The sequence below is a fragment of the Providencia sp. PROV004 genome, assembly GCF_011045615.1.
GTDB lineage: Bacteria > Pseudomonadota > Gammaproteobacteria > Enterobacterales > Enterobacteriaceae > Providencia > Providencia rettgeri.
In genome coordinates, this window is sequence record NZ_CP042859.1 from 4,431,895 (window position 1) to 4,489,565 (window position 57,671).

General features: G+C 40.8%; 47 protein-coding genes (2 of these 47 only partly in view). 28 read left to right on the plus strand and 19 right to left on the minus strand.

The window, feature by feature from the left end; translation table 11 throughout:
* On the minus strand, positions 1-230 hold the 5' end (the start) of the coding sequence (gene oxyR, locus FVA69_RS20575; protein WP_004907100.1) for a DNA-binding transcriptional regulator OxyR. 676 nt of this gene lie to the left of the window's left edge; 230 of the gene's 906 nt are visible here — the first part of the coding sequence; its start codon is at positions 228-230; its stop codon lies off the left edge, out of view.
* A 987-nt stretch (positions 231-1,217) separates the two neighbouring features.
* On the opposite strand from oxyR, the gene FVA69_RS20580 reads away from it, so the two are divergent.
* Positions 1,218-1,568: a hypothetical protein gene (locus FVA69_RS20580; RefSeq protein ID WP_004907098.1), complete on the plus strand. Its 351-nt coding sequence runs from the start codon at positions 1,218-1,220 to the stop codon at positions 1,566-1,568.
* Between the two features lie 63 nt (positions 1,569-1,631).
* Here FVA69_RS20580 and argH read toward each other — a convergent pair whose 3' ends face one another.
* The 4 genes from argH to argC all read right to left on the minus strand — a co-directional run bounded on the left by argH (position 1,632) and on the right by argC (position 6,147).
* Positions 1,632-3,008, minus strand: a complete 1,377-nt coding sequence (gene argH / locus FVA69_RS20585; protein WP_004907096.1) for an argininosuccinate lyase — start codon at positions 3,006-3,008, stop codon at positions 1,632-1,634.
* Positions 3,009-3,086: 78 nt separating this feature from the next.
* Entirely contained in the window at positions 3,087-4,307 is a 1,221-nt protein-coding gene (locus FVA69_RS20590) for an argininosuccinate synthase (RefSeq protein ID WP_004907093.1), read from the minus strand.
* Between the two features lie 44 nt (positions 4,308-4,351).
* A complete protein-coding gene (gene argB, locus FVA69_RS20595) occupies positions 4,352-5,128 on the minus strand; it encodes an acetylglutamate kinase (RefSeq protein WP_164529263.1) in 777 nt (258 codons plus the stop codon).
* Between the two features lie 14 nt (positions 5,129-5,142).
* Positions 5,143-6,147: an N-acetyl-gamma-glutamyl-phosphate reductase gene (gene argC / locus FVA69_RS20600; protein ID WP_004907086.1), complete on the minus strand. Its 1,005-nt coding sequence runs from the start codon at positions 6,145-6,147 to the stop codon at positions 5,143-5,145.
* A 102-nt stretch (positions 6,148-6,249) separates the two neighbouring features.
* Between argC and argE the strand changes: the two genes are divergently transcribed.
* From argE to gadC, 5 genes are all read left to right on the plus strand, one after another.
* Positions 6,250-7,404, plus strand: coding sequence for an acetylornithine deacetylase (argE, locus tag FVA69_RS20605; RefSeq protein ID WP_164529264.1), 1,155 nt, complete (start codon positions 6,250-6,252; stop codon positions 7,402-7,404).
* Positions 7,405-7,631: 227 nt separating this feature from the next.
* Positions 7,632-8,516 (plus strand): methylenetetrahydrofolate reductase, encoded by an 885-nt coding sequence (metF, locus tag FVA69_RS20610; RefSeq protein WP_164529265.1) that lies wholly within the window; start codon positions 7,632-7,634, stop codon positions 8,514-8,516.
* Positions 8,517-8,634: 118 nt separating this feature from the next.
* Positions 8,635-10,047, plus strand: coding sequence for a hypothetical protein (locus tag FVA69_RS20615; protein ID WP_117163004.1), 1,413 nt, complete (start codon positions 8,635-8,637; stop codon positions 10,045-10,047).
* 851 nt (positions 10,048-10,898) lie between these two features.
* The gene (locus FVA69_RS20620; protein ID WP_004907076.1) at positions 10,899-12,299 is read left to right on the plus strand and encodes a glutamate decarboxylase; all 1,401 of its coding nucleotides are present in this window, start codon (positions 10,899-10,901) and stop codon (positions 12,297-12,299) included.
* A 112-nt stretch (positions 12,300-12,411) separates the two neighbouring features.
* Positions 12,412-13,962 carry a glutamate:gamma-aminobutyrate antiporter gene (gene gadC / locus FVA69_RS20625; RefSeq protein WP_004907073.1) on the plus strand — a complete coding sequence of 517 codons (1,551 nt, stop codon included), beginning with the start codon at positions 12,412-12,414 and terminating at the stop codon, positions 13,960-13,962.
* A gap of 72 nt (positions 13,963-14,034) precedes the next feature.
* Here the strand turns inward: gadC and ppc are convergent, their stop codons facing one another.
* The 3 genes from ppc to metB all read right to left on the minus strand — a co-directional run bounded on the left by ppc (position 14,035) and on the right by metB (position 20,691).
* Positions 14,035-16,674 carry a phosphoenolpyruvate carboxylase gene (gene ppc, locus FVA69_RS20630; RefSeq protein ID WP_109912971.1) on the minus strand — a complete coding sequence of 880 codons (2,640 nt, stop codon included), beginning with the start codon at positions 16,672-16,674 and terminating at the stop codon, positions 14,035-14,037.
* Between the two features lie 403 nt (positions 16,675-17,077).
* Positions 17,078-19,519, minus strand: coding sequence for a bifunctional aspartate kinase/homoserine dehydrogenase II (locus FVA69_RS20640; RefSeq protein WP_164529266.1), 2,442 nt, complete (start codon positions 19,517-19,519; stop codon positions 17,078-17,080).
* An 11-nt stretch (positions 19,520-19,530) separates the two neighbouring features.
* Positions 19,531-20,691, minus strand: coding sequence for a cystathionine gamma-synthase (metB, locus tag FVA69_RS20645; protein WP_109912969.1), 1,161 nt, complete (start codon positions 20,689-20,691; stop codon positions 19,531-19,533).
* A gap of 315 nt (positions 20,692-21,006) precedes the next feature.
* Between metB and metJ the strand changes: the two genes are divergently transcribed.
* Positions 21,007-21,324: a met regulon transcriptional regulator MetJ gene (gene metJ, locus FVA69_RS20650; protein ID WP_004265315.1), complete on the plus strand. Its 318-nt coding sequence runs from the start codon at positions 21,007-21,009 to the stop codon at positions 21,322-21,324.
* 263 nt (positions 21,325-21,587) lie between these two features.
* On the opposite strand, the gene rpmE is transcribed toward metJ, so the two are convergent.
* Positions 21,588-21,803, minus strand: coding sequence for a 50S ribosomal protein L31 (rpmE, locus tag FVA69_RS20655; RefSeq protein ID WP_004265313.1), 216 nt, complete (start codon positions 21,801-21,803; stop codon positions 21,588-21,590).
* Positions 21,804-22,021: 218 nt separating this feature from the next.
* Here rpmE and priA point away from each other — a divergent pair, with 218 nt between their 5' ends.
* The 7 genes from priA (at position 22,022) to rraA (ending at position 30,269) form a co-directional block, all read left to right on the plus strand.
* Positions 22,022-24,220: a primosomal protein N' gene (gene priA / locus FVA69_RS20660; RefSeq protein WP_164529267.1), complete on the plus strand. Its 2,199-nt coding sequence runs from the start codon at positions 22,022-22,024 to the stop codon at positions 24,218-24,220.
* 342 nt (positions 24,221-24,562) lie between these two features.
* Positions 24,563-25,591: a DNA-binding transcriptional regulator CytR gene (cytR, locus tag FVA69_RS20665; protein WP_004907050.1), complete on the plus strand. Its 1,029-nt coding sequence runs from the start codon at positions 24,563-24,565 to the stop codon at positions 25,589-25,591.
* Between the two features lie 73 nt (positions 25,592-25,664).
* Positions 25,665-26,471, plus strand: coding sequence for a cell division protein FtsN (gene ftsN, locus FVA69_RS20670; RefSeq protein WP_004907048.1), 807 nt, complete (start codon positions 25,665-25,667; stop codon positions 26,469-26,471).
* Between the two features lie 166 nt (positions 26,472-26,637).
* Positions 26,638-27,168, plus strand: a complete 531-nt coding sequence (hslV, locus tag FVA69_RS20675) for an ATP-dependent protease subunit HslV (RefSeq protein ID WP_004265304.1) — start codon at positions 26,638-26,640, stop codon at positions 27,166-27,168.
* An 11-nt stretch (positions 27,169-27,179) separates the two neighbouring features.
* Positions 27,180-28,514 (plus strand): HslU--HslV peptidase ATPase subunit, encoded by a 1,335-nt coding sequence (hslU, locus tag FVA69_RS20680; protein WP_004265302.1) that lies wholly within the window; start codon positions 27,180-27,182, stop codon positions 28,512-28,514.
* A gap of 187 nt (positions 28,515-28,701) precedes the next feature.
* Positions 28,702-29,625: a 1,4-dihydroxy-2-naphthoate polyprenyltransferase gene (locus FVA69_RS20685; protein ID WP_004907041.1), complete on the plus strand. Its 924-nt coding sequence runs from the start codon at positions 28,702-28,704 to the stop codon at positions 29,623-29,625.
* Positions 29,626-29,744: 119 nt separating this feature from the next.
* A complete protein-coding gene (gene rraA / locus FVA69_RS20690) occupies positions 29,745-30,269 on the plus strand; it encodes a ribonuclease E activity regulator RraA (RefSeq protein WP_109912966.1) in 525 nt (174 codons plus the stop codon).
* Between the two features lie 334 nt (positions 30,270-30,603).
* Here the strand turns inward: rraA and zapB are convergent, their stop codons facing one another.
* Positions 30,604-30,843, minus strand: a complete 240-nt coding sequence (zapB, locus tag FVA69_RS20695; RefSeq protein WP_004265299.1) for a cell division protein ZapB — start codon at positions 30,841-30,843, stop codon at positions 30,604-30,606.
* 305 nt (positions 30,844-31,148) lie between these two features.
* On the opposite strand from zapB, the gene FVA69_RS20700 reads away from it, so the two are divergent.
* From FVA69_RS20700 to FVA69_RS20710, 3 genes are all read left to right on the plus strand, one after another.
* Positions 31,149-32,009, plus strand: a complete 861-nt coding sequence (locus FVA69_RS20700; protein WP_004265297.1) for an MIP/aquaporin family protein — start codon at positions 31,149-31,151, stop codon at positions 32,007-32,009.
* Positions 32,010-32,012: 3 nt separating this feature from the next.
* Complete coding sequence (gene glpK, locus FVA69_RS20705; RefSeq protein ID WP_164529268.1) at positions 32,013-33,539, plus strand: glycerol kinase GlpK; 1,527 nt, start codon at positions 32,013-32,015, stop codon at positions 33,537-33,539.
* 198 nt (positions 33,540-33,737) lie between these two features.
* Complete coding sequence (locus FVA69_RS20710; RefSeq protein WP_164529269.1) at positions 33,738-37,556, plus strand: hypothetical protein; 3,819 nt, start codon at positions 33,738-33,740, stop codon at positions 37,554-37,556.
* Between the two features lie 42 nt (positions 37,557-37,598).
* Here FVA69_RS20710 and emrD read toward each other — a convergent pair whose 3' ends face one another.
* The gene (emrD, locus tag FVA69_RS20715; protein ID WP_004907030.1) at positions 37,599-38,783 is read right to left on the minus strand and encodes a multidrug efflux MFS transporter EmrD; all 1,185 of its coding nucleotides are present in this window, start codon (positions 38,781-38,783) and stop codon (positions 37,599-37,601) included.
* 478 nt (positions 38,784-39,261) lie between these two features.
* Here emrD and fpr point away from each other — a divergent pair, with 478 nt between their 5' ends.
* Entirely contained in the window at positions 39,262-40,008 is a 747-nt protein-coding gene (gene fpr, locus FVA69_RS20720; RefSeq protein ID WP_164529270.1) for a ferredoxin--NADP(+) reductase, read from the plus strand.
* 73 nt (positions 40,009-40,081) lie between these two features.
* Here the strand turns inward: fpr and FVA69_RS20725 are convergent, their stop codons facing one another.
* Positions 40,082-40,501: a DUF805 domain-containing protein gene (locus FVA69_RS20725; protein ID WP_004907027.1), complete on the minus strand. Its 420-nt coding sequence runs from the start codon at positions 40,499-40,501 to the stop codon at positions 40,082-40,084.
* Between the two features lie 35 nt (positions 40,502-40,536).
* Between FVA69_RS20725 and FVA69_RS20730 the strand changes: the two genes are divergently transcribed.
* From FVA69_RS20730 to FVA69_RS20750, 5 genes are all read left to right on the plus strand, one after another.
* Positions 40,537-41,166 carry a DUF1454 family protein gene (locus FVA69_RS20730; protein WP_181937089.1) on the plus strand — a complete coding sequence of 210 codons (630 nt, stop codon included), beginning with the start codon at positions 40,537-40,539 and terminating at the stop codon, positions 41,164-41,166.
* Between the two features lie 178 nt (positions 41,167-41,344).
* The gene (gene tpiA, locus FVA69_RS20735) at positions 41,345-42,115 is read left to right on the plus strand and encodes a triose-phosphate isomerase (protein WP_004907024.1); all 771 of its coding nucleotides are present in this window, start codon (positions 41,345-41,347) and stop codon (positions 42,113-42,115) included.
* Between the two features lie 433 nt (positions 42,116-42,548).
* The gene (locus FVA69_RS20740; protein ID WP_164529271.1) at positions 42,549-43,493 is read left to right on the plus strand and encodes an OmpG family monomeric porin; all 945 of its coding nucleotides are present in this window, start codon (positions 42,549-42,551) and stop codon (positions 43,491-43,493) included.
* 424 nt (positions 43,494-43,917) lie between these two features.
* Positions 43,918-45,798, plus strand: coding sequence for a glycoside hydrolase family 3 protein (locus FVA69_RS20745; protein WP_110731556.1), 1,881 nt, complete (start codon positions 43,918-43,920; stop codon positions 45,796-45,798).
* Positions 45,799-45,923: 125 nt separating this feature from the next.
* Complete coding sequence (locus FVA69_RS20750; RefSeq protein WP_004907017.1) at positions 45,924-46,880, plus strand: OmpG family monomeric porin; 957 nt, start codon at positions 45,924-45,926, stop codon at positions 46,878-46,880.
* 242 nt (positions 46,881-47,122) lie between these two features.
* Here FVA69_RS20750 and FVA69_RS20755 read toward each other — a convergent pair whose 3' ends face one another.
* From FVA69_RS20755 to FVA69_RS20780, 6 genes are all read right to left on the minus strand, one after another.
* Positions 47,123-48,133, minus strand: coding sequence for a sulfate ABC transporter substrate-binding protein (locus tag FVA69_RS20755; RefSeq protein WP_375372761.1), 1,011 nt, complete (start codon positions 48,131-48,133; stop codon positions 47,123-47,125).
* Positions 48,134-48,319: 186 nt separating this feature from the next.
* The gene (gene pfkA / locus FVA69_RS20760; protein ID WP_004265237.1) at positions 48,320-49,297 is read right to left on the minus strand and encodes a 6-phosphofructokinase; all 978 of its coding nucleotides are present in this window, start codon (positions 49,295-49,297) and stop codon (positions 48,320-48,322) included.
* A gap of 405 nt (positions 49,298-49,702) precedes the next feature.
* A complete protein-coding gene (locus FVA69_RS20765; protein ID WP_109912960.1) occupies positions 49,703-50,647 on the minus strand; it encodes a phosphatidate cytidylyltransferase in 945 nt (314 codons plus the stop codon).
* The gene (locus tag FVA69_RS20770; RefSeq protein WP_110731554.1) at positions 50,644-51,285 is read right to left on the minus strand and encodes a lysophospholipid acyltransferase family protein; all 642 of its coding nucleotides are present in this window, start codon (positions 51,283-51,285) and stop codon (positions 50,644-50,646) included. Before FVA69_RS20770 ends, FVA69_RS20765 begins: the two co-directional genes overlap by 4 nt.
* A 237-nt stretch (positions 51,286-51,522) precedes the next feature.
* Entirely contained in the window at positions 51,523-52,275 is a 753-nt protein-coding gene (locus FVA69_RS20775) for a M48 family metallopeptidase (protein ID WP_164529272.1), read from the minus strand.
* A gap of 226 nt (positions 52,276-52,501) precedes the next feature.
* Positions 52,502-53,083, minus strand: coding sequence for a HutD/Ves family protein (locus tag FVA69_RS20780; RefSeq protein WP_117162998.1), 582 nt, complete (start codon positions 53,081-53,083; stop codon positions 52,502-52,504).
* A 161-nt stretch (positions 53,084-53,244) separates the two neighbouring features.
* Between FVA69_RS20780 and FVA69_RS20785 the strand changes: the two genes are divergently transcribed.
* Both FVA69_RS20785 and FVA69_RS20790 read left to right on the plus strand, forming a co-directional pair.
* On the plus strand, positions 53,245-53,529 hold the full coding sequence (locus tag FVA69_RS20785; protein ID WP_102140619.1) for a type II toxin-antitoxin system RelB/DinJ family antitoxin: 285 nt from the start codon (positions 53,245-53,247) through the stop codon (positions 53,527-53,529).
* Positions 53,510-53,791 carry a type II toxin-antitoxin system YafQ family toxin gene (locus tag FVA69_RS20790; protein ID WP_109912959.1) on the plus strand — a complete coding sequence of 94 codons (282 nt, stop codon included), beginning with the start codon at positions 53,510-53,512 and terminating at the stop codon, positions 53,789-53,791. The genes FVA69_RS20785 and FVA69_RS20790 overlap by 20 nt, the downstream gene beginning before the upstream one ends.
* Before the next feature lie 294 nt (positions 53,792-54,085).
* On the opposite strand, the gene FVA69_RS20795 is transcribed toward FVA69_RS20790, so the two are convergent.
* The gene (locus tag FVA69_RS20795; protein ID WP_164529273.1) at positions 54,086-54,673 is read right to left on the minus strand and encodes a Spy/CpxP family protein refolding chaperone; all 588 of its coding nucleotides are present in this window, start codon (positions 54,671-54,673) and stop codon (positions 54,086-54,088) included.
* A gap of 150 nt (positions 54,674-54,823) precedes the next feature.
* On the opposite strand from FVA69_RS20795, the gene cpxR reads away from it, so the two are divergent.
* The 3 genes from cpxR to FVA69_RS20810 all read left to right on the plus strand — a co-directional run.
* On the plus strand, positions 54,824-55,522 hold the full coding sequence (gene cpxR, locus FVA69_RS20800) for an envelope stress response regulator transcription factor CpxR (RefSeq protein WP_004907000.1): 699 nt from the start codon (positions 54,824-54,826) through the stop codon (positions 55,520-55,522).
* The gene (cpxA, locus tag FVA69_RS20805) at positions 55,519-56,889 is read left to right on the plus strand and encodes an envelope stress sensor histidine kinase CpxA (RefSeq protein WP_004906999.1); all 1,371 of its coding nucleotides are present in this window, start codon (positions 55,519-55,521) and stop codon (positions 56,887-56,889) included. The genes cpxR and cpxA overlap by 4 nt, the downstream gene beginning before the upstream one ends.
* A 476-nt stretch (positions 56,890-57,365) precedes the next feature.
* Positions 57,366-57,671 carry the beginning of a capsule assembly Wzi family protein gene (locus tag FVA69_RS20810; protein WP_164529274.1) on the plus strand. The gene runs 1,134 nt beyond the window's last position, so 306 of the gene's 1,440 nt are visible here — the first part of the coding sequence; the start codon lies at positions 57,366-57,368; its stop codon lies off the right edge, out of view.

Here is a 57,671-nt window from a genome sequence, read left to right on the forward strand (position 1 = left end):
ACTTTAATTTCACGCAAAATAGTACGGGCTTGCTCAACCAATAACAAACCTTGTTGAGTAAAAAGAACTTTACGGCTAGTTCTTTCTAGCAACATCACGCCAAGTTCTTCTTCTAATTTACGAATTTGGCCACTAAGAGTAGGTTGGCTAACATGACAAGAATCCGCGGCACGTCTAAAGTGTTTATGTTCGGCGAGTGCGACGAGGTACTCTAAATCTCGAATATTCATATTTCTTTTCCTTTCGTGAATTCTCTGTCAAACCAAAGATAGATAATACCAATCACTATATCGATATTGTTTTGTTTTATCTATTGATAAATTGAAAAATAGGGGGAAAACCTCATTTTTTGAAGGATACACGCAATATAATGAAACAAAGTGTAATATTTAGAAATAAAATGTATCTCATTCCTGACTCTTCAACAGAGAGAATAGTTAATTAATGATTAAATTCATTTACCATTAGCATTTCAATATAACATTCCTAATAAAAGCATTAACCGTGTTTTTTTAGAATAAAATTTCAATAAATTACATCCTAACGTTGCCAAGTAAAATCCCAACATTCTCCTCAAAAAATATAGACTATTTGTGTCATTAATTCACATAATAGATAAAATCAACTTTATTTTAACATTTAGTGAATATCACTAAAATAACTAAATTATTAGAATTTAATATGTATTTAGTCACACTTCATCAGTTTTGAATTAATTAAAACATACAAATATTTATTATATTCATCTCAAACAAAAGAAACATTTTGTTATCTTTCCTTTCACTCTCTATTAAAGTTTGTAAGTTTTTATATAAAAGTAAATGTAAATTGCAGCCTAATTTTGTTAAATTTTATTTTAATCACTATTACAGATTGATAACAACAGAAAATCACTAGAGAATCCAACTATAAAAAACTAACAGAAAACACAAATAATAAAACAAAACACTGCAAATTTCTTAATGCACAGTCTTATTAACCACCAAAATACAAATGGATAACTTTAAATTACAATGAGAGTAATTTTGTTTTCTTTATATTTTTAAACATTTCCTTTTTTAATTTTACACCTAAATAGTGTTTTTAAATTTATAATTCCCACATCAAAAACACCAAGGAATATCAGTTCATTATTATTATTCTTATTTAATCGCACACAAATCTAATTTAAACATACAGCAAGTTGATTAATCAAAAATCAATGACGGGATACTATTATGAAAAATTTATTAACAAAAACTCAAAAATTTGGCCTTCGTTCACTCTGTGTATTGTTACTCGCTACAACCGCATCTATTCATGCTTATGCAAGTAATGACCAACAAAATGGGGTTATTCATTTCTCTGGGGCAGTCGTATTTCCGTCTTGCTTTAATGAAGTGACCGACAATCATGTCACACTGAATTGCTTAAATAACCAATCTGATATGGTTGCCAGCAAAATAAACTTGAATGATGTTGCAAATACTCAAGGTTGGAAGGTAATCAATGAAGGTAGAGGAGAGTATTCATATAACTGGGTGAATGAAGAAAAACAACTCGGAATGCTAACCATTAAATATATTTAAAAACAAACGCGTTATGGGAATCGGGGTAGTCATACTACCCCCCATTTTTTCTTCTACAACTAATCACAGTTCTAATCGTTTTTTTGCTTCCACAATAGCACTTGCCACTTGCTTCTGAGATACCCCACCTTTTGCTAACCGCTTATCTAAACAAGATTGTAGCGATAAAATTTCATAGACATCCAACTGAATAGTGTCACTGAATTTTTGCAAATCACTGAGAGCCATTTCTTCTAAAGCTTTACCTTGCCCAATTGCTGCAACAACCGCTTCACCCACGATATGATGCGCTTCGCGGAATGGAACACCTTTAGCAACGAGGTAATCAGCAAGCTCAGTTGCATTGGCATAACCTTGCTTCGCCGCATCTTCACAACGACTACGGCGAATTTGAATACCATCAAGCACCAACGCAGCCATATGCATGCAATCTAACCAAGTATCTAATGCGTCGAATAACCCTTCTTTGTCTTCTTGCATATCTTTGTTATACGCAAGAGGCAATCCTTTAAGGGTCATCATCATACCTGTTAGCGCCCCTTGGACACGCCCACATTTTCCGCGGATTAATTCCAATGCATCTGGGTTTTTCTTTTGTGGCATTAATGATGAACCTGATGTCACTTTGTCTGATAACTCGACAAAACCAGCTTCACCACTATTAAAGAAAATTAAATCTTCAGCAAAGCGGGATAAATGAACCATACCAATACTTGCGTTGGATAATAGTTCAAGCACGTGGTCTCTATCTGAAACGGTATCCAAGCTATTACGCGTTGCCGAAGCAAAACCTAACCATGATGCCAACTGCTCACGGTCGATATCATAAGCCGTGCCTGCTAATGCCCCGCATCCTAATGGGCTGACATCTAAGCGTTTTAGTGTATCTTTTAAACGGCTTTCATCACGAGCTAACATTTCACTGTAAGCTAAGCACCAATGTGCAAAAGTGACAGGCTGGGCACGTTGTAAATGCGTATAACCTGGCATCACGGCATCTTGATTATTTTCCGCAGTCAGCACCAATGCTTTTTGTAGCTCTGTTACCGCTTCAAGTAGCAATGCAACTTGGTCTTTACACCACAGTTTTAAATCTGTTGCGACTTGGTCGTTACGGCTACGGCCTGTATGCAATTTTTTACCTAAATCACCGACTTTATCAATCAGTTGACCCTCAACCCAGCTATGAATATCTTCTGCGTCACTTTGCAGGATAATTTCAGGGTTATCTTGTACTTCTTTAAGTAAGGCATTTAGTGCTTGTTCTAAAGTTTGTTGTTCGCTATCAGACAATACACCAACTGTTACCAGTGATTTTGACCATGCGACTGAGCCGATAATATCTTGTTGCGCCAAGCGATAATCGAAACGCAGTGAATCATTAAACTGTTTAAACCGTTGATCTGCTTGCTGACTAAAACGTCCACCCCAAAGTGCCATAACTAATCCCTACCTGATTGATAAAATAAGTTTTTAACCCCGACAGCGGTCTTGGCTGCCGGGGGACTACTATTTGATTTATTTCGCTTTGTTTTGTTCTTTCAGCGCACGGATACGTGAAGATAGCGAGTAAAGACGAATAAACCCACCTGCATGACTGTGGTCATAAACTTCATCTTCACCGAATGTGGCAAACTCTTCTGAATACAAGCTCTTATCTGCTTTTTTCTGAATCGCAGTCACTTGCCCTTTATATAATTTCAGAACAACTTCACCTGTCACATCTTGTGCTAATGACTCCGCAGCAGCTTGTAATGAATGACGTAATGGTGCAAACCAGCGCCCGTCATAAACCACATATGACATTTCTAAACCGAGTTGCTCACGCCATTTGTAGCTGTCACGGTCAAGAACCAGTTGTTCAATACCACGTAGAGCAGCCATCATAATGGTGCCTCCCGGGGTTTCATAACAACCACGAGATTTCATACCGACTAAACGGTTTTCAACGATGTCGATACGACCCACTCCGTGTTTTGCACCTAAAGTATTTAATGTTTCTAAACAACCAAGTGGGGACAATGCTTGCCCATTCACCGAAACGACTTCGCCATGTTTAACACCAACGGTAACCAGTTCAGCTTCATCAGGTGCATCTTGCGGGTCGACAGTCCATACCCAACAATCTTGGTTTGCCGCATTCCATGTGCTTTCTAATACGCCACCTTCAGTAGAAATGTGCCATGCGTTTTCATCACGACTATAGATTTTTTCTAAGCTGGCTGTTGTTGGAATATTACGTTCTTTCAGGTAATCGAGCAGTGCTTCACGGGAACGTAAGTCCCACTCACGCCATGGTGCAACGACTTGTAACTGTGGTGCTAATGCCGTATAGGTGCTTTCGAAACGCACTTGGTCATTACCTTTACCTGTTGCGCCATGGGCAACAGCATCTGCCCCTACTTTTAAGGCAATTTCGACTTGCGCTTTAGCTATAATTGGGCGAGCCATTGACGTACCTAATAAATAGCTACCTTCATATAATGCACCTGTTTTTAATACAGGGTAAATATACTCTTTGATGAACTCTTCGCGTAAATCCACTACGTAGCATTCAGATGCACCTGATTGCAGGGCTTTTTTCTCAACGCCCACTAAATCTTCACGGTCTTGCCCCACATCCGCAACGAAGGCCACGACTTCGCAATCATCATAGTTTTCTTTTAGCCATGGAATAATTGCTGATGTATCCAGACCACCTGAATATGCTAATACAATCTTTTTAATGCCCTTTTTCATAACATACCTATCCGCTCAATTAATATTGTTATTCCATGGCTCATTTATGATGCCAAGATCCGTGTTCCGATTGCTGTTCCATTAAACAGTTCGGGAAGTTGTTCTGCATGACGCCAGCTTGCGATATCCACAGAACGTTGCAAGGCTGCCGCAGCGTCTAATGCTGCATTGACCTTCACAATCATTCCGTCAGTAATAATTCCCTGTTCAATTAACTTTTGCGCTTTTTGCGTCGTCATTTCATCAATTTTTTGGCCTTTACCATCCAAAATACCGCTCACATCGGACAATAAGACCAGATCTGCGTTTAATGCTTGGGCGATAGCGGTTGCGGCTTGGTCCGCATTCACGTTCATCAACTCACCTTTTGGTGTGATACCAATAGAGCTGATAATGGGTAAATAACCCGCCCCCAACAATAATTTCAATAATTTTACATCACCAGGTTTAGCATTACCGACATGGCCTAATTCTTCGTTTAGTTGCGTCACCGTGGCACTTTGGCCATCACCGAGAGAAAGACCTACTGCCGAAAGTTGATACTTCGTTGCCCATGCCAATAATGTTTTATTCGCAGTGCCTGCTAATGCCCCCGTAATAATATCGATTTGGTCTGCTGGCGTGACTCGCAACCCTTGCTTTTTAACCACGGGTAATTGCAGTTTTTGCATCAATTCATCAACTAAACAACCACCACCATGCACAATCACCAATTCGCGTTGATGAGCTTGCCGATAGGTTTGGATAGCTGTAAATAATTTTTCAAGCGCTTCGATGCTATCAAGTAACACTCCGCCCAATTTAATCACTAAGGGTTGCATGGGGTTAATCCTTCTTAAAGTAAAGACTGAGTTTCAGCAAAACCAAAACGAATATTCATGCACTGAACGGCTTGTGCTGCTGCACCTTTAAGTAGGTTATCTTCTGTACCCACTAAAATCAGGTGTTCACCTTTCAATACATAGCCAATATCACAAAACGGCGTACCGACTACCGATTTCAATGCAGGAACACCTTTTTCATATAACCGCACTAATGGTTTATTTTGATAGGCATCTTTAAACGTTTGTGTGATTTTTTCTGCCGTCACACCCGTTTTTACTTTGCAAGTAATCGTTGCCAGAATGCCTCGAGAGAAATTACCCAAATGCGGTGTAAAAATAACCTCTCTCCCTAAATGAGTCGCGATTTCTGGCTGGTGACGATGCGTAAAGAGGCCATAAGGTTGCAAACTCACCTCACAAAAGCTGTTGGTCATTGAGGCTTTACGGCCTGCACCGGAAACACCGCTAGTGGCATTAATGACTGGCCACATAGCTTCATCCAGTAAATCTGCTTCAATCAATGGCTTAAGTGCTAATTGGGAAACCGTTGGGTAACACCCTGGTACTGCAATCAATTGTGCTTGATGAATTTTATCAGCCTGCCATTCTGCTAAACCGTAAACTGCTTGCATTAGCCATTCAGTATTTGTATGTTCAAAGCCATAGTATTGCGTATAAAACGCAGGATCTTGAACACGATAAGCACCGGATAAGTCGAACACTACGCAGCCCGCTTCAAGAAACTGAGGTGCAATGTCATGGCTCACTTCATGTGCCGTGGCAAGGAAAACAACATCAATACCTTTCGCTGCTTCCGCGACATCGGTTAATGGCAGAACGGGAAGGTCGATGATGCCTTTATACTGAGGGTGTAAATCAGAAAAACGTTTATTTGCATCCGCACTTTGCTTCGATACCATCAATCCTTGAAGATTAACTTCCGGATGGCGTTGCAAATAAGCGGCTAATTCTGCTCCAGTATAGCCACTGGCCCCGATAATGAGTGTGTTCAACATATGCTTTCTACCTTGTACTCATGACCCAAACAGTTTAATGTGTATTTTTATTCAAATAAAGTGCATGAATATTGATACTATTATGGATAAAGGCTGTCAACAGTGAATATTAAATTACCTGCATTTATTGAGATTTATCGTCAATTAATTGCCATTCCGTCGATTAGTGCGACTGATTCTCATTTGGATCAGAGCAATAAAGCTCTGGTGGAACTTCTCGGTGGATGGCTGGAGACGTTAGGTTTTTCGGTCAACATTCAACCTGTACCGGAAACGCGTGATAAATATAATTTGCTTGCATCCATTGGCGAAGGAAATGGTGGGTTGATGCTATGCGGTCATACCGATACCGTGCCCTTTGATGATGGGCGTTGGAGCAAAAACCCATTCGAACTAACTGAACATAATGGCAAACTCTACGGGCTTGGTACCGCTGATATGAAAGGCTTCTTTGCTTTTATTATTGATGCGTTACGCGATATGGATTTAAAGCAACTCAAACGCCCACTGCATATATTAGCCACAGCAGATGAAGAAACATCGATGGCTGGTGCGCGTTATTTTGCAGCCAGTACAACATTAAGACCAGATTTTGCAATTATTGGCGAGCCAACATCGTTACAACCGATTCGCGCGCACAAAGGGCATTTATCAAATGCTATCCGCATTACTGGGCAATCGGGGCACTCTAGTGACCCAGAACGTGGCGTCAATGCAATTGAATTGATGCATGAGTCTATTTCCCACCTAATGGACTTACGAAATACGTTAAAAGAACGATTTAACAACCCTGCATTTGTCATTCCCTACCCGACGATGAACTTTGGTCATATTCATGGTGGTGACGCAGCCAACCGAATTTGTGGTTGTTGTGAATTACATATGGATATTCGTCCGCTACCTGGGTTAACTTTGCAAGATTTAGATGAACTACTTAATGAAGCTCTTGAGCCGGTTAGTGCCCGTTGGCCAGGTCGCTTGACGGTTGAATCCATGCATCCGCCGATCCCTGGCTATGAATGCCCAACGGACCACAAAATGGTCGCAGTGATTGAGCAATTGTTAGGGCAAAAAGCAGATACCGTGAATTACTGTACTGAAGCACCGTTTATCCAAGAGCTCTGCCCAACGTTGGTTCTTGGCCCTGGTTCTATTGAACAAGCACATCAACCTGATGAGTTTATTGATATGCGCTTTATTGAGCCTACTCGCCAATTAATTAGCCAAATGATTGAGCACTTCTGTTTCACTGAGTAAATCTGACTAGTCATAGATTCAAGCGCGACACTGAAAAGAGTCGCGTTTTTTTATCATGAATTATTTTCCTGTTGCCTTTGAAAAAACCTCAGCGTCATAATTTAATTTAAGTATTGACTATTGATACCGATCTGGTAATTTCTTTTAGACGTCTAAACGTATAGACGCACAAATGGATATAATAACGTACAAAAAATAGTTGTCTGCAAATTGCGAGGTTACGGGGTATGAGCTTTTTTCACGCAAATCAGCGCGAAGCGCTAAATCAAAATTTAGCTGAGTTAGATGGCCAAATTAATGTTTCATTTGAATTTTTCCCACCTCGCAGTGAAGAGATGGAGCAGACACTATGGAAATCTATTGATAGGCTCAAAAACCTGAAACCTCAATTTGTCTCCGTGACTTATGGTGCGAATTCCGGTGAACGTGATAGAACGCACAGCATCATCAAAGATATTAAAGATAAAACCGGTTTAATTGCCGCCCCTCACCTAACTTGTATTGATGCAAGCCCTGATGAACTGAAAGCCATTGCTCGTGACTATTGGAATAATGGTATTCGTCATATTGTTGCTCTGCGTGGTGATTTACCTGACAACAGCCGTAAACCAGATATGTATGCCGTTGATTTGGTTGAGTTGCTAAAAGGTGAGGCGGATTTTGATATTTCTGTCGCTGCCTACCCTGAAGTCCACCCAGAAGCCAAAAGTGCTCAAGCCGATTTAATTAGTTTAAAAAAGAAAATTGATGCGGGTGCTAACCGTGCAATTACTCAATTTTTCTTTGATGTTGAAAGCTATTTACGTTTTCGTGACCGCTGTGTCGCAACTGGCATTGATGTGGAAATTGTACCGGGGATCTTACCGGTCTCTAACTTTCGCCAACTTGAGCGCTTTGCTAAACTGACTAACGTACGCATTCCTGCGTGGATGAGCAAAATGTATGAAGGATTAGACGATGACCCAGAAAGCCGTAATCTTGTCGGTGCATCCATTGCCATGGACATGGTTAAAATTCTTAGCCGTGAAGGCGTAAAAGATTTCCACTTTTACACATTGAACCGTTCTGAGCTCACCTATGCTATCTGCCATACTTTAGGCGTTAGGCCTTAGCCCCTCAATGTCGTGATATATTTTTAAAAGTACATCACGACATTGCTTTATGAAAGTTTCCTAATTCCACTTAGTTAAACTCATTGAAACCGAAAAATTCCAACAATGAGTATTAAATATGAAAGTTGAGTCCAATATCTCTTCGGTGAATACTTCACCATCCACCTCGATTAAAACAGCCGCATTCCCTACTGGATCATTTGAACAACGGGATGTCGTGATTATTAATCCCTATATGAATGGAGGTGGGGATAAAGCACTGGGTAATAAAGTCGCAAACATTGCATTAAATGATGGCTGCAGAGTATCCATAATTTCAATGAATGCTGACGATATTGCAAAAATGGACTGTCGTAATTTGTCGTTAAATGACCCCACTTTTAATTCAATTGACCAATTGAGAAATCCATTACTTATTATTACTCCAATTAGCACACTGGAATCTCAACAAATTGAGTTTTGCATCACGCGGCTATGTCAATATCTTGATTTTAACAAACAAAAAGTAATGATCCTTGATGAAATGGATGTCCTTCCTCAAGACAGTAAACTACGAGAATGTATAAAGCACCTATATCATAATGGGTTTAAAAATATCCACGCTTATAACTTAGGGTTAAATAATGGGATAGGTTATTTAGCAACAGAACAGAAACAGATAGATAATATTAAACACCGTTTCAGATATGAGTTATCCAACTTAATGGATAGTTATAATTTATCGTTAGCAAAAGATACCCACCACTATTTAGCCTATCTCAGTGCTGAACCTGTGTACCGGCAAGCCAAGCTCCCCATGCACAGTGCACAATTGTTCATAACTAATAAACTTATAGAGACACAGCATGATAATAAAGATACAAATTTTATTATTGTGATACGCCAGCTAGCCAATTGCTATCGTGATAATTTCAATATAGAAGAATTTGTTAGGCATACAAAACACTACTTTGACGGTAAAGAAACTGTTTCCTCAGCCATACAAGAAATACTGACAAAAAAAGAAGCAGGGAAATTTGGTTCGCCAATGTTATTTTCAAAAGCACAATTATATCTTGCAGATACAGAACAAGGGAAATTAGAAAAACTTTTTGAGCTTAAAGGTACTGGAAACCGACAAATTAATATTGTTGTAACTGAATCCCTCCCCAAAAATATTTTTGAGGATTTCATGTGCTTGGCTGATTCCGGCATGATGAGCGGTGATCAGTCACTTAGTGAGTATTTATCCTTAAAAAACGCCGTGCCTTACTACGACATGCAACCATGGAAAGAGGGAGTTGCTGATGGCTTAATCAAGTATGCAGAACAACATGGAACCAAAGATACTATGGTTTCTAAAATCAGTGGTTACAAACTTAATGGCGGCACTAGGGCTTTCTATTTAAATGCAACCCAGTATATTCCACCGACTCCAGAACAATTAGCTCAAGAAGAGGCAACTAATAAGAAAATTGCTAGCTTAAAAGCCAATGGTAAAATTCGTGAGTTCATCACGCCAAAAAAAGAATGGAAAAGATGGGATCAGTAGAAAGCAAGTCACTAATCGAGCAGAAGGCGGGATCACTCCGCCATCCTTTCACACCAATGTATGTACGGCTCCGTATATGGCGGTTCCTATCTATATTGAAATAAATCCAATACATGAATCTGTTTCGTTCATTGTGCCTACAAGCCGCTCAGAAAGCATATGTGATTTGTCGCTCGTGATATGCTATTGGTTAGCTAGCACTACTTTAGTTAGCTTAAAAATAAAGATCATCAATTATCCGGAACTGGCTATTTATATTTATTGTTTACAAAAGAGCTTCTATTTTTTACAAAAATACATTGACGTGATATCGAAACTGATTAGTTTTCCGACCCACATATCCATAATAAAACCAGTGTTATTATCTTCTATATTCAAGTTTATCTTACCGCAATAAATATATTTAACGGTTAATGGTATAAATTAATTTTTAATATAATGAAAATTATAGCTTAAATATTAACCACAAAATTTAACATTACTGAAATATTAAATCCCCACAAATAATCATGTATTTCTCCTACAATTATCGCCCCATGCAAAATCAAATAAAAATAGCTAAAAAGCTAAATTCATAGAAATAAAAACCATAAAAATGTAATAATTCAGTTAAATTATGCAGTTTTTAGTATCATCTTATAAACACAAATCACCCTTTGATAAAATTATCTATCAAAAAAACAATCGCAAACCATCATTCACTCCACTATTACTTTCTAATTATGACATTTTTCATTAAATTATCTTTTTTATTTGAATGCTTTTGAATTTTTCAAAAGTCAGCGTATATTTAATATTGAGCTCAAAATTAATACTATTTAATTACCACATGGTTATTGAGGAATTAAGAAATGAGTAATAATGCATTAAATTCAAAACACAATGGAATGGATGATGTCTACGCATCATTAGAATTATCCAAATCATTACCAAAAACCAAATTTCCATTGAAAGAACAAGCACCACGTAATGTATTTAGTGCAGTACGCGATGAATTAATGTTAGATGGGAATTCACGCCAAAACTTAGCGACATTCTGCCAGACATGGGTAGATGATGAAATTCGTGATTTGATGGATTTGTCTATCGACAAAAACATGATAGACAAAGATGAATATCCACAAACGGCGGAAATTGAAAACCGCTGTGTACATATGTTAGCAGATTTATGGAATTCACCAGATGCAGAAAATACCCTTGGTTGTTCAACCATCGGGTCCTCAGAAGCTGCAATGCTTGGTGGGCTCGCGTTAAAATGGCAATGGCGCAAAAAACAAGCCGCTAAAGGGAAACCGACTGATAAACCCAACTTAATTTGTGGCCCAGTTCAAATCTGTTGGCACAAATTTGCCCGTTATTTCGATGTTGAACTCAGAGAGATTCCACTTGAAGGCGACCGCCTTATCATGACACCGGAAGAGGTGCTCAAACGCGTCGATGAAAATACCATTGGTGTGGTCCCAACGCTTGGGGTGACATTTACCTGCCAATATGAGCCCGTCAAAGCCGTACATGATGCGCTCGATAAACTGCAAAAAGAGACTGGATTGGATATCCCTATCCATGTGGATGGTGCGAGTGGCGGGTTCTTAGCCCCATTCTGTGCGCCAGACTTAGAATGGGATTTCCGCTTACCACGCGTAAAATCCATTAATGCATCCGGCCATAAATTTGGTTTAGCCCCATTAGGCGCTGGCTGGGTAATTTGGCGTGAAGCCAAAGATCTCCCAGAAGAATTGATTTTTAATGTGAATTATTTAGGTGGCAACATGCCAACATTCGCACTCAATTTCTCTCGTCCTGGTGGCCAAATCATTGCTCAATATTATAATTTCTTGAGACTAGGTCGCGAAGGCTATGCAAAAATCCACAACGCTTGCTACGCAACCGCACAATATCTCAGCCGTGAAATTGAAAAATTAGGGCCATTTGAAATGATTTTTGATGGTGATAGCCAAACTGGTATCCCGGCATTAGCCTGGAAACTAAAAGAAGGCACAACCACCAGCAAATATTCCCTCTATGACATCGCAGACAAACTGCGTAGTCGCGGCTGGCAAGTTCCCGCCTATTCCATGCCAGCAAACCGTGAAGACCTTGTTATTCAACGTATTCTAGTACGTCATGGTGTTAGTTTAGATTTAGCGGCATTACTGATTGATGACTTCAAACGTACTTTAGAATATTTCGATAAGCACCCCGTCAATCAACCGCTAACGGAAGAAGAAGGCGGCGGCTTTAATCATAGTTAATTCTTTTATTCATGATTGTGTTGTTAACGAGCCAAAGAGCTTTAGGTTCTTTGGCTCCTACTGAGATCCGCCCAGCAAAGGCTGATTGTTTATCGATTTGAGGAGAACTCGTATGGCAACAACGACAGCTCCAGCCGCAAAACAGCTCACATTACTCGGCTTTTTTGCCATTACCGCATCGATGGTGATGGCCGTTTATGAATATCCAACATTTGCGACATCTGGCTTTAGCCTCGTATTTTTCCTGCTATTGGGAGGATTATTGTGGTTTATTCCTGTCGCCTTGTGTGCCGCAGAAATGGCAACCGTGGAAGGTTGGGAGGAAGGTGGTGTATTTGCATGGGTTTCTAACACATTAGGCGAACGCTGGGGATTTGCCGCCATTTCATTTGGTTATTTACAAATAGCAATTGGCTTTATTCCTATGCTGTATTTCGTCTTAGGGGCACTGTCTTATATTTTAAATTGGCCAGAACTTAATACAGACCCAATCACTAAAACGATAGGGGCGCTTGTTATTCTCTGGGTATTGGCTTTCACTCAATTTGGTGGAACCAAATACACGGCAACCATTGCAAAAATCGGTTTCTTCGCAGGTATTTTGCTCCCAGCTCTAATTTTAGTCTTTTTAGCGATCAGCTATTTAGTTAGCGGCTCACCATTAGCAATTGAAATTAGTACTGAAACTTTTATTCCTGATTTCACCAAAATTGGCACACTAGTGGTATTTGTTGCCTTTATTTTGAGTTATATGGGTGTTGAGGCATCCGCAACCCACGTCAATGAGATGAAAAACCCCGGCCGAGATTACCCCGCAGCGATGTTTTTACTGATGATAGCGGCAATTTGTTTAAGCTCAATTGGTGGGTTATCGGTGGCAGCTGTGATCCCAAACAGTGAAATTAATTTATCTGCTGGCGTAGTACAGACATTCAATGTGCTTGTCACACACTTTAATTCCTCCCTTGAATGGGCCGTAAGAATTATTGCTGCATTATTATTACTTGGTGTGCTGGCTGAGATTGCTTCTTGGATTGTGGGGCCATCCCGCGGTATGTATGTCGCGGCACAGAAAGGCATTCTGCCGCAAAGCTTTGCCAAGGTGAATAAAAATGGCGTGCCGGTAACACTGGTGATTTCTCAATTACTGATCACAACAGTGGCAATTATTGTCCTCACCAATACTGGGGGCGGTGGCAATATGTCATTCCTTATTGCGCTCGCCTTAACCGTAGTTATCTATTTATGTAGCTATTTCATGCTATTTCTCGGTTACATGCATTTAGTGTGCAAGCAACCAGAGAAAAAACGTGCATTTAATATTCCCGGAGGAAAAGGCGTTAAAGTTCTCGTCGCATTAGTTGGCTTCATTATTTCTATCTTAGCCTTTATTGTTTCATTCTTCCCACCGAGCTCTTTACCTGAGGGGGCGAGTGATAATACCTATGTGACATTACTTACGGTTAGCTTTGTGATTATTTTCTTACTTCCCTTTGTGATTTATGCTTTCCATAACAAACAAGGTAAAAAAACGAATGTCGCGATGGTGCATATCAAAACGCACAATGCGCCAGCTAACCATTTCTTTATTCACCCTCGAGCTCGCTCTACATATCACTTGATTCATCATGATAAACCAGATGATGGCTCATCCAATTCGTAATACCCTGTAAAAATAATGAGGGCTACCATTTGGTAGCCCTCATATTATTCAAGTATTTTAAAAATCAACAAACTAACCCGTATTACGCATACCTGCAGCAACCCCTGCAATCGTTACCATCAAGGCTTGCTCGACACGTGGGTCTGGGTGCTCTTGTTGGCGAGAACGATGTAAAAGCTCTGCTTGTAAGACGTTTAATGGGTCGGTATAGACATTACGTAACGCGATAGATTCTGCTATCCAAGGTAAATCCGCCATTAGCGCTTCGTCTTTCGAAACCGCCAATACGCTTTTAATATCCTCAGACAACTGGTCACGTAGTTTTTGCCCTAATGGCCATAAGCGCTCTTCCACTAAGCGGTGGTCATAATATTCTGCCAGCCATAAGTCTGCTTTTGCATAAACCATTTCTAACATCGCAATACGTGTATTAAAGAATGGCCACTGCTGCCACATTTCATCAAGAACAGCTTGTTTGCCTTCTTTCTCAATGACATGTTTCAGTGCTGCACCAGCGCCTAGCCATGCGGGAAGCATTAAACGGTTCTGCGTCCATGCAAAGATCCATGGAATAGCACGCAACGTTTCCACGCCACCCGTTGGTCTACGTTTTGCAGGACGTGACCCAAGCGGTAATTTACCTAACTCTAGTTCAGGCGTCGCAGCGCGGAAATAAGGGACAAAATCCGGTTGTTCACGCACATAATCACGGTACATCGCGCAAGACACATCAGATAGTGAATCCATCACGGACTTCCACTCATCTTTTGGCTCTGGTGGTGGTAAAAGATTCGCTTCTAATATTGCACTCGCGTATAAGGCAAGGCTGCTAATCGTGACTTGTGGCAAGCCGAATTTAAAACGGATCATTTCGCCTTGTTCTGTTACCCGCAGCCCACCTTTTAAACTACCTGGTGGTTGAGAAAGTAATGCTGAATGTGCAGGTGCACCGCCGCGGCCAATTGTACCGCCACGCCCATGGAATAATGTCAGTGTGACACCTTCTTTCTCACACAACTTAATGAGTGCATCTTGTGCACGATATTGCGCCCATGACGCCGCCATTACCCCTGCATCTTTAGCCGAATCGGAGTAACCAATCATCACCATTTGGCGGTCATCAATAAGGTCGCGATACCACTCAATGCTTAAAAGCTTGGTCATCACGCTTTCAGCGTTGTTTAAATCTTCCAGTGTTTCAAATAGTGGCGCTACTGGCAAACGGACTGATGCTCCATTCTCTTTCAGCAACAATTTTACCGCCAACACGTCTGACGGAACTTTCGCCATTGAAATAACATAAGCTGCGATAGAATCATTTTTGGCTTTCGCAATCACACGGCAAGTTTCAAATACTTCCTGTGTTTCTGCGCTCGGTTGCCAGTCTTGAGGGATCAATGGGCGTAACGATTGTAGCTCTGCCAGCAAGAATTGTTGTTTTTCCTCTTCTGACCACTGTGAGTAATCACCCAACCCTAAATACTGAGTTAGCTCTGCAATGGCTTCGGTGTGACGAGTGCTTTCTTGGCGGACATCAATACGTACCAGTTGCAAACCAAAGCTACGAATACGGCGCAGAGTATCCAACAACTGACCATTCGCAATGATTTTCATATTGCAGGCAATTAATGATTGATAACATGCATATAACGGGTCCCATAACTGGGCGTTGTCTACCAATAAGTCTGCTGGTGGTAAAACTTGCTCGCCTTTAACACGGCGCTCTAAATACTCTAATGTCGAGAATAATTGACTACGTAAATTTTTCGCAATTTGGCGATAAGGCTCATCAACGTCATCTCCCCCTGCTAGCGCACGCAGCTCTGGGGTTGCTTCTGTCATTGAAAGCTCTGAAACCAACACTTGAATATCTTTGAGGAATAAGTCCGCCGCTTTCCAGCGGCTCAGTAATAGCACCTGACGAGTCACATCCGCAGTCACGTTCGGGTTGCCATCACGGTCGCCTCCCATCCATGAGGTAAAGCGGATTGGATTCGCTTCAACGGGTAATACCGCGCCGATTGAATCTTCCAACTGTTCATTAAATTCACGTAAGAAAGCGGGCACCCCTTCCCACAATGAATTTTCAACAACGGCAAATCCCCATTTCGCTTCATCAATGGGCGTTGGGCGAATTTTACGAATTTCATCGGTATGCCATGATTGCGCCACTAATTGGCGTAAGCGGCGCATGATATTATTACGTTCATAATCTGCAATATCATCATGGTCGAGTTGTGATAAGCAGTTGTTTACCTCAACCAGTTTATGGATCAACGTACGGCGGGCAATTTCCGTTGGGTGAGCCGTTAAAACTAGCTCAATTGAAAGCTGTTCAACCGCTTTTTGAATATCGCCATCCGTGAAGTTTTTGCCTTTTAATCGGCTAAACAGATTTTTCAATGCCACTGGATTACTTGCCGCTTCACCGTGAGGCGAAATGCTGTGATATTGCTCAGCAACGTTTGTCAGGTTTAAGAATTGGTTAAATGCCCTTGCAACGGGTAGCAATTCATCATTAGAAAGATTTTGTAATGTCATCAGCAGTTTTTGGCGCTGAACTTCATTACCTGCACGGGAAGATTTGGAAAGCTTACGAATGGACTCAACTTTGTCGAGTATGTCCTCACCTAAGGCTTCCTTGATGGTATCGCCGAGTAGCTTACCCAGCATACTGACATTACTGCGCATTGCGGAATATTGCTGATTCATGAGACTCCTGACCTTGTGCTTCTGGCAGAATGCATTCCCGCACGGTTCACGGTTAACAGACTGCACCCAGTTTCCTGTAACAAAATTTCAGTCGGCTGCGTTAGAGTTGTCGTTTTGTGATGCAGGCCGCTAAATTTACCCTTCAGTGTATATTCATATCAGAAAAAAATGACTTTGGGGGATTTTTCTGAAATTTAATTACAGCCTTATTTTTATTAATTTTTCTTATTTAAGTATTGTTTCAGCGCAATATATCGTCGATTCAGCACTTTTAAGACATGAATAATGTTTAAGAATTAAATCATCAGAATAAAAAACAGAAAATGAAGGGGTAAATTAAAAGTATTCATAATGCATCGGTGCCCTCAATACCACCAAGAACACCAATACACCTGAAAAATGATTATAAAAGTTGAGAGAGCCGGTTGAGATCCGACTGAATAGCGCCAGCGGTCACATCGCGCCCGGCTCCTGGCCCACGGATCACCAATGGGTTGTCTCGATACCAACGGCTCTCGATAGCAAACACATTGTCACCCGGTAATAATGAGGCCAGCGGATGTTCCGGTTTCACGGCTTCCACACCGACTTTCGCTTTGCCTTTTACTGCATCAAACCGTGCCACATAGCGTAGCACTAACTCTAGTTCTTGCGCCGCTTCTAAACGTTGCTGCATCTGCTCATTAATAATGGCGCTATTTTCAAAGAACTCATCGAGTGAACCCGTCTGAGCCTGTTTCGGTACTAAAGATTCCACTCTCACATCATCGGGTTCGATGTCATAACCTGCTTCACGGGCTAAAATAATTAATTTTCGCATGACATCTTGCCCTGATAAATCAATGCGTGGATCTGGTTCAGTTAACCCTTGCTGCCAAGCTTGCTCTACTAGCTCGCTAAATGGGATAGAACCGTCAAACTGTAAAAATAGCCATGATAGCGTTCCAGAAAAAATACCACTGATAGCCAGGATCGAATCACCACTTTCTTTTAAGTCCCGTACCGTATAGTTAATCGGTAACCCTGCACCTACTGTTGCGTTGTATAGCCAGTGACGACCTGTTTTCGAAAACGCATCGCGTATTTGACGATATTGTGCCGTTTGCGCTGCCCCTGCAATTTTATTTGCACTGATCACATGAAAACCATAACTCGCAAAATCCACATAGTTATCTGCCAGTGTCTCACTTGCGGTGACATCTAATACCACTAAATCATCATAAGGATGGGAACGCATCCATAAAAATAGGCTATCGTCCTCATGCTCTACAGCTTCGTCATCAAAGAAAGCCAGCGCACGGCTGGGGTCAATCCCTTGGTAATTCAGCAAACTACGGCGGCTGTCTACTACACCTGCTAAGACAAAATCAAAGTCGCTACGTGCCGAAATCTTGTATTGCTCCGCAGCAAAAAGTTCTAACCAACGCGCGCCAATATTCCCTTTACCAAATAACACTAAACCAATGCGTTTTTCTGCACGGAATAAGCTCTGGTGCATCCCTTGAATTAAGTGCTCTGTTTGGTTAGAACGCAAAACAGCGACTAAGCTGATGGCATCCTCTGAATGCCAAATAAATTCAACAGGCTGCCCTTTTAATTCCTCATAAAAACGGTGGCTATGTAATGGCTTTTTACACACACCAGCACCGACTAGCGCAACCAAAGAAAAACCTTCACGTAATGATAATGACCCCGGCAACCCGGCTTCTTCAAGGGTATTTAAGGCACTTTCGACAATTTCAGAGGTATAACATAATTGCAGCAAAGAGCGGTCATGATGAATACCACGCGCCAAAGGACGCAATTGAGCACGCTTAAGTAATAAATCCACATCTTTGCAGATTTGTTTAAAATCACGGCCAGCAGCGATGCGCAATTCAATTAAGCACACATCATCATGGCTAGTCACGATTTTTGCCCCTGCTCCTGACGCAAGTACCCGTTCAATTTTTGTTGAACCCTGCTCCGGTTGATAGCTACACCTTAATTGCAAATCAATATTGCTCACGGAAACGGGTTGTAAAGTGCGTGTATGTAAAACAGGAGCCGCTAAGCGCGCCAATTCACTGGCTTCATCTAGGCGCAATAAGGGCAATAAACAGGCATCTTTCACTTTACGAGGGTCAGCGCTATATACTCCAGCGACATCACTCCAAATCGTTACTTTTCCCACATCTGCCAGTGCACCGACTTGTGTTGCGGAATAGTCACTCCCATTACGCCCAAGCAGTACCGTCTCACCTTGCTGATTACGCGAAATAAAACCTGTCACGACAATACGTCGGTTCGGTAACTGAGTTAACTGTTGTTGCAATAAATAACGCGATTGTGTTTCATCGACCTGCGGTTGTGCCGCACGCTCAGCGCGTAAAAATAAACGCGCATCTAACCAAGCACTCGTCATGCCGGCCTGTGCAAGCACCTCAGCCATAAGGCGCGCAGACCAAATTTCACCGTGCCCTACCACTTCTGCATAAGTCGCATCATTAGTCGGTTTATCCAACAACGCACTTAAACGCTCTAAATCGTGAATAAATAATTGGCTTAATTCTACGGCTTTTTGTTCCGGTAAAAGAGATTCAATTAAATCAAGTTGATAGCGGCGTAACGACTGTTGAGCTTGATGAGCCGAAATACGATCACTTTGGCTTAATTTTAACCAATTGATCAACTGATTAGTTGTACTACCCGCGGCAGAAACCACCATTAAATCACCAGGTTGACTATAGTTCGCCATAATTGCTGCAACGCGTTGATAGCACTTCGCATCGGCTAAACTACTGCCCCCAAACTTATGTAACTGACGGTGACAAGGAGCCACCTCAACCGCTGTTAGTACACTCATCAAAAACTCCGCTAACGTTGTCCCGCAACCTGAAATGCGTGATCTAAGTCTGTGATTAAATCCTGAGGATCTTCAATCCCCACTGAAATTCTTAGCAAGCTATCTGTAATCCCCGCTTGCGCACGAGCTTCTGCTGACATACCTGCATGCGTCATTGTCGCAGTATGGGAAATCAATGTTTCCACCCCACCCAATGACTCCGCCAATGTAAACAGGCTAAGTGAGCGAAGAAAATGGCGAAGTTGTGACTCATCACCTGCAAATTCAAAACTCAACATGGCGCCAAAACCTTTTTGTTGTTTCAGCGCTATTTCGTGCCCAGGATGATCTTCCAATGCAGGATAATACAATTTTTTCACTAAAGGCTGCGATTTAAGATATTTTACGATCTCTTGTGCGTTTTGCTGTTGCTGTAACACACGAGGGGATAGAGTTCGGATGCCTCTTAATAATAAGTAGCTATCAAAAGCGCCCCCAGTGACACCAATATTATTCGCCCACCACGCTAATTCTATTGCCCATTTTTCCTCTTTGGCAATCACTACACCAGCCACAATATCTGAATGACCATTAAGGTATTTTGTACATGAATGCACAACAAAGTCAGCCCCTAATGACAGTGGTTGCTGGAGGATAGGGCTTAAAAATGTATTGTCGACAACCACTAACGCGCCAACATCATGCGCTAATTGCGCAATATGCTGTATATCAAAAATTCTTAATAATGGGTTACTGGGTGTTTCAATTAAGACTAATTTAGGTTTTTTAGCGAGCGCAGCTCGTAATGCAGATTCATCACTTTGATCGACAAATTGCACTTGGTAAGCCCCACGCTGACTTTGGCTATTAAATAACCGATAACTTCCACCATAACAATCATGAGGTGCAACTAATAGATCACCGGGCTGTAAAAAAACAGTACAGAGTAAATGAAGCGCTGACATCCCACTGTTGGTCATTACTGCGCCGCTCCCCCCCTCAAGCTGTGCCAATGTTTTTTGCACAATATCGCGACCTGGATTTCCACGGCGTGAGTAGTCATGTGCGCGAGGCTCATTAAAATCAGTGAAGTTATAGGTGCTAGACAAATAAATGGGAGGCACAACACAACCAAATTGTTGGTCATCATTTAATCCATTATGAATTGCGATGGTTGACGGCTTGTAAGTCATAAACGCTTCTCCTGAACAGTGATAGGCCAAATCATACCCATCGGATGTTTAGACGTCAACATATCTAGACGTCTAAACCTCTTTACGTTTATATCAAGTAATGGAATAATCAGCCTTAATAATTATGTGTAAATTGATAGTCAATCGCATAAGTGGATTTAACTTGTTAATTTTAAACATTATTTTGTATTAAAATAAGTGAATCCTCATCGAACATATATGCAGATATTCTCGATTTAGAGCTTAGAATAAGTTCCTATTAAAAAGAATATGTATATTATTTTTAATTATTACTGAAAATATCCAAGGTAACCCATGGCTGAATGGAATGGTGAGTATGTCAGTCCGTATGCTGAACATGGCAAAAAGAGTGAGCAAGTAAAGAAAATTACAGTATCTATTCCTTTGAAGGTACTAAAAATTTTAACTGATGAGCGTACTCGCCGTCAGATCAACAACTTACGTCATGCCACTAACAGTGAATTACTGTGTGAAGCATTTTTGCATGCATTCACAGGCCAACCACTGCCAAATGATGAAGACTTGCGTAAAGAACGTAATGACGAGATCCCTGAAGCTGCAAAAGAAATCATGCGCGAATTAGGTATCGACCCTGAAACGTGGGAATATTAATCCTAATTAGTCGCCATTACGTGCCTCAAAGTTTTAACTACGTCGCAAACCTTGCGACGTAGTGCCTTTCCTTATGTTTTATTCAAGATAGCTATAACTATAATGGCGATACGCTCAAGTCTAAAGTCAAAGTACGCAGTAATGACATCATGCTCGGTGTCGTTTATCACTTCTAATTTCTTCATTTAGACATAAAAACGCTTATTTTGGGCATTAAAAAAGGGAAACTCAGTTTCCCTTTTTTTCGCATTTCACAAGTTCGATTATTTTTTAGAACCTGGGATGCTGAAACGTTGGTTGAAGCGATCAACACGACCACCAGTCGCAACATCACGCTGTTTACCAGTATAGAACGGGTGGCAGTTACCACAAACGTCCAGGTTCAGCGAGTGACCAGCAGTTGAATTAATTTTCATTACATTACCGCAAGAACAAGTTGCAGTAACTTCTTCGTATTTAGGGTGAATACCTTTTTTCATGGGAGAACCTCTATTAAGGCCGTGTCGCCATTCCAGCCCTAACGCCGGACACCACACGTCGTGTTGATTGAATTTAATATATTGGTAAAAATAAATACCAAAGGCGGCGGATCATACAGAAATTCTGTTTATCACGCAATGAAAACTGAGTAAATTTTGTGGTACTCTAGTCAACAATCGCTCGCATTATCGCATAAAAAATAGACGGAAACCCAGATATGATCGTCGTTCAGGTGGCTTTACCTGTCCCATTAAACCGCACATTTGATTATCGCCTTCCTGACAACATGCCACTGCCAGTGATTGGCAGCCGTGTTATGGTGCCGTTTGGCAAGCGTCAAGCCTTAGGTATTGTGGTAAAACACAGCGATAAAAGCGAGTTTGCTGAAGATAAATTAAAAGCTATCGAACTGGTTCTCGACCATCAAACGCTCTTCCCTGATGATATTTGGCAACTATTATTGTGGTCTTCCCAATACTATCACTACCCAATTGGCGAAGTACTATTCCACGCATTACCCACTCTATTGCGCCAAGGTAAACCTGCAGAATTTACCCCTATTTGGCAATGGCAAGTGACAGATGAAGGCTTAGCCGTTGACCTTAATGAGCTAAAACGCTCCCCAAAACAACAGCAGGCCCTCGCACTTTTACGTCGTAGACCCGTTTATCGCCATCAAGTGAATGAGCTTGAAATCAGTGAAAGTGCTCTACAAGCACTGAAAAAGAAAGCTTATATTGAGTTACATCCCGTTCAACCGACGAGCGAAAAATGGCAACCAAACTTTACAGTTTGCGGTGAACGGTTGCGGCTTAATAGTGAGCAAGCCACCGCTGTCGGTGCTATACGCGCTGAAGATAACCAATTTTCGCCATGGCTGCTCGCAGGGATAACGGGGTCCGGTAAAACAGAAGTGTATCTGAGCGTATTGGAAAATGTTCTTGCTCAAGGTAAACAAGCTTTAGTTTTGGTGCCTGAAATTGGCTTGACCCCACAAACTATCAGCCGCTTTCGTGAGCGCTTCAATGCGCCTGTTGATGTTTTACACTCAGGGCTGAACGATAGCGAACGTTTAGCAGTTTGGCTACGCACCAAGCAAGGTCAAAATGCCATTATTATTGGTACACGTTCGGCACTGTTCACGCCTTTCGCCCACCTTGGCATTATTATTATTGATGAAGAGCATGACAGCTCATACAAACAACAGGATGGTTGGCGTTATCATGCACGTGATTTAGCCGTTTTTCGCGCTAAAAAGAACAATATTCCTATTGTGATGGGCACTGCGACGCCATCGTTAGAAACCTTACTAAATGTACAGCAACATAAATATCGGCAATTAAATCTCACTATTCGTGCCGGTAATGCACGCCCTGCGGCTCAACATCTTATTGACTTAAAAGGCCAGCCACTAAAATTTGGCCTTTCTCACTTATTAATTCAACATATTAAAGAACACCTTGCACAAAATAATCAGGTGATTTTATTTTTAAATCGCCGTGGTTATTCCCCAGCATTAATTTGCCATGAATGCGGATGGATTGCTGAGTGCCAGCGCTGTGACCACTATTACACCTTGCATCAAAATTTCCATCAATTACGCTGCCACCATTGTGACAGCCAGCGCCCAGTTCCTCATCAATGCCCACAATGTGGTTCAACGCATTTAGTGCCTGTTGGAATGGGAACTGAGCAACTTGAGGAAGGTATTTGTGAACTGTTCCCTGACACTCCCGTTACGCGTATTGACCGTGATACCACGAGCCGTAAAGGCGAACTGGAACAACATTTAAATCAAGTACATGAAGGAGGAGCTCGCATTCTTATTGGCACACAGATGTTAGCCAAGGGCCACCATTTCCCTGATGTCACCTTAGTCGCCTTATTAGATGTTGACGGAGCTTTGTTCTCGAGTGATTTTCGTGCAGCCGAACGGTTTGCTCAATTATACGTACAAGTTTCTGGCCGAGCAGGGCGAGCCGGTAAACAAGGTGAAGTGTTCTTACAGACCCACCATCCCGAACACCCACTGTTGCTCACACTGCTTGAAGAGGGTTACAACGCATTTACCCAAGAAGCGATGGAAGAGCGCCGAATCGCCATGCTACCGCCTTACACCAACCATATACTGATCCGCTCAGAAGATCACAATAACCAAGATTCGCGTCAATTTCTGCAAAATGTGCGGCAATATATAACTCAACACCCACAAAGTGATGCAAAAATGTGGATTTTAGGCCCCTCGCCGTCGATTCAAGCTAAACGTGGCGGCCGATTCCGCTGGCAATTGCTATTGCAACACCCTTCGCGACTTTATTTACAACAGTTTATGGCGAAACTGTTACCAGAAATTCTTCAACACCCAGAAAGTCGCAAAGTAAAATGGAATATTGATGTGGACCCAACTGATTGTTAACCCATGAACAATGTTAAAGGATTCATTTTATCTAGCCATTTAACTTTATAGGCTATAACCAATATTGTCTTTGCAGCATATTGATAACTTTGAATTATTTACCCTATAATGCTAAACAACTAAATTGAGCGCTTTTTACACACATTGAGTTTCATTTATCTTTTTACCCTTAGAATTATTTTCAAAATTTGCGAAGCAGCTCTAAAAAATGACGCAAGTCACACTTTTTATGCAAACTAGGTAACAGATATTATTGAGAAACCAATTAGAATAGCTACTAATAATGACGTACTTGCGCCATTCAAAAAAAGCAAACGATTAAATCAATCTAAGGAAGGCGTTGTGGAAAGTAAAAAACACAATAACACGGCAACGATGAAAGATGTTGCTAGTGCCGCGGGCGTTTCGACAGCGACGGTGTCAAGAACACTCATGAACCCGGAAAAAGTTTCTTTGCAAACACGCCAAAAAGTGGAACAAGCGGTGATGGATGTTGGTTATTATCCTCATAACCTTGCTAGAAGCTATAAGCGCAATGAATCAAAAACTATTCTTGTGCTTGTTCCCAATATCCGCGATCCGTTCTTTAGTGATGTCGTCTGCGGGATTGAAGAAATCGCTGCTCAAGAAGGCTATTTTGTTTTGATTGGAGACTGTAAACACCAAGAAAAACAAGAAAATGCTTTTATTAATCTCATTATTACTAAACAAATTGATGGTATGGTTTTACTGGGTTCCAATATTCCGTTCGATATCTCAACGGAAGAGCAGAAAAACCTTCCTCCGATAGTGATGGCAAATGAATTTGCGCCTGAGCTAAAACTGCCTACTGTGCATATCGATAACCTCACGGCTGCATTTAATGCGACACATTACCTGCAAAAACAAGGCCATAAACTGATTGCTTGTATTGCAGGCCCTGATCATATGCCTTTAAGTCAATACCGTTTAGAAGGTTATAAAAAAGCCATGTTGCGCACAGGCGAAAAATTGCGTGAAAATTATATTATTCGTGGCGATTTTACCCATGAAGGTGGCGCTGAAGCCGTGAAAACATTAATGTCACTTCCCGAACCACCTACTGCTATCTTTTGTCACAGTGATATCATGGCGATTGGTGCGATGTGGCAAGCGAAAAAAATGGGCTTGAAGCTCCCTGATGACCTTTCTTTTGTTGGTTTCGATAACTTAGAGCAATCAAAATACACCTTGCCAGCCCTAACAACTATTAATCAACCTCGTGCTGAAATTGGTCATCATGCGATGCAATTACTGCTTGAGCAAATCCATGGACACAATGTAAACCCGGGTTCACGTCTCCTAGATTCTGATTTAATCATCAGAGAGAGCACAAAAGCGCCTAAAAGCTAGTCAAAGTTGCTCGGGTTAAGTAACATGTTAAACCAAATGATGACGAACAATTGATAACTAGTGAATTAATAGCGTGGCACAAAAAGATTATGTAGCTCGGGGGCGCTCATCCGCCCGTAAAAAAAGCAAAGGTAAATCAAAGAAAGCACAAGGACTACCAATGACAACATTGGTTGTTGCTGTGGCAATTGTCGTGCTATTTGTTGGCGGCCTGTTTTATATCACTCAAAATAAAAAGGACACACCGCCCCCCCAAGTTGTCACACCAACAACACCGGGAAGTACGCTTCCACCAAAGCCTGAAGAACGTTGGCGCTATATTAAAGAGCTCGAACGTCGTGGTGTGGATATGCCAAATATTCAACAACCGAGTACTGGCAATAATATTGTGCGCCCATCAGATTTAACACCTGAACAGCGCCAGCTATTAGAACAAATTGATTCTGACAGACGCCAGCCTGTCACTAACTTGCAAGAAATCCCTGCAAACGGTAAACCAGTACCGCGCTCCCAAGTGCTCATCAATGAGCCAGCTCAACCTATCGAGCCAGTACAACGTAAACCGGTGGTCAATATCCCTCCAAAACTTGAGGCTCAACCAACCGCGCCCGCAGCTCAGCCACAAACGGCACCAAGCACTAAACCGACAAACAGCTTGCAAAATATGGTTGTTCAATGTGGTTCATTCCGTACAGCAGAACAAGCCGAGTCTGTGCAAGCTACTTTGGCATTCTCAGGTATTGAAAGCCGTGTAAGCGCAGGTGGAGGTTGGCACCGTATCGTTTTAGGGCCTTATTCCAAGTCCACTGCCGAAAAAATGCGTGACCGAGCAGCAGGTGCAGGTGTTTCCGGTTGTATTCTTCGTGCTTCTGGGGGTTGAAAAATTCCTCCTTCCCCCCCATGTACTGTTTTAATGTACTCATGAGCGGTACTTTGTGGCTTCAACCTAGTTCAAGTGATAGTTAATTAGACAACTATCACTTGAATTTATTCTTTTGAAAATCACATACAACCGCATTTTTTTGTAATAAACCAGGGGCTAACTCATGACAACAATCGTAAGTGTTCGCCGTAATGGCCAGGTCGTAATTGGTGGTGATGGACAGGCGACGATGGGTAATACCGTCATGAAAGGCAATGTCCGCAAAGTTCGCCGTTTATACAACGACAAAGTCATTGCCGGATTTGCCGGTGGCACCGCAGACGCATTCACATTATTTGAACTGTTTGAGCGCAAACTCGAACTTCATCAAGGCCATTTAACGAAAGCGGCCGTTGAACTTGCTAAAGATTGGCGCACTGACCGCATGCTTCGCAAGTTAGAAGCCTTGTTAGCTGTTGCCGATGAACACACTTCACTGATCATTACGGGTAATGGTGATGTGGTTCAACCGGAAAATGACTTAATTGCTATTGGCTCCGGTGGCCCATATGCGCAATCAGCCGCACGTGCTTTGTTAGAAAATACAGACTTAAGCGCCAAAGAGATCGCTGAAAAAGCACTCGCTATTGCAGGTGATATCTGTATTTACACCAACCATAATGTCAACTTTGAAGAAATTTCTTCAAAATCATAAGGATTGCTAGTATGTCCGAAATGACTCCACGCGAAATTGTCAGCGAACTCGACAATCATATTATTGGCCAGAATAAAGCCAAACGTTCTGTTGCGATTGCTCTGCGTAACCGCTGGCGCCGTATGCAGTTAAATGAAGTGTTACGTCACGAAGTCACCCCAAAAAATATTTTGATGATTGGGCCAACAGGGGTGGGTAAAACTGAAATTGCTCGCCGCCTTGCGAAATTAGCCAATGCGCCATTTATTAAAGTCGAAGCGACTAAATTTACTGAAGTCGGCTATGTCGGTAAAGAAGTTGACTCGATTATTCGCGATTTAACTGACTCCGCCGTTAAAATGGTGCGTTTACAGTCTATTGAAAAGAATCGCTATCGTGCCGAAGAAATGGCTGAAGAGCGTATTTTGGACGTTCTTATTCCACCAGCAAAAAATAACTGGGGGCAGTCTGAACCAACGGATGAGCATTCCCCTGCTCGCCAAGCATTCCGTAAAAAATTACGTGAAGGCCAATTAGACGATAAAGAAATTGAAATTGAAGTCGCTGCATCCCCTATGGGTGTTGAAATTATGGCGCCTCCTGGCATGGAAGAGATGACGAACCAGTTACAATCCATGTTCCAAAACTTAGCAGGCCAAAAGCAGAAGCCACGTAAGATGAAAATCAAAGAGGCATTCAAACTGCTAGTTGAAGAAGAAGCGGCTAAATTAGTCAACCCTGAAGAGCTAAAAGAACAAGCGATTGAAGCAGTTGAACAAAATGGTATTGTCTTCATCGATGAGTTCGACAAAATTTGTAAACGTGGTGGCCAAAGCTCGGGGCCAGATGTCTCTCGAGAAGGGGTTCAACGCGATTTACTGCCATTAATCGAAGGCTGCACCATTTCGACTAAGCACGGCATGGTCAAAACTGACCACATTCTGTTTATCGCTTCAGGTGCGTTCCAAGTTTCGAGCCCATCAGACTTGATCCCTGAACTCCAAGGTCGCTTGCCAATTCGTGTTGAATTACAAGCGCTGACAACTGAAGATTTTGTGCGTATTTTGACGGAACCAAATGCCTCATTAACTGAACAGTATAAAGCGCTGATGGCAACAGAAGGCGTGAATATTGAATTCACGACTGACGGTATTCGTAAAATTGCGGAGTCCGCATGGCAAGTCAATGAGTCAACCGAAAACATTGGTGCTCGTCGCTTGCACACCGTGCTTGAGCGTTTAATGGAAGATATTTCTTTCGATGCCAGTGACCGTAACGGGCAAACTATCCAAATCGATGCAGACTATGTCAGACAGCACTTAGATGAGCTGGTGGCGGATGAAGACCTGAGTAGATTTATTTTATAATCTTATTAATTATCTGGTTTTCATGTATCCTTAATATACATCGACTAAAGTGCAGCTTTTATCGCTGCACTTTTTTCTATTAAATATTCTGCCCATTACATTGAAAATACTCAGGTATCTCTCTATATGATGGGCTATTAAATTATTAAGAACACATCTCTAAAGAGTTTGAATTATAGGTAACTGCATGCAGTCGACATCCACAACAATAAGTCGTAAACAAGCTTGGATTGAAAGTCTCCGCCCTAAAACCCTACCTTTAGGGGTGATTGCGATTGTGACAGGCTCTGCACTCGCTTATTTAACTAATAATTTTAAATGGCCCGTCGCTTTATTAGCACTCATCACGGCGGGTTTATTACAGATTTTATCTAACCTTGCGAATGACTATGGTGACGCAGTCAAAGGCTCTGATACAGCAGAACGTATTGGTCCATTACGTGGTATGCAAAAAGGTGTTATCACGCAAGCGGACATGAAAAAGGCGCTCAAGCTAAATATTACAGCGGCCTGCCTTTCTGGCTTACTATTAATTATTGTCGCATGTGAAAAGCCAGAGGATGCCATTGGTTTCGTCGCATTAGGCCTTATTGCTATCGTTGCTGCAATTACCTATACCGTTGGCAAAAAACCCTATGGGTACCTAGGGTTAGGGGATATTTCTGTCTTAATTTTCTTTGGCTGGCTAAGTGTTATTGGGACTTATTATTTACAAGCTAATAGTTTTAATATCATCACTGTCCTGCCCGCAACTGCCTGTGGGTTGCTCTCTGTCGCAGTACTGAATATCAATAATATGCGTGATATCGAAAATGATATTAAAGCAGGTAAAAACACCTTAGCGGTACGTTTAGGTCCCCAAGGGGCTCGGATTTATCACACCATTATTATTGTTGCGGCAATTTTATGTTTGGCATTTTTTAACCTAATTTACTTGCACGGGTGGAGTGGTTGGTTATTTTTATTAGCCGTACCGATGCTAATGAACCATTTACGCCGCGTTCTGAGTGACCCTACCCCAGAAGGCATGCGTCCTTTACTCGAAAATATGGTGAAAGCTGCACTCGTGACCAACGTTTTATTCTCCATTGGCGTTGTAATGAGCAAATAACAGTCACTATTTGTCGTTTTTTTGACTTTTTCCGCCTATTTTTAGGCGGCTAACTTTGCCAAGTACTGTTGAAAAGGGATATACTGGCTACCTCTTGCAGCAAAAAAGACCTAACTCCTATGAAATATGATACTTCCGAACTCTGCGATATTTACCAAGAAAGCGTTAATGTGGTAGAACCCCTTTTCTCCAACTTTGGTGGACGTACTTCATTTGGCGGTCAAATCATTACAGTTAAGTGCTTTGAAGATAATGGCCTACTGTATGATTTGCTGGAAGAAGACGGCACTGGGCGCATTCTACTGGTTGACGGTGGCGGGTCTGTCCGTAAGGCACTCATTGATGCTGAAATTGCAAGACTCGCCGTTGATAACCACTGGGAAGGCATTGTGGTTTATGGTGCCGTCCGTCAGGTGGATGCACTAATGGAGCTTGACCTCGGTATTCAAGCTATTGCGGCGATGCCTGCAGGTTGCCCAGATGAAGGCATCGGTGAAAGTGATATCCGCGTTAATTTCGGCGGCGTCACTTTCTTCTCAGGTGATTACCTTTATGCCGATAACACTGGCATTATTCTTTCTGAAGAGCCATTAATCCCGTCTGAGACCGACGATTTTATCGAAGATGACAATATCGACGCGTAATCCGTTAAAAATTCTATAAATAAGGGCTGCAAATTATTGCAGCCCTTATTTTTATACTCTAGAACATGGGGTGTGATGAAGATTTCTCTAAATAATTCGTGTTGTAGGTAGGCGGCAAAGTCGATAAAGACCCTAGGAACATACACAAGTATGTGACTAGGGCGAAGAGACGAAGCCAACACCCCTGCAATGTGAGGCATAACAAAGATTTCTCTAAATAATTCGTGTTGTAGGTAGGCGGCAAAGTCGATAAGACCCTAGGAGCATACACAAGTATGTGACTTGGGCGAAGAGACGAAGCCAACACCCCTACAACGCGAAGTATGACGAGAAATTACACTTCTTCCATCTTACCTAGCAGAGTCCGTAAACGCTCTTGCCAAGCTTGCTGCTCTTGTTTTAATTGTTCATTTTCACGCACCAGTGAATCCGTACCTGACTTTGCTGTTTCCAACTCTTGGCTTAGTGCACCATTTTTATCTTTTAATTCATCGATTTCCATTTGTAACAGTGTGATTGTATCAATCGCTTGTTGGACTTTGGATTCGAGTTTCTCAAATACTTCAAATGACATAATTCTGGTCTCCCTTATCAGCTTTTACACGATTGTAAGTAGCATGATCCTCTGTGTCCAGTTCCTTCCTTCTGAATCGTAATAACCTTCATAAAAAAACACTGGTCAGATCACATCACAAAGGTCGAATTCATCACTATTTTTGATTGTTTTGTTTCGCTTTAGTGATGCAACACACATTTTTCAATTTCGATATTTCTCGTTTATGTTCTTTAACGATAAATTCACAGTTAATGATTTTCGATTAGAAAATCTTAACTTAAAAAAACATTACAATATTTTTCATTTTCGTAGGATAGAAACATATGAGCCAAATGACGACTACATCACTCACAGGTCAGTGCATCTCAGAGTTTTTAGGGACTGCGCTACTGGTATTTTTTGGTCTAGGCTGTGTTGCTGCCGTTAGAATAGCTGGCGCACAACTAGGTTTATGGGAAATTAGTATTATCTGGGGCTTCGGCGTTGCTTTAGCCGTTTACCTAACAGCGGGTACTTCCGGTGCTCACTTAAACCCAGCCGTTACTCTCGCATTATGGCTATTTGCGTGTTTTGATAAACGCAAAGTCGTCCCTTATATCATCGCACAGATGCTAGGAGGCTTCTTTGCTGCCGCCTTAGTTTACTCAATGTATTCCCCTGTATTTTTCGATTACGACCAAGTCCACCATATCATTAGAGGCTCACAAGAAAGCTTATTCACTGCTGGTGTTTTCTCAACCTACCCTGCACCACAAATTAGTGTTCCTCATGCATTCTTTATTGAGGTCATTATTGCTGCCATTCTTGTTTGCTTAATACTCGCCCTAACCGATGATGGCAATGGTGTCCCTCGTGGCCCACTTGCTCCATTATTAATTGGTATTTTGATTGCCGTCATCGGCGGGTCATTTGGCGCACTCACAGGATTTGCACTCAACCCAGCTCGTGACTTCGGTCCAAAGGTTGTCGCTTATCTCGCTGGTTGGGGTGATATCGCTCTCACCGGTGGCCGCGATATTCCCTATTTTCTCGTCCCATTGACAGCACCTATTGTTGGTGGTCTGCTAGGCGCATTCGCCTATCGCAAACTAATTGGTCGCCACTTACCTTGCATGGTATGTGAAGAAGAGACCAAAACAGAAAAATTATCCGTTAAAAACACCAAATCCTCGGAACAGGCTTAAATTATGACAACTGAAACCACTATTGCGAAAAAGTATATTGTTGCACTCGACCAAGGCACAACCAGCTCACGTGCTGTTGTACTCGACCATGATGCAAATATTGTCAGTATTTCACAACGTGAATTCACCCAAATTTATCCTAAACCAGGCTGGGTAGAACACGACCCAATGGAAATATGGGCATCACAAAGCTCAACACTTGTGGAAGTTCTCGCTAAAGCAGATATTCGTACCGATGAAGTCGCTGGGATTGGGATCACTAACCAACGTGAAACTACCATCGTATGGGAAAAAGCCACTGGTAAGCCCGTTTATAATGCGATTGTGTGGCAATGTCGCCGCACTGCTGATTTTTGTACGCATTTAAAACAAAATGACCGTGATCTAGAGGAATACATTCGCCAAAATACCGGCCTGGTTGTTGACCCCTATTTCTCCGGTACCAAAGTAAAATGGATTTTAGATCATGTTGAAGGTGCACGTGAACGTGCCGAGAAAGGAGAATTACTATTTGGGACTGTCGATACTTGGCTCGTTTGGAAAATGACACAAGGGCGTGTTCATATCACCGACTACACCAATGCTTCCCGAACCATGTTGTTCAATATCCGCAACCTTGAGTGGGATGACAAAATCCTCAAAGCGCTGAATATTCCACGTGCAATGCTCCCAGAAGTGCGCCCTTCTTCGGAAGTCTACGGGCAAACCAACATTGGGGGGAAAGGCGGAACACGTATTCCAATTTCAGGGATGGCAGGAGACCAACAAGCCGCACTTTATGGTCAACTGTGTGTTAAATCAGGGATGGCAAAAAATACCTATGGCACTGGCTGTTTCCTACTGCTGAACACCGGCGAAACCGCTGTACGCTCAAATCACGGCCTACTGACGACCATCGCATGCGGCCCAAAAGGCGAAGTCAATTATGCCCTTGAAGGTGCAGTATTCGTCGGCGGTGCGTCTATTCAGTGGCTACGTGATGAATTGAAACTTATCGATGAAGCGACGGACTCTGAATATTTCGCCACTAAAGTAAAAGACAGTAATGGTGTGTATGTTGTTCCTGCCTTTACAGGTTTAGGTGCTCCTTATTGGGACCCGTATGCGCGCGGAGCAATCTTTGGCTTAACCCGTGGCGCAAACCGCAACCATATTATCCGCGCAACATTAGAATCTATCGCTTATCAAACCCGAGATGTGCTTGATGCCATGCAAGCAGACTCAGGCGAACGCTTAAAAGCACTGCGCGTTGATGGGGGCGCTGTCGCTAATAATTTCTTAATGCAATTCCAGTCCGATATTTTAGGCACCCCTGTTGAGCGCCCTGAAGTGCGAGAAAGTACTGCGTTGGGTGCAGCCTACCTTGCAGGTTTAGCGGTTGGTTTTTGGAGTAACCTTGATGAGTTACAAAGTAAAGCCACCATTGAGCGCGTATTCAAACCGGGTATTGAAACAACAGAACGTAATTTCAAATACGAAGGGTGGAAAAAAGCGGTTGCCCGTGCTCAAGAATGGGAAGATCGCGGTTAATTTTTAATTCAAAACAAATCGCTCAAAGGCAGCACTGAAGTGCTGCCTTTCTTTTTCATAAAACTAATTAACTAATAAATATAAAATCAATAATCAGATTAATAATAAATTAGAAGAACAATAAATATTTATTTAAAGTTATCTAGTAAGAGGAAAATTACCTATTGATATTTTAAGAAATAAATAAAGGATACGGTTATGGAAAACCGATACGAAGAACAAAATAAACCCATTTCATCCATTAAAAACCAATATGATAGCAATATTAAACAACAACCATTAAAAATTGGCTTATACGCAAATAAAGGTAGGGTCGTAGTTATTGATAATAACTCACCATTATTAAAAAACTTAAGCCTTGACCCTACGTTTTCAAAAGAGGGCAAAGCCGCTCATGAGCTATTTAGCTGGCTTATAAATAAGCCACGAATTATAGGAGAAACTAAAAAAAGCTACATTGCTAGCACGTTACCAGAGTCTCAATTTTCTGGTTTCAAGTTCCATTCCAAGCAAGGCATATTTGTAGAAAGCTTTAATTCACCCCATGAATGGATCGACGGAGAAGTTAGAGCACAGGCCCAGCTCGCTGATTTATTGCTGCCAAGTGGGGAATGGCATCGCCATTATAGTATCGTAGTCTTGCCCGAAAGTGCCAATGATAAACAAATCGAACTCATTCGCCATTGGTTGGAGCTCACTGGAGGTAGTTTATTGATAGTAAAAGATAAACAAAAAAAAATATCAGCTTCTACTCAACAATTAATTAATGAACTTCGCCCAGTAGAGCACATTGAGCTAGCCAGCAATACCTTAGAAAATCACAACTTCCAACAAGTTATTACCCTACCACCCCACACAATAAGCTCATTGAAGCTAACAGATGAATTACGAAAAAACAGTCAATATTTTTCAGTATCCATAAAAAACACCAATAATAACAATATATTATCCTTACATGACATCCCAATTACAGAAACATCATCTTGGCAAAAGATTGCCCATTCAATCGAAACCGATGTTAATAGAATGATGGTAGAACACCAGCTTCCTGCGGTTAAAATCAGCTATGAAAAGAATACCTTAAAACTTGTTGGGGAGAATATCATTTTTCGCCAATTTCAATTGAAACAAACAAAACAAGTAACCTCCCGATATAATGAGCAAAAGCAGATTCCTCAAATCCTACCTATTTTAGTAACAGAAAACCCGGATGAGCTGCCAAATCAGCTGGTCGTAGGCGCTATAACAGGAAAACTACCCAATATCCCTCATATTAAGGGTTACAAAATCCTTGAGCAGCCCAAATTTGGTCGATTAACGTTAAATAATATTACCAATGAGTGGCAATATATTGCCAATAACGCAAAATTTAAAACCCAGTCAGATCAGTTTGATTTTATCGCCATACTGCCTAATGGGCAGGAATCTCAGCCTATTTCAATTCAGCTACAGACCGAAAATGCACCACAACATCGTATTCCAGGGAAACGTACATTTTCCGTTCAAAATCCAATTTATCATGAACCTCAACGGCGTTATCACCCCACACCAAGCGATATGCAAATCCATAATATTCAACTAGCACAAACTCACCTGCAGAATATGACAGATAAGCATATGAGCTTAACGGCTAATCGCTGGGCATTATTGAATTTAGAAATAACAAGTATAAACGCAGCGAAATCCCCCGATATTGAGGCGATTATCAGTAATAAAGAAAGAAAAATATTAGGCCGAATAAGACTTACAGGGCCAGACCATTTACCTAAAATATTGACAGCACTTCCCCGCCAGCCCAATGTCTCCGCACAAGATTGGCATCAGCAACGCTTTACCGCCCCGCTAAAAGGTGAGTGGATACAACCGGATATCAACATCATTATCACTGTTAATGGCAAACCTATTATCACAGAGGAAACTAACCAGTATGGTGTATTTTCACCCAATGTCACCCTTGATAACCACTTAATTGTTCATGTTGATAGCCACAGTTTATACCAACAAGGGCATGGTGTTTATTCATCATCACCACTAAGTTGGGGAAAAGAAGCTGCAACAATCTTACCGATCGGGCAGTTCACACTGTATAGCTCTCCTGCCACAGTAAGTCACCCTAGCTTAACGCCATATATGACTGGCACCAATAATAACGCCATTCCGTTTATTCATCCTCATTATGATAACCCTAAAGAAATTGGCTATCATCCTAATGCTCAGGTCCATTGGGCTTACAATAATAGTCTGCTATATCAAAGAGCTAACAATGCTGATTCTGACTATCAATATACTGCGATTGAAATTTTTCCCTCAAGCTTCGATAACTTGTACTTGATATTAGGGCAATCCTTCCACAACCATGGAGGAGGAATTCATGAACCTAGCGTGATGTTCCATGAAGTTTTTGGTCATGGCCTTGACTTGCCGCATACCAATGCGCAAGATCATAATAATCAGCCAACATACCCTTACCACCCCGATGACCACGGTAAAAACCCAGCTTATAACCAATCTAGACAATATTACGTTACTTATCACTCTCCCCATACCTTTCCAAAACAAGCTACCCCGACGATGTTCCCTTATTTTGATTCTTTTAGGAGCGATGCCTATGATGCGTTTTTACCGCACGCAGATGCCTACAACCAAAAAATTCACCAATTTTTAAATGACAGAGTACGCTGGCAGACTAATAAAACGAAAGGGCTGGATATTGAAGATGGAGGATTTGCTGGGGATGGTTTTTATCAGCGCTGGGATCAAATCAGAAAACAATGGGTCATACTAACTCAACAGAATTACTCAAAATATTATCACCGGATACAAATTGAGCAATTTCCTCATCAACGCGATGTACCAATTTATTGGATACAACCCCAGTCGGCTAAAATGGCGGATAATACCCTTCACCCTTATAGTACGATCACCGTTAACCGTACGGTGGGGAGCTTACCTGCGAATTACCACAATCTAAAAACCGGGACTGGCCGCCAATTTTACATTTATCATAATTATGCTTTAACAGTAACTTATGCCACGCCAAATGGTTTATTAACCGAAGTCTTACAAATTCCACACGAAACGAGTTTTAATATTGCAGATAAAGGTGAATTGGTACAATTCACCATACATGAATTGAACCACAAAAAAGAGCTTGGACAGCTGACTTCCCGCTATAGTAACCCGAATTCTTTAGCTAATCGCCTATTAGCAAAAAGGGATGGATACACATTACCACCCCATCTACTTCTCGATAATTATTGGCAAGGTGCCCCTATCTTCTGGGCTGCAACAGAGGAAGGTGTCGTTGATTTCTCTACGGGTAAAATTAATATCGACAAAATTACATCAAAAAGCGCACTCTGCGCCAAATGGGTAGAAAATGGTCGCCTACACCAACAATACTTTTCATTATCAGATCCCTTTGGGCAAGACAGGCAAGTTGATACATCAATGAACTTTATTGCTCTTAATCACCTTAATACCTACAAAACTGGCTATTTATTGGAAAATACGATCCACCACCAAATGATAGAAACACCATTAATCGCAGATATAAATATTGAGCAGCAGATTGATATTAGTGATTTAAACTTATCTAATGGCCAACACTCTTTTTGGGTGACACTGGTGACAAGTAATGAGCAAAAACAAATCCAAGAAAAAGTACCTGTAGAGAGTTGGTATTTTTCAGTACAACAAAATCAATTAACCATAAAAGGAACGATAGACAGCACTCCTGGGTTAAAACTGGATGGAATACTTATTCATATTGACCAGCACTTGCAAGACCATGTTGCACCGAAGTTGATTTGGCTTCAACAAAACAATCAAAACCCAACCGGACAATTAGCAGAAAATATTGAGTTTCTAGATTACAACCGACCAGTAGTATTTAATTCAGGAAGTGTTTTGCCAGAACTCATATCATCAATACCAGAAGAAGAACCTAGTTCCTTTTATTCACCGACAATGTCAATTCCACAGCACAAGCAAGCTGATATACTGCTAAGTGCGTAATCTGAAAGTCAGGCTGTGTTTTACAGCCTGACTTTCTCACAATTAAACCATACGCTCTGAATGATTCATACGTTTTGCTAAAGGCAACCAACACAATAATATGAGCGTTGACATTAAAAACATCAGTAACCCAAGGCTAAACTGCCCGTTCTGCGGTAATAATGCCGAAACCCAAGTGGCAACACCTGAACCTATATTTTGCAAGCCACCCACTAATGCTCCTGCCGCCCCTGCTAAATAAGGGAAGGGCTCCATCGCACCTGTCGTTGCTAAGGGAAATAACATCCCCGCACCAAAGAAAAATACCGCTGCAGGTACTAACAGTGTCCAGGTATTCATAATCCCAAACCAACCTGGAATCCACATCATAAAGCCTGCCAATAGACAAATAAGAACGGAGTGCCACATCAAATTATAAAAGGTTTTTCCTTCTCGCCCCGCATACCAAGCACCAAAGAAAGCAGCAGGAATAGGCAATATAAATAAAATACTCACAGTAATACTATTGAGCCCTAAAACACCGCCCATTAATACACCACTACTGGCTTCAAATACGGCTATCCCAGCTAACGCGCCGACTAACATGGATAAATAAGATAGAAATGAACCGCTTGATAATAATTCCCGATATGACGCAATCATTTTATGTTTTTCAGGTGAAACAGGACGCGTTTCGGGTAACCAACGATACATGCTTAATAATACAGAAGCACCTAGGATAAACAGGAAAATATAACAAGCATGCCACCCCCAGAAATGCGCCAATATTCCACCGAACATTGGGGCTAATAATGGGCTCACTAATATACCCATATTTAATAAACTATTTGCATAACGTAAGGCAGTGCCTTTATACAGATCACGAGGCATGGTTCTTGCCATCACACCTGCAACACCCGTTCCGAGGCCCTGCAACCCACTCGCTATAGTGAGTATATTTAATGTTGGCGCAAAAATCGCCACAATCGTTGAAAATAAGAAAATCGTTAAACCCGTTAAAATAACAGGTCTGCGACCAATTCGGTCAGATAACGGCCCATAAACTAACTGTGAAAAACCATAAGAAAATAAATAAGCCGCCATTACTTGTTGAACGGCACCTGAAGGCTCATTAAAATAAGTGGCAATTTCAGCAATGACAGGAACATAAATAGTTTGTGTCATTTGACCGACCGCTGCCAATGCAATTAGCATTAATAGCAAATTAAAGTGTTCCAGCTTTCTCATTTTTCTCTCAGATACATCCAATAATTCAAATACACCCTATTTTCAGACACAAAATAACGCTGCATTATCTCAATGTAATAACGCAAAATTATTTAGGTGCTTAATTATCAATATAAAATACCGCTCCACGCTTTGATGTCATTTTAAATAAGCTTTTGTGTCATTTAAAATAAATGGCAAATAGTGCGTTTCGCTTGAGTGTGACTAAGATAACAAAAGCCGTCATCTTTTCGTAGTAGTGCGACATTTTATGTTTTTCATTAATGGCAGTAATATTCGCCAGTATTGTCAACATAACTGTACATTAAAATTCAAAAAACACTCATTTCAAGAATAAATCACTGGAACACGTTATCGATAAGCATAAATAGTGAACTGTTTTAGTATTAAATCCTAGTGAACCGTGCTTTGAGTTATTCGAATTATATATTTGTCATTTTTAGCCGGTGGATATTTGAATTATAAAGAGGTGGAATGTATGGCTAATTGGGTAACAGGAACAGTGACTGAAGCCAAATTTTGGACCGACTCATTATTCAGCCTTGTTATCAAGGCCCCGATTAAACCCTTTACAGCAGGGCAATACGCAAAACTTGGACTAGAAATCGAGGGAGAACGTGTTCAACGAGCTTACTCTTATGTGAATGCGCCAAGCGATGACCGGCTCGAATTCTATTTTGTCATTGTACCAGGGGGCAAACTTAGCCCAAAACTCGCTAAACTAAAACCTAATGATACGTTACAAATTACGGATGAAGCGACGGGGTTCTTTGTTTTAGATGAAATCCCACCATGTAAAAACCTGTGGATGCTTTCAACAGGGACTGCTATTGGGCCTTTTTTGTCTATCCTACAGGAAGGTAAAGATCTGGAGCGCTTCGAGAAAATCGTTTTACTCCACGCTGTCCGTTATGAGAAAGATTTAAGCTATTTACCCTTAATGAAAACATTAGAACAACAATACCAAGGGAAATTGAAAATAGTTACCGTTGTCAGCCGTGAACATTGTGCAAATTCACTACATGGCCGTGTTCCTGCGTTAATTGAATGCCACACTCTCGAAGATGCGGTTGGCCTAACGCTTTCACCTGAGACCTGCCATGTTATGTTATGCGGAAACCCCGAAATGGTGAGGGACACTCGCGATACATTAAAAAATAGTCATCAAATGGTTAAACATTTGCGCCGTAAACCCGGCCATATATCTAGTGAGCAATATTGGTAATGCAATGCACTACCCTGAAGCATTTTCAGGGTAGTATTCACTCTATGTGGTATTCGCGCATATGGTATCGACGCTATAGATAATCTACCGTTTCTGTTTCTTCACCATAGCGGTTAACACCCTCCATTCCCAGAAAAGCGCCGCAATCTATCACCATAATCATCGTAATAAATAAGGGTAAGAAACGCCCTATACCCCATTGCCACACAGGTTCAAATTGACTGACATCGATTGAAAAGAGAGCAAATGCCAATAAAATTAGCGCAAACCACCCTCCCGATTTACCACGATCATGTAAACGCTTCACAAAGATAGCGGCCAAAGGGTAAAGTAGTAAAATAAATAACGATATAGCAAGCGTTTCAGAGAATAGCAGTACATTTTGTAACAGGGCAACTGCCGTCATTAAAATAAAAATGACCGCAATACCTACCCAAAATGGCCGGCGACCGATACGGCCTTTGAAGGAAAAAGCCCATTGTTGTAATGTCATTACCTATTATCCTGATACAATGTGGAAAACTAAAAATGAGTGGTTCAAAAATGACCCAAATTTTATTTCGTTCTGTATACGCCATCATAACCATTTTTGTACTTAGTGCGCCACAACTGGCTATCGCTCAAAAAGTACCCACTTTGCCTGATACCGATTTCAAAGTCGCCTACTTAGCCCCAGATGCCCCTTCTTTTGAACTCACCATTCCAAAATTACGCAATCAATTCAATCAGGCTAATAAAGATTTATATCTCCATGAATATAAAGTTATTGCTAGCCAAGATATCTCCGCGCCCTATATTCGCGCAGCGTCTCGTATTAACCAACAGATATACTCCTCAGCAGTGTTAGAGCGCGGTAGTGAAAAAATTAAAAGTTTACAAATTACATTACTGCCATCAGATGACCCACAAGAAACCCAAAAAAATCGGCAGTTAATGGAAAACTATACTATTGCAATGATCCATATATTTGCCCCGGAAGTTTCATTGGACAACGCCCCTGCACTTACAGAAGCTTTAAATAAATTTATTGCCAATAATAATGCGACTCACGCTGAAGAAGCGCGATTAGGGGCTTTAAGATATATTTTAGTAAAAAGTGACAATAATGTGCTTACTTTTGCTGTTGAACCGATTAAGCTAGAACAACAAACACCCTAAACTGACTATGATCACGCTCTAAGAACAAGCATGATGAAAAGCAAAGCTATTATTATCTATTGTTCTTATAATGCGGAAGGTGAATGGCGACAACATTGTCACGTTGCGCGTGTAACATAAGCGTGTGATGAATAACTTATTGATTAATCATTAAAACTCTCTGGTTGGAGGAAATAACATGCGACATCCATTGGTAATGGGTAACTGGAAACTGAACGGCAGCACACAGATGGTCAATGACCTCGTCGCTGGCTTGCGTAATGAACTAAGCAGCGTTGATGGCTGTGATGTAGCTATTGCACCACCTGCAATTTACTTAACTCAAGCTAAACACGCGTTAGCAGGTAGCCGTATTGCGTTAGGTGCACAAAACGTTGACGTTAACCTATCAGGTGCATTTACAGGTGAAACCTCTGCTGAAATGTTAAAAGATGTTGGCGCCAAATACATCATTATCGGCCATTCAGAGCGTCGTACTTATCACAACGAAAGTGATGAATTTGTCGCTAAGAAATTTGCTGTATTAAAAGAGCAAGGCCTGATCCCAGTACTGTGTATTGGTGAAACTGAAGCTGAAAACGAAGCAGGCAAAACCGAAGAAGTATGCGCTCGTCAAATTGATGCCGTATTGAATTCTTTAGGTGCAGAAGCTTTCCAAGGTGCCGTTATCGCCTATGAGCCAATCTGGGCAATCGGTACTGGTAAGTCTGCAACACCAGCGCAAGCACAAGCAATCCATAAATTTATTCGTACTCATATTGCGAAGAAAGACGCTGCTATTGCCGAACAAGTTATCATCCAGTACGGCGGTTCTGTTAATGCTAGCAACGCGGCTGAGCTATTCACCCAACCAGATATCGATGGTGCCTTAGTGGGTGGGGCTTCTCTGAAAGCTGACGCTTTTGCTGTTATTGTTAAAGCAGCCGCTGAAGCGAAAAAAAACAAGTAAGGTTATTTTAATACCTTGAGATTAACCGCCAAATATTGGCGGTTTTTTGTTTTATTTTTTTAATTAATGCCTCTATTAGTAATAATAGTCAATGTCTAAAATTTTATCCTCCCATGATTCCAGACCATATAAATAATTATAATTTAATTTTTAATAAAACAATAAGCAATTAATTAAATTTAAAATCAATTAACAAACAAATGATTAAAAATCTCAAAGAAAAGTATTAATAAAAATATAAGTTTATTCCCAAATAAATAAAAACAACCATAATAACAGTAGGATATAGATTATTAGCACTTTGCTTTATATATACTATCCATCATTTATTAAATAATAACGGTAGACAACCTATAAAAGTTAATACACATTTATCTCGCTAATCGCTCAACTAGATAATTAACATTAATAACTTTTACCCTGAAGGATAAATATGAAATATATAGTTAGTTTAATCTATAGCATCATAATTATATTCCCTACAATTTGTTTCTCTGAATTAAATAATGACTCTTGGCGAGTTAATACCAATATCTATTTGGAAATAGAAGAATACCAAGGTCAACGTGATTCATTTAAAAATAAAGTCTACGATAAAATCAGCACAGTTGGGCAATTAAAGTTATACAACCCTAAATCTGACTGGCGCTTCACCCTAGATCATCGTGAATCCTTAAGGAATCATGGCCGTAATTTCACAACTTCACGGGATTCTTACATTCGAAACCGTACACAAATTGATGCTATCAAAAAAATTCTCAACACTCCAAAATCAAACTTAGAACTTGGTTTTCGTTACAGAAAAGAGTCAAACGATGTCGAACCCAACGCCAAAGCGCGCTCATCGAATCGCTTATATGGCTTAACCCCAGCCGGTGAGTACCGCTTCAACGATGATTGGTCTTTTAATTTTTGGCTTTCTTATTTTTATTACAGTAATTATTTCAATGACAGTAGCCATGAAGCAGAAACCGAATATGGCGTGACCTATAAATACTCAGATGCACTAAAAGCAAAACTCACTGTTTATATTGATAACCAATGGGATAAAAATTTCAGTACCCGCTTTTTACAATCACAAGTTCGCGCTTACTTACCCATTACCATTAAGCCTAACTGGAAAATTACACCATATGTACGTTATTTCTTACAAGAAAATACCTATGACAAAAATAATTATTTAACACAGGAAATTAAAAATGGCTTCCGCATTGGCTCCCGCGTGGAATACAAAGCTACACCATCCCTGACTTTATGGAGTGAACTCGCCTACGAGCCTTCAACATGGAGATCACCAAAAAAGAATGGGATCACGTCAGGGTATGATAATAAACAAACGCTATACCTCGGTAAAATTGGCGTAAAATACCAATGGTAACCTTTAATTTGCCATCAACTTATTTCTCATAAAAAAACAAGCCATATGAAATATCATATGGCTTATATATTTTAAATTACAAAATCATTTAAATATAAGAATAAAATATTTCGAAAAGTAAATAATTAGTGAAAACATTAACTTTTTACGCTCCACTGTCGATTTAAATATCATTTAATTATAATTTATACTTACGTCACATAACAAAATAATATCAAACTGAAATTATTCTAGATTAGAATCAATTATTCTCAAAAATTTACTATTTAATATCAATTAGATAAATAAAAACCATCTCAACATTTATTTGCACTCTATTCCTCTTACTCTAAAAGAGAGAATACTACCAACTGTGAGCACTCTCACATCATAAATATATTCAGCCACTTATTATTTTTCGAAAAATAACCTAGAGAAAATAAAAATGAAGAAATTCACTTTACTTAGTGCTTGTATTTTCAGTGCATTTTCAATGGCTAACCCAATAACACAAGCCCAATTGAATGAATTATGGCAAGACAAACAAAAGTCTGCTCAAGAAATAGTGGATAATATGTCCGAGGCTGAGAAAATTGGTCAGCTCTTCATGTTAGATTTCAGATATTGGAATAAAGACAGCCATGGAGAACCCGCCCCTTTTCTCGTTATGAATGATGAAGTTTCTAAGGTTATCAATCAGTACCATCTCGGTTCAGTGATCCTATTTAGAGAAAATCTGATTGATACACCACAAACTGTGGAGTTAATTAATAAACTTCAATCTTCCCGCAGTAACCTTCCATTATTTATTGGCACCGACCAAGAAGGGGGCTATGTCACCCGCTTACGCGTAGGTACCGAAATGCCTGGTAATATGGCACTAGGCGCAACACGTAACCCAGCCCTTGCAGAGCTAACAGGGATGATCCACGGATATGAGCTATCCAGTCTTGGTTTTAATATCAATTTTGGCCCAGTTGTTGATGTTAATAACAATCAAAATAACCCAGTGATAGGGGTACGTTCATACTCAGATGATAAAAATTTAGTTGGAACTCTGGCCACCAGCTATATTCAAGGTATTCATAAATATAATTTATTGACGTCACTTAAGCATTTCCCCGGTCACGGAAATGTTTCTGCTGACTCTCATGTTGATTTACCCGTTGTTAATTCTGACGCAAAAACATGGCGAGATACTGAACTCGTCCCATTCAAATACGCGTTATCTCATGGTGCTGATGCCGTCATGACCGCACATATTATTGTACCAGCACTGGATGACCATAAAATCACCACACTTGCAGGTAAACAAGTTGGCACCCCAGCGACGCTTTCCAAACCTATTTTGCATGATATTTTACGTGATGAGCTCAACTATGACGGCTTGATAGTGACAGATGCCATGGATATGGGGGCTATTGCAGACAATTTCGATATTAATTGGGCGGTAGAAACCTCGTTACTTGCTGGCTCAGATATTATTCTTATGCCAATCAAAATGTGGGACTCCCAAGCGGTTTCTCGTTTAGATAACATGTACCGCTATTTAGAAACACAAGCAGAAAAAAATCCAGAACTGAAGAAACGTATTGATGAATCCGCAAAACGTGTGGTGCTGAAAAAGCTTCAGCAAGAAATTACGGCACAACCTGTAGACTTAGTGAAAGCGGAACAAGTCGTCGCATCAAAAGGTCATAAAGATATTGAAAATATGGTTTCTGAACAGGCTATCACATTAATTAAGAATGAGAATGTACTGCCTTATCAATTAAAACCACTCAATCGAATTTTCACTATTTCTGATGAAAAGCCACGTAATTCTTTAATTCAAAAACAGTTAAATGATATCGCACAAGAAACGGGAGTTGCGATTATTACGGGCGAAAGTGTCGTTAAATTAAATGAAAACACACTAACTCAAGATGAAGCAAAAAAACTGGTGCAAAACCAAGATTTGGTATTACTGACGACCTATAATTTAAAGGATACGCCAACGAATGCTCAGCGTATCATTGATGCTGCAAACCAGCTTAAAACCCCGATTGTTGTCATCTCTTCACGTAACCCCTATGACATTGCATACCTAAACAATGTAAGCGCAAATATTGCCATCTATGGTATCACTGGATTTGATATCACCAATAATAACCGCAATTCGTTAGAAACCAATATTCGTAGCGGGTTACGGACATTATTTGCCAACACTCATGGCCAGCCGCTAAACCCACCTCAAGGGGTGCTACCCGTTAATATCAAAAAACCACAAGGTAACAAAGTCCTGTTCCCTTATGGTCATGGCGAAACCTATTCAACAATCAATTAATTACACAGCCTATTAATTATTACCACTGATTCCGCCTTTATACCTCCACGGTATAAAGGCCAGATACTAACGCCTTGAATAAAGGTATAAAAAAATAAAATACACATAAAAATTAAAGGGTTAAAATGAAAACTTCACTGAATGGTTTACTTTTTGTTACGCTCACAGGATTGGCAACATCCGTTTTCGCAGCCGATCAAGTCAATAATGATTACTGGCGCGTTTCTTCCAACGTCTATATGGAACTCGAAAAATTTGAAGGGCATCATAATACCAGCGGTCGTAAGGTCTACGACAAAACCACGATGGTTGGGCAGCTATTTTTAGTGAATCCTGAATCAAAATGGAGCTTTTTTCTGGAACATAAGGAATCATTAAGAAGCTACAACCATAATTTTTCAACATCCAAAGACTCTTTTATTCGTAATCGTACACAAATTGGTGCTACTCGGAAAATGTATGCCAGCGAGATTGGCCAGTTCAATTTAAATGTCACCTACCGCAAAGAATCCAATGACTCCGCACCAGGTACACAAGCGCGCCCATCGAATACGATGTTTTGGTTAATGCCTAGCGGGACATACAATTTCAATGATAAGTGGGCGTTTAACTTTTGGGATGCAGTTTATCACTACGACAATTTCCACGCCCCCAACAGTTATGAGTGGGAATCCGAGCACGGGCTTGTTTACAAGGTCAATGATTCCGCAACCGCCAAAGTCTATCTATACACCGATTGGACATGGGATAAAGACTTTAATAAGACATGGGAACAAAACCAAATTCGCGGTTATTTTCCTATCACGTTAAACCAGGATTGGAGCGTAATGCCTTATTTTCGCTATTATTTAAATGAACATAACTACGATAGCAACAAACGTACAACTCAGAAAGTTAAAGACGGCTACCGTGTCGGGACACAGGTTTTTTATAACTTAACACCAAAACTAACGCTATGGGGCGGCTTCGCAGTTGAACCTAGTACTTGGGAAAACCCAAAAAATGCAGGTATCACCTCTGGTGGCAATAACCGTCAAACATTTTATCTTGGCCAGTTAGGTGTCAAATACCAGTGGCAATAAATTAACCTCATTCCTAGTCTGCCCCTCACAGGCTAGGAATAATACCCCATTTTAATCCTGTTTTTATTATCCCCGCCCTTAACTATCATTACTCAAAATATTTATTACACCTAAGATAATACTCTAAATAGTTCAAATTGTAGGTAGGCGGCAAACAAACGAGACCCTAGGAGCATACACCAGTATGTGACTAGGGCGAGTGCGTGCAGCCAACACCCCTACAAATTGAAATATGACGAGTATTAGCGTTGAATGATTTCGTCGAACACCCCTCCATTCGCAAAATGGGTTGCTTGCGCGGCTTGCCAGCCGCCAAAGCTGTCATCAACCGTCAGCAGTTTTAGTTCAGGAAACTGTTGTTGATATTTTTTGGCCACTTCGCTATTTCGTGGGCGATAGTAGTTTTTAGCTGCAATTTCCTGCCCTTGCGCAGAATAGAGGTGCTCTAGATAAGCTTCTGCAACCGCCCTGCGGTCACGTTTATCGACGGTTTTATCGACAACAGCGACGGTTGGCTCAGCGAGAATCGAAATACTTGGCGTCACAATTTCAAACTGCCCGCTTTCCCCTAACTCATTGATGGCTAATAACGCTTCATTTTCCCAAGCAATTAATACATCGCCAATACCACGTTCAACAAAGCTATTGGTTGCGCCACGAGCCCCTGAATCGAGGACTTCCACATTTTGATACAGCTGTTTAACAAACTGCTTCGCTTTTTCAGAGTCTTGCTGGTTTTTATCTAATGCATATCCCCATGCTGCTAGATAATTCCAACGAGCTCCACCAGAGGTTTTCGGGTTGGGAGTCACCACAGAGACATCTTTGCGGACTAAATCATCCCAATCTTTGATGTTTTTCGGGTTATCTTTACGAACTAGAAAGACGATAGTCGATGTATAAGGAGCTGAGTTATCGGGAAGTTTTTCTATCCAGTTTTTATCTATACGACCACTTTGTGCAATAGCATCAACATCATAGGCTAAAGCTAACGTCACAACATCAGCTTCTAACCCATTCACCACTGATATAGCTTGCTTACCTGAGCCACCATGAGACTGGCGAACAGTGACGGTATCCCCCGTTTTCTTTTGCCAATAATCACTAAATTCCTGATTATATTGCTGATAAAACTCACGAGTCGGATCATAAGACACATTCAACAATTGAATGTTTTTCGCCCATGTCCCTGTCGCTAACAGCAATAGCAATGCTGTCGTGAATTGTGATTTTTTTACCTGCCATGAACGTATCATTTGCCTTCCCTCATTAAATTTGCGATAAGGAGAGGCTGACAGATAGCATCAATTACGGGAAATAATTAAAAAGAAAAACTTATAAGAATGAGGAATATATGAACAGAGTATTATCTGGAATACAGGATCAAACCTGCATAGCGGGAAATCACTATGCAGGAGAGATTTGCAATTATAGAGGGATTAGTACAGCTTCTTCGCCGTATCAAACCAATCCTTCTTAAAGACGCGCTTCATATTCATAACCGCATCAATAATGTCATGATGGACTAATTTTTCATTTTGAATACCCACACAGCGCCCGCCGTAGCCTTCCAACAGAAGTTGAATAGAATAAGCCCCCATGCGTGATGCTAAAATACGGTCATAAGCAACCGGAGAACCACCACGTTGGATATGGCCTAGAACCGTTGCACGGGTTTCGTGGTGTGTTTCCTGCTCAATATATTTCGCTAATTCACCCACATCACAAACGTGTTCGGTAATAGCAACAATCGCATGGCGTTTGCCTTTTTCAATACCACGTTTGATTTCTGATAATAGTTCTTCGCGGTCAAAAGCCATTTCCTGCTCAGGTAACACTAAGAACTCACAGCCCCCAGCAATCGCAGCAGATAGCGTTAAATCACCACAGTAACGTCCCATCACTTCAACAATAGAAATACGTTTATGGGACGTAGAGGTATCACGAAGGCGGTCAATAGCCTCAACAACCGTTTCAAGTGCAGTGAAATAACCGATGGTATAGTCTGTGCCAGCAACGTCATTATCAATCGTTCCCGGTAATCCAATACATGGGAAACCAGCTTCCGTCAGTGCTTTAGCCCCCAAATAAGAACCGTCACCACCAATAACAACTAATGCGTCAATATGATTTTTCTTCAGATTATCGAATGCGACAGCACGCACTTTTTCATCACGGAATTGTGGAAAACGAGCTGAGCCTAAGAAGGTACCACCACGGTTAATCATATCTGACACGCTATACCGGTCTAATTGCTTCATGCGGTTTTCATATAGGCCAAGGTACCCGTCAAAAATACCCATGACTTCTAAACCTTCACCTAATGCCGCGCGAACCACACCGCGGATCGCTGCATTCATGCCTGGCGCGTCACCACCACTCGTTAAAACCCCAATTCTTTTAATCTGCTTGACCATGATGACCTCTGATTAATGAACATAAAATTGCAAATCGATAAAACCGTTACGCTGCTAATCTTTTTAACGCTAATTACGCTGGCTTACTAGTGCTGAATTGATTCACCTAGCATCATAATACGGCAAAGAGTGAATTATGCATCTGCTTTCCATCAAGCTTTTATGTTTTATTGTGATCCAGTTTACATAATTCTAGCCGATCACCCCAATAGGTAAATCTTTCAATGCAAAAAAAGCCCTAGAGTACCAACTAAAGCGAATTACCCTAGTTGAATCTTAGTTTGAAATAAAAATTAAGTATTGATGATAACACTTAAATTCCTTCGATGCTGTACCTATAAAACAAAAGAAAAGCACCATTTGGTGCTCTTTTAATTAACGAACAAAAACGAAAATAAAATTGGCCTATGTATAGTAATAACGCGTTAAATGGAAAAAAATAGGCGCGGCAAAACACAATGAGTCAATGCGATCCAGCATGCCCCCATGTCCTTCAATAATCGCCCCAAAATCTTTAATACCACTATCACGCTTAATGGCTGACATACATAACCCTCCCACAAACCCCATAATGGTAATCGCTAATGACATCAGTCCCGCAACCCACCAGCTAAATGGAGTTACCCAGTAAAGGCAAATACCAATAAGCACTGAAGATAATACGCCGCCAATAAAGCCTTCAATGGTCTTGTTTGGGCTCAACTTAGGCACAATAGGCCGTTTACCCATTAACTTACCAAAAACATACTGCAACACGTCTGAAATTTGCGTCACAATAATCAAGAAAAGTAATAATTTTACGTTTTCGCCTTCATAACCTTGAATATTCAGCATCAACAACGCGGGTACATGGCTCAAACAGAAAACCGCCACCAACATTCCCCACTGAATTTTTGCTGTTCGCTCAAGAAAATGAAAGGTATCTCCCGCTAAAGCAATGCGGGTCGGCAAGAAAAGGAAGACAAAAACAGGTACAAAAATTGAAAATAACCCATACCATTCAATGCCAACCAAGACATATTGCAATGGAATAAAAACAAAAAAGCACCAAAATAATGCTTCATGGTCACTGCGCCGTGTTGGCGTTAAGGTAATAAACTCTCTGAGTGCAAAGAACGATATCAGCGCAAATAAGATCACCACACCTATATTGCCAAGCACAACAGCCAGTACACAAATAATACACATGACCCACCATGCACGAATACGCGCATTCAAATTATCAATAGTTGGGTTGCTTTTTTCACCTGAATAACGGTATGCAAGAATACCACCAATAACACTAGCAAATACCAGTATCCCAAAAACACCTGACAACAATAATACTAATTCCCTGTCCCCAATATTCATGGCATTAGCTCCTCAAGCGCTACTTTTGCTCGCTGCAAAAAGGCGATTTTATTTTCATTTTCCATAAGAGGCTCCAGAGGCTTACCAACGATAGCTGAACAAATCACCGGCACAACAAGCTTTGACCCCTTCGGTAACACACGATTTAAATTTTCCAAATAAACGGGAACAACTTCAACATCAGGGTATTTTTTCGCGAGATGGTAAAGCCCACTTTTAAATTGGCTTAAAGTTTCCCCATCACCACGTGTGCCTTCAGGAAAAAATATTAATGAATGCTTTGACTCTAATACTGACTCTAAAGGAGCTAATGTATTATTTTGAGCTGGCTTATCACCTTTTCTATCGACCAATACCGCCCGAAAAACCTTATTAACTAAATAACGTCGAAACGGTGTTTTGACCCAATAATCTTTAGCGGCAACCGGGTGAACAAAATGACGCATTAACGGTGGTAACCCAGACCAAATAACCAAACCATCAAGATGGCTTGAATGATTGGCATAATAAATACGTGTGGTCATTGAAGGTTGGCACCCTACCCAACGAGTGCGAACACCCGTTAATAAACGGCAGGTTCCCGATAACAGCATGCCCATTCCCTTAGCTAAAAGAGAAATTCTCTGCACTTTTTCCATCTTTTTTCCTTGCTAACGTTTTATCAAACGAAAATTTGCAAAATTACGAAAAGACCTGAATATCGTTTAATTAACAAGATAGAGAGTCGGTTACAGGAGCACAACGGGATAAGTTCTGATTTGCAATATAAGAAAAGTAATATTGAGATAAATAGCAGGAAATACGTGATTGGTGTAGCAATATATCATCATATTACTACACCAAAATAACACTCAACTAACGTCAATAATTAAATATTATTTTTTGTCAGCGGCAATACGGTCACGGATGTTTTGTGCACGTTCGCTTGATGGTGGGTGAGAGTCAAACATGCTTGTCTCGCCGCTACCCATTTTCGCTAATTTTTCAAAACCAGTGACTAAACCGTCAGTTTTAACACCACGTTTTTTTAGTAAGTCATAAGAGAAGTTATCTGCTTCGCTTTCTTGGTGTTGAGAAAACTGTGAGTTAATCAGTTTTTCACCCAGAGCTGCAACTTGTGATGCACTCAGTTGTTCTACAACGCCACCCGCTGATGCTGCAGCAGTACGTGCAGCAACTGTCGCATAAGCAACTTGCATTGCTTTACGTGTATGACCTAATGCAACGTGGCCCATTTCATGACCCAGAACGCCTTCAACTTCGTTATCGTTCATCACATCCATCAGGCCGCTATATACACGCACACAACCATTTGCCATTGCCCATGCGTTGACATCGCTAGTCAGATAAACTTTATAGTTTACTGGAGTACCATCAACTTCGTTACCCAGTGCTTTTGCAATTTTGTCTAAGCGTTTCGCATACTTGCTAGACGCTGGAGCAATTTTGTTTTGCGCATCCATTTCTTTACAAGATTGGTCACTTAATTGTTTAACATCAGAGTCAGTCAGTGTCGCAGCTTGGAATAATTGCATGCCTGAGTTAGTCAACATCCCTTGGTCTAAATTTTTACAACCCGTTAAAATGACAGCAGAAACAGCAACTGCCACAAGCGCTTTCATCTTCATAGAACATTTTTCCTTTAGTATATATAGGTATTATTTTTTAATGACGCTAAAGACTATAAATTCTGCGAAAAATAACAATAGGAATAAAGCCATAATTATCCAATATATGAATTTGATAACGTTTTTATTAAAATTGCAAAATAGACAGAATATTATTCCAATAATAGGTACACATACAGATTGCATGCAAATGGCCATTAGGGCAATGGCCAAAAAATCACTCTAACTACTTAATAAATAACTCAATAATACAAAAATCATTTTCTGTATTCTTTTCAACAATAAATTGCAGAGCTTCTCGATTTTCTTTAATTAATAGAGTGTCAAATGGCTTTAAATAAAAGGAATCTGAATTAATTTTCATACTCAAACGAGGTGTAATATTAAAAATTAAGATCTCACTAGCCCCACTCACCCAAGAATTAATGAACGCAGTATTCACCCATTGTAAACGAGCCTGATATTTTTCAGGGTTATAGATGACATTAAAATCACGAATTGCACCTTGAACGAGTTCCGCATAAACCTCGCTTTCCCCATTAAAAGCAAAAAATTCTTTTTGCTGTAAGGTCACCGCCGGTTTCTTATCTACATGCAAAATAAGTCCTTCTCCTTCCAATACACCAATAATACGTTGCCGATTTTGGAAAAAGGAAAACGAGCCCGCCGTTTTAACATCTGCTATTGACACTCGCCAATCAAAATCATCTAAACCTTCACCATGGCTGCGCGCCAATTCAAGTGTCGACCCCTGGCCATTTTTCCAAGGCATATTGCGATAATCTTGCGTCGTTAATATCTGAGTCATAAGGTGAGCCTTACTTTGGTGGATGCATTATTTTTATAGTGAGAATGAGAAATGAAAATAGCAGACTTTCAACAAAAAAACGCCTTTTTAAAAATCAATTTCAAATTGTAGCCCATGCGTGCCACAATTCAAACATTCACCATAAGAAGAGGATAACGGTAATGGCCAGTACTCAACATAAAACAGATATTGTCAGAGCCAGAATTGAGCCTAAAGTCAGGGAAAATGCTGAAGCAGTGTTATCTGAATTAGGGATTAGCATGTCTGATGCTATTCGTATTTTCGTCAAGCAAATATCATTGCGACAAGCTTTTCCTATTGAGTTAAAAACACCAAACTCAATTACATTAGAAGCTATTAATGCACCAACTACAGACGAAACATTTGACTCTGCTGAAGATTTATTTAGCCAAGTGAGCAAGTCCGATGCTGAAAATTCGCGTTAAATCCCAATTCAAAAAAGACTTAAAAAAGTCGTTATCTGACAAAAAAAGAAATACTCAGCTATTAAAAGAGTTAATCGATAACCACCTATGCATTACTGGCTCTGTTCCAGCAGAATATTTGCCTCATCCCTTAAAAGGAAACTGGAGACCTTGCTATGAATATCACATACAACCCGATTTTTTATTAATTTGGGATATAAACTACCAAACCAATGAAATCATATTAGTTCGCTGTGGTTCTCATTCTGAATTATTTGGCTAATTCATCACATTTCCCAACCTAAAACAATTAAATCGACGTAGGCGACCGTCCACTTACCGTCCACCTCGGCGAACTTTGATGAACTTTCATAGCCTTTTAAATATTGATAAGTTACTGTTTTTAAAGAATTGAAGATATAATTTATAAAAAAAAAGCCCCTAAAAGGGGCTATAAAAGACAGGGATGGTGTCTATGGCAAGGAAAAACTTCACTTATTGCTACTTCACTACTTACTATGGAACTCAGGATATAAAATTAACTAACTTGCATTACTACAGGTACTAACAACTAAACTTACTGAAACTGCATCGCTTGAAATTCTGCCATTTTATGCTGATTCATTTCTTGTTGGTGAATGTGTTCAAGCTCTGTTTTCTGTTCTGGCGTTAACAACTGGTACAATTCATGATGAATTCGAGCCATTTCAACACGTTGTTCCAGTTCTTTTTGCATTCGTTTTTCAAGTTCTTCACGAACCGCTTTGTCATCAAAGTTATCCGCTATAATTAATTTGTGCAGTGCTTCACGTTCTTTAACTAAAGCAGAGTTATCAACATGATAATGGCGCTGTGTTGCCATTAAATCACGTAATTGCTGACGCTGTTTTTCATTTAACGTGATACCATTAAACATAAAGGTACTGGCACGTTCTTCACTGCTAAATAACTCATGATGTTGAAAGGGCACAACCGCATTGCCTGTTGGCTTAGTTGTTGGCTCGGACTGCATCTGTAACATCAAAGGTGTTGAACTTTCATTTGCAGCACTTTGTGGCTCTTCTGCAAAAGCAACCGCTGGTCCGAACACAAACGCAGAAGCTAAAACTAACATTGCGGTTTTATGTACTGTATTATGTACTTTGCTATGTGTTGTTCTCAGCATTTGACACCTTGTCTCCGAACTGTGCTCGTGATTCAATGTGAACAAATATACACCTGTGGCTGCAAACTAGCGTCAGAGCATGTAAAAGAACGTAAAGTCATGGAATCGTACAGATTGTTATCGTATTTTGGCAGTTGGAGGACTTAAAAAATGCATAAAATCCTATTAGTTGATGACGACCGTGAACTCACGTCGCTGTTAAAAGAACTGCTGGAAATGGAAGGTTTCAATGTTGTCATCGCCTATGATGGTGAACAGGCATTACAGCAAATTGACTCATCCATTGACCTGTTACTACTTGATGTCATGATGCCGAAAAAAAATGGTATTGAGACATTAAAAGAACTGCGCCAAATCCATCAGACCCCCGTTATCATGTTAACGGCTCGCGGTAGTGAGTTAGATAAGGTTCTGGGCCTAGAACTCGGTGCAGACGACTATCTACCTAAACCGTTCAATGACCGTGAACTGGTAGCACGTATTCGTGCTTTATTACGCCGTTCTAACTGGAGCGAGCAAACTCAAGGCGACAATAGCAATACCCCTGTTTTACAAGTTGATAAACTGCAACTTAACCCAGGTCGCCAAGAAGCCAGCTTTGATGAGGAAATTTTGGACTTAACAGGGACAGAATTTACGTTGTTATATCTACTCGCACAGCACCTAGGCCAAGTGGTTTCTCGTGAACACCTTAGCCAAGAAGTACTTGGGAAGCGCTTAACACCGTTTGACCGTGCTATTGATATGCATATTTCAAACTTACGCCGCAAACTTCCAGAACGCACTGATGGCCAGCCGTGGTTTAAAACTCTACGTGGCCGCGGATACTTAATGGTTTCTGCCACATGATCAACAGCTTAACCGCAAGGATCTTTGCGATCTTCTGGTTTACCCTCGCACTAGTATTAATGCTAGTGCTGATGGTGCCCAAGCTCGACTCTCGGCAAATCACCGTCCTGATGGAAAGTGAACAACGCCAAGGGGAGATGCTTGAGCAGCATATTGAAGCCGAACTCGCACAAGCTCCGATGAATGACCTACTTTGGTGGCGGCGTATTTCTAACGCCATCAAAAAATGGGCACCTCCCGGCCAACGGTTGATTATCGTCACCAGTGAAGGCCGTGTGATTGGTGCAATGCCAAGTGAAATGCAGGTAATACGTAACTTTATTGGGCAGTCCGATAACGCGGATCACCCGAAAAAGAAAAAATATGGACGAGCCGAAATCCTCGGCCCTTTCTCCATTCGTGATGGGGAAGACCACTACCAACTGTATTTAGTTCGCCCAGCAAGCAGCCCACAATCTGACTTTATTAATTTATTGTTTGATAGGCCTTTCTTATTACTGATTGCCACCATGCTGATCAGTGCTCCACTATTATTATGGTTATCTTGGAGTCTCGCCCGCCCTGCTCGTAAATTAAAAATGGCCGCGGACGATGTGGCGAAAGGAAATTTACGCCCACACCCAGAACTAGAAGCCGGTCCGCAAGAGTTCTTGTCTGCGGGAAATAGCTTTAACCAGATGATCAGTGCCCTTGATGGTATGGTTAGCGCGCAGCAACGCTTAATCTCTGATATTTCTCATGAATTACGCACTCCACTGACTCGTTTGCAACTGGCAACCGCCTTATTGCGCCGTCGCCATGGGGAAAGTAAAGAGCTAGAACGCATCGAAACCGAGACCCATCGCCTAGATAGCATGATTAACGATTTACTGGTGTTATCCCGCAGCCAGCATAAAAACGAAATTTTGCGTGAGAATATCAAAGCCGATGAACTTTGGGGTGATATCCTAGATGATGCTAGCTTTGAAGCTGAGCAAATGAACAAAACGCTCGAAGTCACTTCTCACCCAGGACCTTGGCCGTTATATTGCAACCCTTCTGCCGTCGGTAGTGCATTTGAAAATATTGTGCGTAACGCATTACGTTATTCGCATACACACATTGCCGTTGATTTCAAAGAAGAAAACAACGGTATTCTCATCACAGTCGATGATGATGGCCCCGGTGTTAGCCCTGCTGACCGCGAGCATATTTTCCGCCCATTCTACCGCACTGATGAAGCTCGAGACCGAGAAACAGGCGGTACTGGTTTAGGTCTTGCAATTGTTGAAACCGCCATAACACAACATAAAGGTTGGGTGAAAGCGGATGACAGCCCATTAGGTGGTTTAAGGTTACAAATCTGGCTACCTGAACACGGCCGATAAATTAGCTTTATTCATTACCAATAACCCCTTTCTTTTTATTAAAGAAGGGGGTTATTTTTTTAATCAACATCTACCATTATTAATAGAGAATAGTCCTATATTGCCTCTAAAAACAACAATTCCTAAATACCCGACCAATATAAAACTCTATTTTTATACTATTTAACCCATAAAAAAAGAATAATAGAGAAGAATACTTAAAATTAACCATGTGGTAATCCAACAAAAAGTATATCGTTTTATATCTTAATATGTTACTAACTTCTACACCGACTATATTAATCTGATATTCTGTTTTACTTAGTTAAAGTGTGATAATTGATATTAATAGAAAGCACAGAAGCCCAACTCAATGCAAATTAAGATACTTATAATGTGGGCTGATAATAATCATATTTTAACTTTATTTAATTTACAGGTTTTCCCTTATTAACCTGTTCAATATTAGGCGAACTCAACTTCAAATGGATTTATCAATGAAAAAATTCAAGCTCACTAAGCTAGCCATACTTGCTGTGTTCGGCGCCATAAGTGCACAAAGCGTTGCGGGGGGATTAGTTCTACCCGATAACAACTTACGCAGCGACCTTGCTTGGCTTTCTGAACGTAACGTCATCCAAATTAGCTTATCAACTTGGCCACTATCCCAAGAAGAAATCACACGTTCTTTAAATAATGCAAATATTACTAATAGCGAACAAGAAGCCATTATTCAGCGCATTAAAAAGAACCTTGACCGTAAGAAAAACAGTGTTCAACTAGAAACTCACCTTGCATCTAGC

What these genes read in the sequence shown, in the direction of transcription:
- FVA69_RS20580 (WP_004907098.1), top strand. Translation starts at nt 1,218, where the DNA reads ATGAAAAATTTATTAACAAAAACTCAAAAATTTGGCCTTCGTTCACTC.
- argH (WP_004907096.1), bottom strand. Translation starts at nt 3,008, where the DNA reads ATGGCACTTTGGGGTGGACGTTTTAGTCAGCAAGCAGATCAACGGTTT.
- FVA69_RS20590 (WP_004907093.1), bottom strand. Translation starts at nt 4,307, where the DNA reads ATGAAAAAGGGCATTAAAAAGATTGTATTAGCATATTCAGGTGGTCTG.
- argB (WP_164529263.1), bottom strand. Translation starts at nt 5,128, where the DNA reads ATGCAACCCTTAGTGATTAAATTGGGCGGAGTGTTACTTGATAGCATC.
- argC (WP_004907086.1), bottom strand. Translation starts at nt 6,147, where the DNA reads ATGTTGAACACACTCATTATCGGGGCCAGTGGCTATACTGGAGCAGAA.
- metF (WP_164529265.1), top strand. Translation starts at nt 7,632, where the DNA reads ATGAGCTTTTTTCACGCAAATCAGCGCGAAGCGCTAAATCAAAATTTA.
- FVA69_RS20615 (WP_117163004.1), top strand. Translation starts at nt 8,635, where the DNA reads ATGAAAGTTGAGTCCAATATCTCTTCGGTGAATACTTCACCATCCACC.
- FVA69_RS20620 (WP_004907076.1), top strand. Translation starts at nt 10,899, where the DNA reads ATGAGTAATAATGCATTAAATTCAAAACACAATGGAATGGATGATGTC.
- gadC (WP_004907073.1), top strand. Translation starts at nt 12,412, where the DNA reads ATGGCAACAACGACAGCTCCAGCCGCAAAACAGCTCACATTACTCGGC.
- ppc (WP_109912971.1), bottom strand. Translation starts at nt 16,674, where the DNA reads ATGAATCAGCAATATTCCGCAATGCGCAGTAATGTCAGTATGCTGGGT.
- FVA69_RS20640 (WP_164529266.1), bottom strand. Translation starts at nt 19,519, where the DNA reads ATGAGTGTACTAACAGCGGTTGAGGTGGCTCCTTGTCACCGTCAGTTA.
- metB (WP_109912969.1), bottom strand. Translation starts at nt 20,691, where the DNA reads ATGACTTACAAGCCGTCAACCATCGCAATTCATAATGGATTAAATGAT.
- metJ (WP_004265315.1), top strand. Translation starts at nt 21,007, where the DNA reads ATGGCTGAATGGAATGGTGAGTATGTCAGTCCGTATGCTGAACATGGC.
- rpmE (WP_004265313.1), bottom strand. Translation starts at nt 21,803, where the DNA reads ATGAAAAAAGGTATTCACCCTAAATACGAAGAAGTTACTGCAACTTGT.
- priA (WP_164529267.1), top strand. Translation starts at nt 22,022, where the DNA reads ATGATCGTCGTTCAGGTGGCTTTACCTGTCCCATTAAACCGCACATTT.
- hslV (WP_004265304.1), top strand. Translation starts at nt 26,638, where the DNA reads ATGACAACAATCGTAAGTGTTCGCCGTAATGGCCAGGTCGTAATTGGT.
- hslU (WP_004265302.1), top strand. Translation starts at nt 27,180, where the DNA reads ATGTCCGAAATGACTCCACGCGAAATTGTCAGCGAACTCGACAATCAT.
- FVA69_RS20685 (WP_004907041.1), top strand. Translation starts at nt 28,702, where the DNA reads ATGCAGTCGACATCCACAACAATAAGTCGTAAACAAGCTTGGATTGAA.
- rraA (WP_109912966.1), top strand. Translation starts at nt 29,745, where the DNA reads ATGAAATATGATACTTCCGAACTCTGCGATATTTACCAAGAAAGCGTT.
- zapB (WP_004265299.1), bottom strand. Translation starts at nt 30,843, where the DNA reads ATGTCATTTGAAGTATTTGAGAAACTCGAATCCAAAGTCCAACAAGCG.
- FVA69_RS20700 (WP_004265297.1), top strand. Translation starts at nt 31,149, where the DNA reads ATGAGCCAAATGACGACTACATCACTCACAGGTCAGTGCATCTCAGAG.
- glpK (WP_164529268.1), top strand. Translation starts at nt 32,013, where the DNA reads ATGACAACTGAAACCACTATTGCGAAAAAGTATATTGTTGCACTCGAC.
- FVA69_RS20710 (WP_164529269.1), top strand. Translation starts at nt 33,738, where the DNA reads ATGGAAAACCGATACGAAGAACAAAATAAACCCATTTCATCCATTAAA.
- emrD (WP_004907030.1), bottom strand. Translation starts at nt 38,783, where the DNA reads ATGAGAAAGCTGGAACACTTTAATTTGCTATTAATGCTAATTGCATTG.
- fpr (WP_164529270.1), top strand. Translation starts at nt 39,262, where the DNA reads ATGGCTAATTGGGTAACAGGAACAGTGACTGAAGCCAAATTTTGGACC.
- FVA69_RS20725 (WP_004907027.1), bottom strand. Translation starts at nt 40,501, where the DNA reads ATGACATTACAACAATGGGCTTTTTCCTTCAAAGGCCGTATCGGTCGC.
- FVA69_RS20730 (WP_181937089.1), top strand. Translation starts at nt 40,537, where the DNA reads ATGAGTGGTTCAAAAATGACCCAAATTTTATTTCGTTCTGTATACGCC.
- tpiA (WP_004907024.1), top strand. Translation starts at nt 41,345, where the DNA reads ATGCGACATCCATTGGTAATGGGTAACTGGAAACTGAACGGCAGCACA.
- FVA69_RS20740 (WP_164529271.1), top strand. Translation starts at nt 42,549, where the DNA reads ATGAAATATATAGTTAGTTTAATCTATAGCATCATAATTATATTCCCT.
- FVA69_RS20745 (WP_110731556.1), top strand. Translation starts at nt 43,918, where the DNA reads ATGAAGAAATTCACTTTACTTAGTGCTTGTATTTTCAGTGCATTTTCA.
- FVA69_RS20750 (WP_004907017.1), top strand. Translation starts at nt 45,924, where the DNA reads ATGAAAACTTCACTGAATGGTTTACTTTTTGTTACGCTCACAGGATTG.
- pfkA (WP_004265237.1), bottom strand. Translation starts at nt 49,297, where the DNA reads ATGGTCAAGCAGATTAAAAGAATTGGGGTTTTAACGAGTGGTGGTGAC.
- FVA69_RS20765 (WP_109912960.1), bottom strand. Translation starts at nt 50,647, where the DNA reads ATGAATATTGGGGACAGGGAATTAGTATTATTGTTGTCAGGTGTTTTT.
- FVA69_RS20770 (WP_110731554.1), bottom strand. Translation starts at nt 51,285, where the DNA reads ATGGAAAAAGTGCAGAGAATTTCTCTTTTAGCTAAGGGAATGGGCATG.
- FVA69_RS20775 (WP_164529272.1), bottom strand. Translation starts at nt 52,275, where the DNA reads ATGAAGATGAAAGCGCTTGTGGCAGTTGCTGTTTCTGCTGTCATTTTA.
- FVA69_RS20780 (WP_117162998.1), bottom strand. Translation starts at nt 53,083, where the DNA reads ATGACTCAGATATTAACGACGCAAGATTATCGCAATATGCCTTGGAAA.
- FVA69_RS20785 (WP_102140619.1), top strand. Translation starts at nt 53,245, where the DNA reads ATGGCCAGTACTCAACATAAAACAGATATTGTCAGAGCCAGAATTGAG.
- FVA69_RS20790 (WP_109912959.1), top strand. Translation starts at nt 53,510, where the DNA reads ATGCTGAAAATTCGCGTTAAATCCCAATTCAAAAAAGACTTAAAAAAG.
- FVA69_RS20795 (WP_164529273.1), bottom strand. Translation starts at nt 54,673, where the DNA reads ATGCTGAGAACAACACATAGCAAAGTACATAATACAGTACATAAAACC.
- cpxR (WP_004907000.1), top strand. Translation starts at nt 54,824, where the DNA reads ATGCATAAAATCCTATTAGTTGATGACGACCGTGAACTCACGTCGCTG.
- cpxA (WP_004906999.1), top strand. Translation starts at nt 55,519, where the DNA reads ATGATCAACAGCTTAACCGCAAGGATCTTTGCGATCTTCTGGTTTACC.